Below are 55,329 nucleotides of genomic sequence, written 5' to 3'. Positions count from 1 at the left end.
CGGGCTCGGCGAGGCGCTGCGCTCGGCCTTCGCCGGTTCCGGCGACTGTGCGGTGGTCGACTGGTCGTTCCTCGGCCTGTCGATGCCGTGGTGGACCCTCATCTGGTATGTTGCCCTGATGATCTTCATGGTCGCCGTGGCGATCATGGTCGGCAAGCATCGGAAGAGCACGACATGAGCGAGTCCCTGAAATCCATCACGCCGCCGAATGACTGGGCGGTCGATTCCTGGACGCGGCGCGAGGCGCTGCAGCAGGCGAAGTACGACGACCCGGACCAGCTGGCCGCAGCCCAGGCGCGCCTGTCCAGGCTGCCGCCGCTGGTCACGTCCTGGGAAATCCTGTCGCTGAAGGAGCAGGTCGCCGAGGCCCAGGCCGGCAAGCGCTTCTTCCTGCAGGGGGGCGACTGCGCCGAAGTGTTCGACGAGTGCTCGCCGAGCATCATCACCAACCGGCTGAAGGTGCTGCTGCAGATGTCCCTGGTCATGGTCCACGGCATGGAGATGCCCGTGGTTCGTGTCGGCCGCTTCGCCGGCCAGTACGCCAAGCCGCGTTCGGACGATTTCGAGACCCGCGGCGAAGACCGCCTGCCGAGCTATCGCGGCGACATCGTCAACGCGCCGGACTTCACCGCCGAATCGCGCCGCCCCGACCCGGAGCGGATGCTCCAGGCCTACGCGCGCTCGGCCATGTCGATGAACTTCGTGCGCGCGCTGGTCGACGGCGGCTTCGCCGACCTGCATCACCCCGAGTACTGGGACCTGGGCTGGGTCGAGCACTCGCCCCTGGCCGAGCAGTTCCACCGGATCGCCGATTCCATCGGCCATTCCGTTCGCTTCATGGAAACCGTGACCGGCCAGACACCGGGCAGCGTCCGGCGCGTGGACTTCTTCACCTCCCACGAGGCGCTGCACCTCAACTACGAACAGGCGCTGACGCGCCAGGTGCCGCGCCAGTGGGGCTGGTTCAACCTGTCCACCCACTTCCCGTGGATCGGCATGCGAACGGCGGCGCTCGAGGGAGCGCATGTCGAGATGTTCCGCGGCATCCGCAATCCGATCGGCATCAAGGTCGGTCCGGGCATGACGGCGGACTGGCTCAAGGGCCTGATCCGCACGCTGAACCCGGACGACGAGGCCGGCCGAATCGTGCTGATCCACCGCATGGGCGCCGGCAAGGTGGGCGACACGCTGCCGGGGCTGATCGAGGCGGTCAAGGCGACCGGCAGTCCTGTCCTGTGGATCGCCGACCCGATGCACGGCAACACGGAGAAGACCGCCTCGGGCTACAAGACCCGCCGCTTCGACAACATCCAGGCGGAACTGGAGCAGGCCTTCGACATCCACGCCGCCTCCGGCTCGCGCCTCGGCGGCGTGCACCTTGAGCTGACCGGCGAGAACGTCACCGAGTGCATCGGCGGCGCCCGCGAGCTCGGCGAGGACGACCTGAAGCGGGCCTACAAGACCACCGTGGACCCGCGGCTGAACTACGAACAGGCGCTGGAGCTGTCGATGCTCATCGTCGGCAAGCACCGCAGCCTGATGGGCTGATCGCTTGTGACCGTTCCCGGGGAATGAAAGCGATCCGGGCCCGGCGCGGTCACGTCTCCGGAATCCACCGTCCGGAGCCGAAATGAACCGCTTCCTGGTCGCAGTTCTCCCTGCCGTACTCCTCCCTGCCGTACTTCTCGCGATCGTCCTTCTTCTGAGCGCCGCCTCGCCGGCGCGCGCCGAGATCCACGAAGACCCCGAGTTCATCCAGCCGCTGCTGCCCGGGATGAACGCACCGTCGCTGACCCTGACCGGGCTCGACGGCGAGCCCGTCGCGTACGATCCGGCAGATCACGGCAAGCCGGTGGTCCTGACCTTCTACCGGGGCGGCTGGTGCCCGTACTGCAACCTTCACCTGGCCGAACTGCGCACCGCGGAAGCGGAGTTGCAGGCGATGGGCTTCGACGTCTGGTTCCTCTCGCCCGATCGCCCGGCGCTGCTGGCCGAAGGCGAGGACACCGGCTTCGACTACAGGTTGCTCTCCGACGCCGGCATGAGCGCGGCCGAAGCCTTCGGCATCGCGTTCCGACTCGACGAGGACACGCTGGAGCGCTACCGGGGTGCAGGCATCGACCTGGCCGATCGCAGCGGCGAGGCGCACGGCGCACTGCCCGCACCGGCAACGTTTCTGATCGGCGCCGACGGCGTCATCCAGTTCGCGTTCGTCAATCCGGACTACACCGTGCGCCTGGCGCCGGAGGTGCTGCTGGCGGCCGCGCGTGCCTACCGCGACGACGCCCACGCACGCCTGCGGCGCGCGCGGAACCGATAGGGGGTCCGATTGAGCAGCCGACCGCGCTCCCGGTCGGCATCGGGACGGTCAGTGACGCGAGTCCTCGGCGTCGGCTTCGTCGACGGCTTCAACCCGGATCGTGATCCGCTCGGACAGCACCGGTGGGGCGTGGGGGACGTGGCGGTGATCGCCGAGCAGCAGCTGCAGCGTGTGTACCCCGGGCTCGAGCTCAAGGGTGACCTGCGTCTGACCCCCGCCGAAATGGACGACCTGGTTCGATGCCGGCAGCGGCCGATCCAGTGCCGGCAGGTCGCCGTCGGGAAGGTCGATCAACAGGTGGTGGTGGCCGGTCGATGCGTGGTCCACGCCGGCCGGTGCCACGCCCATGCCGTCCAGGCCGAAGCGCACGGTCACCGGACCGGTGATCGTTTCGCCGTGGGCCGGAGTGATGAAGTAGACGACGGCCCCGTCCGGCGCAGGAGTGAGTTCGAGCTCCTCGCCCAGCGCCGGGATGGCCGGAACCGTGATCGAGAGCAGCAGGGCTGCAAGGGTGGTGCAGGAGAACTGGCGCATTTCCGGGCGCTCCTTGTGCGTTGAGACACGCAACGATAGCGCAGCCGGGGGGAGGGGGCGTGCAGGAAGCCGAAGCGCACCGGGCGGGGGCCGCCCGATGCTTGCGACGGTCTTCCTCGAGGGGTCAGAGCAGGTGCTCGACCGCCTTGCGCTCGTCGCGAAGCTCGGCGTCGGAGGCGTCCATCCGGGCGCGCGAGAAGTCGTTGATCTCGAGATCCTTGACGATGGACCAGCGGCCCGCCTCGCAGGTGCACGGGAAGGAATAGATCACCCCCGGCTCGATTCCGTAGCTGCCGTCCGACGGCACGGCCATCGAGACCCAGGAGTCACCGGTGCCCAGCGCCCAGTCGCGGATGTGGTCGATTGCCGACGACGCCGCCGAGGCGGCGCTGGACGCGCCGCGCGCCTTGATGATCGCGGCGCCGCGCTGCTGCACGGTGGGAATGAAGTCGTTCTCGTACCAGGCCTGGTCGACCTGGTCCATCGCGGCCTTGCCGTCGACCAGCACGTGGTGCAGGTCCGGGTACTGGGTCGAACTGTGGTTGCCCCAGATCGTCATGTTGCGGATCCGGGTGTGGTGCGTGCCGGTCTTGCCGGCCAGCTGGGCCAGGGCGCGATTGTGGTCCAGGCGGGTCATCGCGGTGAAGTTCTGCGGCGGCAGGTCCGGCGCATTGGCCTGGGCGATCAGGGCGTTGGTGTTGGCCGGGTTGCCGACCACCAGCACCTTGACGTCGCGCGAGGCGTGATCGTTCAGCGCCTTGCCCTGCGGCCCGAAGATCTTGCCGTTCTCGGCCAGCAGGTCGGCCCGTTCCATGCCCGGCCCGCGCGGCTTGGCGCCGACCAGCAGCGCGTAGTCCGTGTCCTTGAAGCCTTCGTTGACGTCCGTCGTCGTCTCGATGCCCGCCAGCAGCGGCAGTGCGGCGTCTTCGAGCTCCATGGCCACGCCCTTCAGCGCGTCGATCGCCGGCGGGATCTCGATCAGCTGGAGGATGACCGGCTGGTCCGGGCCGAGCATGTCGCCGGCGGCGATGCGGAAGCAGAGCTGGTAACCGATCTGACCGGCCGCACCGGTAATGGCTACGCGAACGGGACGTTTCATGGAATTCTCCGAAAATTTGGAAAGCAGCCCGCTATTTTAGCGCCCCGGCATGTGCTCCGGGATCCGCGGCTTCGATCGAGTAGTTTGCCCGGCTCCTCTAGAGGATGGACGCAAAGGCGCGAAGGAGCGAAGAAACGCAAAGAGAAATCCGATTTCCGGGAAAAACCCCTCACGCACAGGCGAACTGCGCAAGCCGGGGCAAGCCGATGAACCGATGAAAACAGGCCGTCCTGACTCGACCTCGCAGATGGCCCTGAGGCGCTCTGATACGGGCCCCTCTCACAACAGGACCGGTCTTCTTCGCGTCCTTTGCCCCTTCGCGCCTTTGCGTCCATCCTCTAAAGGGTCGCTGAAGAAATGCCGGACATCCCGCTGGTATGCTCCGCCCATGCCCCAACCACAATTCGATCGGAGTTTCGCCCATGTTGATTCGAGTTCTCTGTGTTGCCGTTCTGGCCTCGCTGGCCGGTTGGACGTCGCCCGTGGCCGGCTATGACCGGGTGACCGGGGCGACGCATGCCTCTCGGCCCGACGTGATCGCGGCCAACGGCATGGTCGCGACCTCGCAGCCGCTGGCCACGCAGGTGGGCCTGCAGGTGCTCAAGGACGGCGGCAACGCGATCGACGCGGCGATCGCCGCGAACGCGGCCATCGGACTCATGGAGCCCACCGGCAACGGCATCGGCGGCGACCTGTTCGCGATCGTCTGGGACGCGGAGTCCGAGCGGCTCTACGGCTACAACGGTTCGGGCCGCTCGCCGCAGTCGCTGACCCTGGAATGGTTCATCGAGAACGGGTACGAGGAGATCCCGTCGCACGGACCGCTGCCGGTGTCGGTGCCGGGGACCGTGGACGGCTGGTTCGCGCTGCACGAGCGGTTCGGCGAGATGCCGATGGCCGAGATCCTGCAGCCGGCGATCGACTACGCCAACGAGGGCTTTCCGGTCAGCGAGCTGATCGCCTACTACTGGGACCGCTCTGCCGACTTCCTGTCGCAGTACCCGGGTTTTGCCGATCAGTTCACGATCGACGGCCGGGCGCCGAGGGAAGGCGAGATCTGGCGCAATCCGAACCTGGGCAACACCCTGAAGCAGATCGCCGAAGGCGGCCGCGACGCGTTCTACAAGGGCGACATCGCCCGTACGATCGGCGAGTTCATGGACGAGCACGACGGCTTCCTGAGCTACGAAGACCTGGCCGCGCACGAGGGCGAATGGGTCGAGCCGGTCAGCACGAACTACCGCGGCTTCGATGTCTGGGAGCTGCCGCCGAACGGGCAGGGGATCGCCGCGCTGCAGATCCTGAACATCCTCGAGGGCTACGACATGGCCTCCTACGGCTTCGGCTCGCCGGAGCACGTGCACCTGTTCACGGAAGCCAAGAAGCTGGCCTTCGAGGATCGCGCCCGCTACTACGCCGATCCCGACTTCGCCGATGTCGATGTCGAGCGTCTGATCAGCAAGGCCTATGCCGCCGAGCGGCGGGAACGCATCGACATGGACCGCGCGGCCCGCGCCGTGGAACCCGGCACCCTCGCGCTGCGCGACGGCGACACGATCTACCTGACCACCGCCGACCGGCACGGCAACATGGTGTCCCTGATCCAGTCCAACTACCGCGGCATGGGCTCGGGCATGACGCCGCCGGGGCTCGGTTTCATCCTGCAGGATCGCGGCGAGATGTTCGTGCTGAACGAGGACCACCCGAACCGCTACGAGCCGGGCAAGCGCCCGTTCCACACGATCATCCCCGCCTTCATCACCAGGGACGGCGAGCCGTACGTCAGCTTCGGGCTGATGGGCGGCGGCATGCAGCCCCAGGGCCACGCCCAGATCGTCATGAACCTGGTCGACTTCGGCATGGGCCTGCAGGAAGCCGGCGACGCGCCGCGCATCCACCACAACGGCTCGACCGAGCCCGTGGGCCGGAACCTGCAGATGACCGACGGCGGCGTGCTGAACCTCGAGTCCGGCTTCTCCTACGACACGATCCGCGCACTGATGGCCAAGGGGCACCGCGTCCAGTTCGCCCGCGGCCCCTACGGCGGCTACCAGGCGATCATGGTCGACCCGGACTACGGCACCTATCGCGGCGCCACCGAAGTCCGCAAGGACGGCCAGGCCGCCGGATACTGAGGCGGCGGGAGGCCTGTCAGGCCCGACCGGTCTTGTGAGAGTGAGCTTGCGGCGGCCTGTCCTGTGGAAGAGAGCCTGCGAGCGATGGACGACCCCGGCCCGGCCTGTGGGAGTGAGCTTGCGAGCGAACTCTTTCCCTGGATCTGCTTCGCTCGCAAGCTCACTCCCACAGGAGAGGCCGATTCGGCGGCGGCGTCGTTCGCGCGCAAGCGCCCTCCGACAGGCCCGGAGGGCTTCGATCCATGCATTTCCCGTTGAAGGCCGCTTGCGGGCGAAGGGCTGAAGCGGCCTGCGTATCCGGTTCGCGCGCAAGCGCCCTCCAACAGGCCACCACCACGGGCGCGTCGCTGTGCGAGGATGACGTTCCCACCGAGCCAAGGGACCTGCCGTGAACCGTCACCTTCCTGTCGCCCTCCTGCTGACCGCGTCCGTCCCGTCGCTGGCCACGTCCCTCGACGCCTTCTGGGCCGACCTCCAGGCGCTCTGCGGCAACGCCTACGCCGGCGAGCTCATCACCGAACCCGCAGGGGAGTCTTCGTTCGCCGGCCGGGATCTGGTCATGCATGTGCGCGAATGCAACGACGAGCGCATCCGCATCCCGTTCTTCGTCGGCGAGGACCGCTCCCGCACCTGGGTCCTGACCCGCGTCGAGGTCGACGGCCAGCCGCGCCTGGAGCTGAAGCACGACCACCGCCACGAGGACGGCAGCGAAGACGCGATCACGATGTACGGCGGCACGACCACGAACCTCGGCCTGGCCACCCAGCAGGTGTTCCCGGCCGACCCGCACACGCGCGAGATCATCGAGCCGGCGCACGCCAACGTCTGGCGGATCGAAGTGATGCCGGGTGAGCGGTTCAGCTACCACCTGCGGCGCCTGGGAACCGAGCGGGTATTTCGGGTGGATTTCGATCTGACAGAGACGATCGAGACGCCGGAGGCGCCGTGGGGGTGGGTCGACGCATTGCCCTAGAGCGTTCCCCGGTCTGCCCGTTCATTTCGCTCCGGCCTGCCGCCGGACGGTAGCGATCCCCGGTCCCCGCTCCCGGGCCTTGCGATCGAGCGCCGGACCCGTCAGGATGGATCGCTCGACGCCCCGAACAGCATCTGCGGAGGATCTTCTCGATGATCCATCGAACCGTCTTCATCGCCGCGCTGAGCGGCCTATCGACCCTGGCCGGTGCCCAGTCCCTGCCCGACGGACCCGCGCGGGCCATCGTCGAGGCGGAATGCGCCTCGTGCCACAGCCTTGCAACGATCACCCGGTCCGCCGGATTCGACAGCGCCGAGGAGTGGCATGCGCTGATGGATTCCATGGTCGAGCTGGCCGATCCCCAGGCCCGCACCGTGGCCGCCTACCTGGCCGAGCATTTTCCGAAGAATCCCGACCGTGACCCCACGCTGGTCGACGGAGATTTCGAGATCGAGATCCAGGAGTGGATGGTGCCGACCCTCGGCCAGCGCTCGCGCGATCCGATCGAAGCGCCGGACGGAAGTATCTGGTGGACCGGGATGTGGGCCTCGATCGCCGGCCGGATCGATCCGGAGACCGGCGAGATGCAGGAATACCACCTGCCCCCGACGGCGCGCCCCCATTCGATCGTGCCGGACGAAGACGGCAACATCTGGTACACGGGCAACAGCAACGGCACGATCGGCAAGCTCGACCCGGATACGGGGCTCGTCACGGAGTACGAAACCCGCGCCGACGACCCGCACACGGCCGTGTTCCATCCGAACGGCAAGCTGTACTTCACGTCGCAGCGCTCGGCCATGCTGGGCCGGCTCGACCCGGAGAGCGGCACGCTCGACGAGATCCAGACCCGGGCGCGACCGTACGGGATCAAGGTCGGTCCCGACGGCACGCTCTGGATCGCCTACAACGGCACCAACGCGCTGGGCGCGATGGACCCGGACAGCATGGACGTCCGGTACTACGAGGTGCCGCACGAGGACTCGCGGATCCGGCGGCTGGACCTGAGCAGCGACGGCCGGATCTGGTACGTCAATTCCACGCGCGGCCGGATCGGCCGGCTCGATCCCGAAAGCGGTGAGATCCGCGAGTGGGATTCGCCCAGCGGCCCGACGTCGCATCCCTATTCGATGGCGGTCATCGACGACATCGTCTGGTACAACGAGTCGGGCATGCGCCCCGATGCGCTGGTGCGCTTCGACCCCGGGACCGAGACCTTCCAGAGCTGGGCCGTTCCGTCCGGCGTCGGCATCATCCGCCACACCTGGGTGACCGAGGACGGCGACCTGCTGATCCACCAGAGCAGCAGCAATCGCGTCGGGCGGGTGCTCATCCCTGACCCCTGACCCCTGACCCCTGACCCCTGACCCCTGACCCCTGACCCCTGACCCCTGACCCCTGACCCCTGACTGAGGGGAACCGCGCGTGAAGGTCGACCTGCTGCGACCTGTCCAGGAGCGCAAGGGTGGCCCGATAGGAATCCCAACGCACGCGTTCGCGGCGTCGCATCGCGATCGGCGCCGGCGGGGCCGATCACCCGATCGTCTCACCGGGCTGGCACCCTCCGGGTCGTTCGTCCGCGCGCCGATGAGCGCGAGCGAGCGCCATCCACACAGCAGGAGGAGAACCGATGAAAGTTCTTGTCGCAGGAGCAACGGGAAGCACCGGCGCGCGCGTCGTCGAGCACCTGCAGGTGCGGGCGCACGTGGCCGTGGCGCTGGTCCGCAGCAGTTCCGATACCAGCGTGCTACCGGAAGGCGTCGAGACCCGCACGGGCGATCTCACGGATCTCCGGGACGATGTCTGCGACGGTTGCGACGCGGTCATCTTCGCGGCGGGATCGGGCGCGGACACGGACGCGGACATGACCGACAGGGTCGATCGCGACGGCGCCATGGCGCTCGTGGACCGGGCGAAGGCGGCCGGCGTTCAGCGCTTCGTCATGCTCAGCAGCGCCGGCGCGGAGAGTCCCGACCCCGAGTCCGAGCTGGGTCACTATCTGAAGGCGAAGCACGACGCCGACGAATACCTGAAGGCGTCCGGGCTGAGCTACGCGATCGTGCGGCCCGTGGCCCTGACCGACGACGACGGGGAGCGCGAGGTCCGCTTCGGCGACGAGGTCGAGCCGGACGGAGAGGCCGCCCGCGGTGACGTCGCTTCCGTGCTGGTCGACGCCCTGGCCAGCGAGCGCTGGCGGAACCGCACGGCCCGGATGGAATCGATCGGTTGAGATCGTCGCTGCGAAAGGCGATCTTAATTCGCCTCCGCTGATTTCCTATCGATCGAGTTCTCGTTCTGCCAGGACCTTCTTCAGCGTCCGGTTCCGCTCGGGTTGGTGCAGGACCCTGAAGATCAAGAACAGGGGGATCAGCGTCACCAGGCCCCAGGTGTTCTTCGCGACGCTGTAGAGGATGATCCCGACCATCGCTCCGATCAGCAGGGCGTGCCAGAGCTCGGAGCGTTTCATTTCCTTGGCCATTGCGCGGAGCTCGTCGTCGGACAGGGTGGAGAGGTGTTGTAGATCCATGGCCGGGTCTCACTGGCTAGTTTCAAGGTGAACTGTAAATCGGGACCGTGACGTGTTGTTCGTCTGCCTGGAAGGCGCCGAGAAGCACAGGGGCGAGCGGAAAGAGGCAAAAAGGTGTCTGAGCGCAGCGCCAAAGGCGCGCAGCGAGTTCTTTTTGCCCCGCTCGCACCGAGCATCGCAGGGGACCCGCGCAGCGGGTGGCTTCCCGGCATGAGCATTTTTGGTGACTTTTGTTGCGACAAGAGTCACTCGCATTAGCTGGCGGAGCCAGCGGCGAAACGCTTTTTGAAGACAGCACCATAATCCTGAAGATACTGGATCCCGGATCAAGTCCGGGATGACAGGGGCTGGGGGACGCCACCGGATCTCGGCAACGATCACGACAGTCTGCCCGGGAAGACGGGCACGGAAAAGACACTGGGTCCCGGCCGATGGTCATGACAATTCGCCGGGATGACAGGCTTTGGTGGGGCCGATGGACCCAGAGGGCGGCTCTGACCACGAGTCTGCCGAGCACATCGAAAAAAGCGAAAAAACAGCGCGTTCCCGTATAATGGCGGGCTGCCTTCATCACGGACCGGTTGCCCGGTCGAGAGTCCCGAATCATGAACCTCCGCAACGTCGCCATCATCGCGCACGTCGACCACGGCAAGACCACGCTCGTGGATCAGCTCCTGCGCCAGTCCGGCGAGTTCGCCGCCCACGAGAAGGTCGGCGAGCGGGTCATGGACTCGAACGACCAGGAGCGCGAGCGCGGGATCACGATCCTGTCGAAGAACACCGCCGTGACCTGGAACGGCACGCGAATCAACATCGTCGACACGCCCGGCCACGCCGACTTCGGCGGCGAGGTCGAACGTGTTCTCAGCATGGTGGACTCGGTGCTGCTGCTCGTCGACGCGGTGGACGGGCCGATGCCGCAGACGCGCTTCGTGACCCAGAAGGCCTTCGCCATGGGCTTCCGGCCGCTGGTCGTGGTCAACAAGATCGACCGGCCGGGTGCGCGCCCGGACTGGGTCGTGGACCAGACCTTCGAGCTGTTCGACAAGCTGGGCGCGACCGACGAGCAGCTCGACTTCCCGGTGATCTATGCATCGGCGCTGAACGGCTACGCCAGCGAAGACGCGACCGCGACCGAGGGCGACATGACGCCGCTCTTCGAAGCGCTGATCGAGCACGTCCCGGCGCCGGACGTCGACACGGACGGGCCGTTCCAGATGCAGGTCTCCAGCCTGGATTACTCCTCCTACGTCGGCCTGATCGGCGTGGGGCGCATCAAGCGCGGCTCGGTCAGGACGGGCCAGTCGGTCAAGGTCGTCGACCGCGAGGGCAAGACGCGTTCGGGCAAGGTCATGCAGGTGCTGGGCTACTCGGGCCTGAAGCGCGAAGAGGTCGAATCGGCGTCGGCCGGCGACATCGTGGCCGTGTCGGGCATCGAAGACATCGGCATCTCGGACACGCTGTGCGACCCGTCGAAGGTCGAAGCGCTGCCGCCGCTGACCGTCGACGAGCCGACGATCCACATGACCTTCCAGGTCAACGATTCGCCCTTCGCCGGCCAGGAAGGCAAGTTCCTGACCAGCCGCCAGATCCGAGCGCGCCTGTACCAGGAAGCCAGCCACAACGTGGCGCTGCAGGTCAGCGACACAAGCGACCCGGACCAGTTCGACGTGGCCGGCCGCGGCGAGCTGCACCTGTCCGTCCTGATCGAGACCATGCGCCGCGAAGGCTACGAGCTGGCCGTCTCCCGCCCGCGCGTGCGCAAGCGCGAAATCGACGGACAGGTGCAGGAGCCCTGGGAGCAGGTGGTGCTCGACCTGGACGAGCAGTACCAGGGCGCCGTGATGCAGGCCATGGGCGAGCGCAAGGCGAAGATGGAGAACATGACGCCGGACGGCAAGGGCCGCGTGCGCCTGGACTACATCGCGCCGGCGCGCGGCCTGATCGGCTTCCAGAGTGCGTACCGGACCATGACCTCGGGCACGGGCCTGTTCTTCCGCGTGTTCGACCACTGGGGCCCGGCAACCGACCGGATCGCCCAGCGCATCAACGGCACGCTGATCGCCATCGAGCAGGGCACGACCAATGCCTACGCCCTGTTCAACCTCCAGGACCGCGGCAAGCTGTTCGTCGGTCCCGGCGAGGAGGTCTACGAGGGCCAGGTCATCGGCCTGCACAGCCGCGACAACGACCTGGTGGTCAACCCCCTGAAGACCAAGAAGCTCAGCAACGTGCGCGCGGCCGGCAAGGACGATGCGCTGTTGCTGACGCCGCCGGTGCGGATGAGCCTGGAGCAGGCGCTGGAGTTCCTGGCCGACGACGAGCTGATGGAAGTCACGCCGGAACACATCCGCATCCGCAAGCGCCTCCTCAAGGAGCACGAGCGCAAGCGCGCCGACCGCGCCGCCGGCTGAAAACTACCGGCGGAAAGGCGTTTGTCTACCGCAGATGAACGCGGATGAACGCGGATGAAAAGTCCGGGAAGAGCGGGTTGAACCTCGAGTCGACATCCCACGGTTCGCGCGGCCGGCTGAAACCCGCTGGCGGAAAGGCTTTCTTACCGCAGATGGACGCGGATGAGCGCGGGATAAAAAAACGGGAAAAACGCGATTCGGGTCTGGATCGGCCAGCGTGAGTCGAACGGTCGGTTCGAGGCCCTCCCGGAAAGCATTCGCTTACATCGGGTGGGGGCGCAGACTTGCGCGGTACGAAACGCGCTGTAGCAGCAATTGGCCGTTTGGGCAGCGACGGTCGAGTTTCGATCGAGAGAAGGGGAATAGGACGCCCTGACTGATCGACCGGCAAACGTCCGGCCCCGGGCGGTCACCATTCAAGACTCGCTTTCGCTTCAGCTCAAGCTGCTCTATCTGCGTTCATCCGCGTTCATCTGCGGTAAAGCCTTGAGCGCTCGAATGATGTGTCCTTCTCAGCCAGCCCGGGCCGTTCAGTCGCCGTCGGGGTCGGCGGTCGGCGGCAGGTCGTCGTCCCAGGGATCTTCTTCCAGCAGCACGTCGTAATCCGGCGTGGTCGATTCGCCGCTGATCTTGTAGGCCCGCTGCTGCAGCCACGCATCGCGGACCAGCAGATATTCGTCGAACGCGGCCTCCAGGTCCTCTTCGCGGTCGAGCAGGTCGGCCCGCTGCTGGACGATGTCGACGCCCAGGATGTACAGGCGGCCGTCGATGACTTCCCGCCACGGCACGTCCGCGGTCGCGTCGACCGGGCGCGACAGGGCGTCGCGCAGCGTCGACGGTCCCAGGAAGGGCAGCACCAGGAAGCGCGAATCCTCCCAGCCCCAGACGGCCAGGGTCTGGCCGAAATCCTCGTCGAAGTCCGGAATGCCGGCGTCGCTGGCCACGTCCAGGATGCCGCCGAGACCGAACACGGAATTGACGAAGAAGCGTTCGAACATGCGCCCGGCATGGGCGGGACGCCCCTGCAGCAACAGGTTCAGCATGACCGGCACCGAGCGGAGGTTGTCGAGTGCGTTGGCGATGCCCCGTTCGACCGGCTCGGGCGTGATCGTGTTGTAGCCCCGCGCCAGTGGCTGGAGGACGGCCCGGTCGACCCCGCGATTGAACGCGTACATGTTGCGGTTGAACGGTTCCCAGGGGTCGGCGGCGATGCGCTCTTCCGGCGGCGGGGCCTGGATCGTCGCGCAGGCGCTCAACAGCGCTGCGGCAAGCAGCACGGCCAGCCTGCGGGTCCATCCGGGATTGCGGTGCGGGTGCTTCATTCCTCGGTCTCCTTCCAGCCCAGCAGGCCGTCGACCTGGCTGAGCGATGCGATGGTGCGCAGACTCTCCGGCGCGTTGGCGAAGCGCAGCGATCGCTCCTGGCGGCGCGCCCAGGCCAGCCATTCCAGCAGGAGCGCGACGCCGGCGGAGTCGGCGTGACCGACGCCGGAAAGATCGATCACGTCCGGGAGGCCCGATTCCCTCCAGCTCCGGTGCCGGGCCCACACGGCGGGCACTTCGTCGCTGGTCAGGTCGCCCTCGATCCGATGGCGGGATGCGTCCCTTCCGTTACCGGGTCTCTCGCCCATCTCGCTCATCCGCCGTCGACGTCCAGCTGCAGATTACCCGACTGCAGCTGCGCCAGCGTCGAGTCGAAGCCCTGGCGCCGGATCTGTTCGCCGATCTGGTTGCGGAAGGTCGCCACATAGGAAATGCCTTCGACGATGACGTCGAAGATCTGCCAGCCGGCATCGGAGCGCCGGAACACGTAGTCGACCGGTGCGGTCTTGCCGTTGTTCATCGTCACCCGTGTCCGGACCTTTGTGACGCGCTCGTCGTTCTCGCCTTCCAGCGGCAGCACCTCGATCTGGTCGCGCGTGCGGAACTCCAGCAGGCCGGTCGCATAGCGATCGATCAGCAGCTCGCTCAGCGCCTCGGCAAAGGAAACGACCTTGTCGCGTTCGACGCCGCGACTGGCCCGGCCGAGCACCAGGCGGCCGGAGTAGACGACGTCGATGTGCGGCAGCAGCAGTTCGCGCACCACGGTGCGCAGGGCGTCCGGGTTGTCTTCGAAGTGTTCCCGGCTGATCTCGATCCGGTCGAAGATCTGGTTGCTGGTCGTGCGCACGATCTCGACCGGCCCGTCGTCCTCGTTGGCGGACTGGGCCGGAAGCGGATCGGTGCCGAGCATCAGGGCGAAGGCGGCCAGCAGGGGTCGGAGCATGTCAGTCGTTTCCGGAGTCGTTGTCGTTGCCGTCGGAACTCAGCAGGTACTTGGAAATCAGTTGCTCGAGCACCAGTGCCGAATTGGTGATCAGGACCCGGTCGCCGTCGACCAGCGGGTCCGGCGAGCCGCCCGGCTCCAGCCCGACGTACTGGTCGCCGAGCAGGCCGCTGGTCAGGATCGACGCCGAGGTGTCGTTCGGCAGGTCGTCGTAGGTCGAATCGATCGCCAGCACCACCCGCGCCTCCAGGGTCTCCCGGTCCAGCTCGATCGACTCGACCGTGCCGATCCGCACCCCGCCCATGCTCACGGTCGCACGGGACTTCAGGCCGCCGATGTTGGTGAACATGGCCGTCACCCGGTAGCGGTCGTCGCTGCCCAGCGCCCCGCCGTCGGTGGCCTGGACGGCCAGGAACACCAGCGCCGCGATGCCGAGCAGCAGGAACACCCCGGCGGCGAACTCGATCTGATTGGAGGATTTCATCGTGAATTGGTTCCTGTGATTTTGTCGACCACACGCGAAAAGCAACTGAAACCGCAGATGGACGCAGATGAACGCAGATGAACTTCATGAGCACCTCCGGCGACGCCCATCGCGGCATTCCGCGCAGTCGGCACTGGCGAGCTCGAGTCCAACACGTGTTCGTTGTTGATCTGCATTTCCTCTCTGCCCTTATCTGCGTCCATCTGCGTTCATCTGCGGTCCTGATTCATCCAGTCTCGGGTCTTCTGTTCGTCGAACCCGTGCCGCTACAGCATCAAGGCCGAGAGGACGAAGTCGAGGAGCAGGACGGAGATGGCGGTGGCGATGACGGTCTGGGTGGTGGCCAGGGCCACGCCTTCGCCGGTCGGCTTGCAGGTCCAGCCGAAGTAGACCGCCAGCCAGGCGGCGAGGGCGCCGAAGGCGGCGGACTTGGCCACGCCGGCGCCGAAGTCGCGGCCCAGTTCGACGCTGTTCTGCATGCTGCCCCAGAACACGTTCGGGTCGATGCCCATCAGGAACACGCCGTACAGAACGCCGCCGGCCAGGGCCATGAAGTTGAAGATCAGGGTCAGCACGGGCACGGCGATCAGGCCGGCCAGCAGGCGCGGCTGGACGATCCGCTCCATCGGGTCGATCGCCATGAGCTCGAGCGCATCGAGCTGTTCCGTCGCTTTCATCAGGCCGATCTCCGCGGTCACCGAAGTGCCGGCGCGCCCGGCGAACAGGATCGCCGTCAGCACCGGACCCAGCTCGCGGAACAGGGACAGGGCCAGGACCGTGCCGACCGCGTCGCCGGCGCCGAAGCGGGTGAGCGTGTCGTAGGTCTGCAGCGTGAGCACCAGGCCGACGAAGAAGCCGCAGGTGATGATGATCACCAGCGATCGCACGCCGATGAAGTAGGTCTGGCGGAGGGACTCGCCGACCTGCAGGCGGCTGAAGCGCATCCGGACAACGGCCTGGCCGAGGAACACCAGGGCGCGGCCCACCGATCGCACGGCGTCCAGCGGCGCGCGGCGGCGCGCGGCGGCGGGTTCGTTCATCGCAGGGTCTCCTCGGCCAGCACGTCCTCGGCGAGATCGGCGGCGGGGTAGTGGAACGGCACCGGGCCGTCGGGCTGCCCCTCGAGGAACTGGCGGACCAGCGGGTCGTCGCTGTCGTGCAGCGAGCGCGGTTCGCCCTGGGCGACGACCCGGCCGCCGGAGATGATGCAGGCGTGGTCGGCGAAATGCTCGACCACCTCGACGTCGTGGGTGATGACCACGCTGGTGATGCCGAGCACGCGATTGATCTGCCGGATCAGCCGCCCACCGGCGGCCAGCGAGATCGGATCGAGGCCGGCGAAGGGCTCGTCGTAGAGCATCAGGTCCGGGTCCAGCGCGAGCGCGCGGGCCATGGCGATGCGCCGGTTCATGCCGCCGGACAGCTGGCCCGGGTACAGGTCGGCGGCGCCGCGCAGGCCGACCGCCTGCAGTTTCAGCAGCACCACCCGCCGGATCAGCGATTCGGGCAGGTCCGTGTGCTCGCGCAGGGGCAGCGCGACGTTGTCGAAGCTGGTCAGGTCGGTCAGCAGGGCGCCGTTCTGCAGCAGCACGCCCATGTGCTTGCGCAGATCGTTCAGGGCGCTGCGGCCGAGCGCGTGAACGTCCGTCCCGCCGATCCGGACGGAGCCGGACGCGGGGGTCAGCTGGCCGGTGATCAGGCGCAGCACGGTGGTCTTGCCCGAGCCGCTCGGGCCCATGATGGCGGTCACCCGGCCGGCCGGAATGTCCAGCGTGAAGTCCTCGAGCACCGTGCGCCCGCCGCGCACGACGGTCACGGCGTCGATGCGCACGGCAGGACGGTCGGGGTCGATGATCGATGTGGCCATTCGGACGTCCCAGGCGAGTTCCGGAGCAAGGCGGCGATTGCAGCCGTCGGCCAACGAGGGGAAACCCGTCGAAGGGCAGACGTGGAAGCGCGGCCCGCGGACAGGGAGTGCGTCGAACGAACGCCGGCCGGAGCGTTTCCCGGACCGTCGCCTCGCCTTCCCCATCCCCTGGCTGCGCATTCTACGGCACGCATCGTGACGCGCGAAGGTGCCGAGGGTCACGGAATCGGACCGGATTCCGGCCGATCGCCTTGCAGCCGGGCTCCGTTCGGTCGGCTGCACGCGCAACCCGCGCCCGGGCGAGGCGGGCCCGGAACGAGGCCGGCTGCCGCCTCGGGCCTAGAGGATGTAGCGGCTCAGGTCCTGGTCTTCGGCCAGGTCGCCGAGGTGCTCGTCGACATAGGCGGCATCGATGGTCAGCGCTTCGCCCGAACGATCCGGTGCGGCGTAGGACACCTCGTCGAGGAGGCGCTCCATGACCGTGTGCAGGCGACGGGCGCCGATGTTCTCGGTGCCCTCGTTGACCGAGAAGCTGATCTCGGCGATCCGTCGGATCGCGTCGTCGGCGAAGTCCAGGTCCACGCCCTCGGTCTTCATCAGCGCCCGGTACTGCTCGGTCAGCGATGCATCGGGCTCGGTCAGGATGCGCTCGAAGTCCGGCGCGGTCAGCGCCCGCAGCTCGACGCGGATCGGCAACCGGCCCTGGAGTTCGGGAACGAGATCCGAAGGCTTGGCCAGGTGGAAGGCGCCGGAGGCGATGAACAGGACGTGGTCCGTATCGATCGGCCCGTACTTGGTATTGACCGTGCAACCCTCGACCAGCGGCAGAAGGTCGCGCTGGACGCCTTCGCGCGACACCTCGCCGGAGGCGCCGCCCTCGGCGCGCCGGCACACCTTGTCGATCTCGTCGAGGAACACGATGCCGTTCTGCTGCGCGTTGGCCAGGCCGGTCTGCTTGACCTCCTCGTCGTTGATCAGCGCGGCGGCCTCCTGTTCGATCAGCAGCGGCAGCGCGTCGCGCACCTTCATCCGGCGCTTCTGGCGCTTGTCGCCGGACAGGTTGGAGAACATCTGCTGCAGCTGCTGGGTCATCTCCTCCATGCCCGGCGGCGTCATGATGTCGACGCCGATGTTCATCTGCACCTCGATCTCGACTTCGCGGTCGTTCAGCTCGCCGGCCAGCAGCTTCTTCATCAGCTTGCGCCGGGTCTCGTCGCTGTGGTCCCCGTCGACCGGCGCTGTCGGTGCGTTGGCGAAGCCGCTGGTGGCGCGCTTCGGCAGCAGGAGGTCGACCACGCGCTCGCAGGCCGCGTCCTCGGCGCGCGATCGCACCGAGCGCATCGCGTCGTCGCGAGCCATCTTGACGGCCACTTCGACCAGGTCGCGGATGATCGACTCGACGTCCTTGCCGACGTAGCCGACCTCGGTGAACTTGGTTGCCTCGACCTTGACGAACGGCGCACGGGCCAGGGCAGCGAGGCGGCGGGCGATTTCCGTCTTGCCCACACCGGTCGGGCCGATCATCAGAATGTTCTTCGGCGTGATCTCCGGCCGCAGCTTCTCGTCGACCTGCATCCGGCGCCAGCGGTTGCGCAGGGCGATCGCCACGGCGCGTTTCGCGGCCGCCTGGCCGATGATGTAGCGGTCCAGTTCCTGGACGATTTCGCGCGGGGTCATGTAGGACATCAGGAGCGTTCCTCGTCGCCGGCCTTGTCGCCGTGGTTTTCGATCTCGAGCGTCTCGATCAGGTGATTGCCGTTGGTGTAGATGCAGATCTCCGCGGCCACGCCCAACGCCTCGCGGCAGATGGTCTCCGCGTCGGCCTCGGAGTGGCGGAGCAGGGCGGTCGCGGCCGCCTGCGCGAAGGGACCCCCGGAGCCGATCGCGATCAGGCCCTGCTCGGGCTCGATCACGTCGCCGTTGCCGGAGATGATCAGCGAGGCTTCCTGGTCGGCCACGGCCAGCAGGGCTTCCAGTCGCCGCAGCAGGCGGTCCGTGCGCCAGTCCTTGGCCAGTTCGACGGCCGCCCGCGTGAGGTGGCCCGAGTGCTGCTCCAGCTTGGCCTCGAAGCGCTCGAACAGGGTGAAGGCATCGGCCGTGGCGCCGGCGAACCCGGCCAGGACCCGGTTCTTGTACAGCCGGCGCACCTTGCGCGCGTTGGACTTCATGATCGTGTTGCCGAGCGTGACCTGTCCGTCGCCACCGATGACGACCTGGTTGCCGCGGCGGACCGAGACGATGGTGGTCCCGTGGAAGTCGAGGGACCCGGGGGAGTTCGTGCTGCCGTGAGAAGCGACCATTCGGCTGACCTGCGTTGCGTGAACCGACGACATGGGGCCGCGCCGGACGCGGCTCAAGCGGAATCGTCGGGTTCGCCGGGCCGGGCTGCCCGCAGAAGCGGTCCTTCGTGCCGGACGGCGGCGCGGCTCAGCGGCGTTTCAGCGCGCCGAGCAGCCCGCGCGACAGTTCCCGGCCGAGCGTGGAGCCGATCGAGCGCAGCGTCGACTTCCAGAACGCCTCGCCGCTGCTCTGGCGGTTCGAGCGCCGCCCGGACGAGCGGCGAGAGGTCCGGTCCGCCTCGCGCGCGGCCTTTTCGGCCGCCTTCTCTGCGGCCTCGCGTTCGCGCGAGGCCTGCTCCTCCTCTCGGGCCTTCTGTGCCGCTTCGGCGGCGGCCTCGGCCTGGGCGGCGAGGCGTTCGAAGGCCGACTCTCGGTCGATCGCATGGTCGTATTTCGGCCCGATCGGGCTGCGCGCACGGACCGCGGCACGCTCCTCCGGGGCGAGCACCCCCATGCGGCAGCGTGGCGGGGAGATCAGCGCGCGGTCGACCGGCTGCGGCACGCCCTTGCCGGCCAGGGTCGACACCAGGGCTTCGCCGACGCCGAGCTGGGTGATCGCCTCCTCGACATCGATGTCCGGGTTCTGGACGAAGGTCTCGGCGGCGGCGCGAATCGCCTTCTGATCGCGGGGCGTGAACGCGCGCAGGGCGTGCTGGACCCGGTTGCCGAGCTGACCGAGGATTTCGTCGGGCACGTCGTCGGGGTTCTGGCTGCAGAAATACACGCCGACGCCCTTGGAGCGGATCAGGCGCACGACCTGCTCGACACGCTGCTGCAGCGCCGGGGGGCAGTCGTCGAACAGCAGGTGGGCCTCGTCGAAGAAGAACACCATGCGCGGCCGGCCGGCGTCGCCGACCTCGGGCAACTGCTCGAACAGCTCCGACAGCAACCACAGCAGGAAGCTGGAATAGAGCTTCGGCTTGAGGATCAACTGGTCGGCGGCCAGCACGTTGATCACGCCCCGGCCGGACAGGTCCTGGCGCATCAGGTCCTCGAGCACCAGCGCCGGCTCGCCGAAGAAGCGTTCGGCGCCGTCGGCCTCGAGCCGCAGCAACGAGCGCTGGATCGCGCCGATGCTGGAGGTGTTGACCAGGCCGAACTCGGCGCTGATCTCCCTGCGGTTCTCGGCGACGTGGTTCAGCAGGGCGCGCAGGTCCTTCAGGTCGAGCAGCATCAGGCCGCTCTCGTCGGCGACCCGGAACACCACGTTGAGCACGCCTTCCTGCGTGTCGTTCAGCTCCAGCATCCGGGCCAGCAGCACCGGGCCGATCTCGGTGATCGTGGTCCGCACCGGATGCCCCTGCTCGGCATAGAGATCCCACAGCACGACCGGGTTCGGTTCCTGGACGTAGTCCTCGATGCCGATGAACTCGAGGCGCTCGTCGATCTTCGGGTGCGGTGTCCCGGCGGCGGCCAGGCCCGCGATGTCGCCCTTCGCATCGGCCATGAAGACCGGCACGCCCATTCGCGAGAAGCCCTCGGCCATGACCATCAGCGTGACCGTCTTGCCGGTGCCGGTGGCCCCGGCGACCAGGCCGTGGCGATTCGCGTAGCGGCCTTCGAGGCGGACCTGCCCGGCACCCTTGCCGAGAAGAATGGAGGGGTTCGTCACCGTGGGGCTCCGAGGATAGGTTCGGACCGATGGTAGCCCAGCCGGCACGACGCGGCACGCGCGGCGATGCGGGTAAGCTGGAAACAGAACACCGCCCCCGTCCCGGACGGGAAGGAGAGTCGCCGATGGCCCTGGTCACGATCGAGAAACTCAACGATGCCGCCCTGGCGCAGGTCGTGCGCATGAAGCTGGACGCCGAGGGCATTCCGGTCCACCTCGGCTCGGCCGGCCATGCCTCCCTGTTCGGTGCTGCCGACGGCTACAGCGCCATTCGCATCCAGGTCCCGGAAACCTTCGAAGCCCGCGCCCGGACGATCGTGTCCGAACTCATGGCCACGCTGCAGACCCTCCAGGCCGACGACGACGCCGAAGATTGACCGCTCGAGCGAATTTCAGACTTCCATAACTACCGCAGATGAACGCAGATGGACGCCGATGAAAAGCGTTCGGAAGCGGGGCGAGGCCAGAGATCGAAGACGGCGGCAAAGCGAGGTGCTGCCTTGTGCTCTGACCGCACACGGTTCAGTTCTCGGTTCTCAGGTCTCAGGAACCGCAATTCAGGGCAGCCTCTCGATCCTGCAATTTGCAGTGTTCCGGTCCCCGCTCTTATCTGCGTTCATCCGCGTTCATCTGCGGTTTCCATTGCATCTAAGCCTTGAGTGGCTTGACCGTCAGCCGCGACCGCGGGCGCGGGGGTGGGTGCGGTCGTAGACTTCGGCGAGGTGCTGGAAGTCGAGGTGGGTGTAGATCTGGGTCGTCGACAGGTTGGCGTGGCCGAGCAGTTCCTGCACGGCCCGCAGGTCGCCCGACGACTCGAGGATGTGCGAGGCGAAGGAGTGGCGGAGCTGGTGCGGATGGACGTGCTGGCCCAGGCCCTGCTCGCGCGCGCGCACGGCCATCCGCTGCTGGATCGCCCGCACGCTCAGCGGCTTGCCCTTCAGCGTGGTGAAGATCACGTCCTCGTTGCCGTGGGTGGCGTCGTGGTGATGAGGACGCCATGCGGCCAGCGCGGCGAGCGCGTGTCGCCCGACCGGCACGATCCGCTCCTTGTCGCCCTTGCCGATCACCCGCAGCAGGCCTTCGCGCTCGTCGAGCCGCGACCAGCGGGCGTCGGCCAGCTCGCTGACCCGCAGGCCGGAGGAATAGCAGAGCTCCATCAGCGCCCGGTCGCGCACGTCCAGCGCGCCGTCGCCGGGCAGTTCGAGCAGTTTCAGGACCTGGTCCGGGTCGAGCGTGACCGGCAGCTTGCGACGCGTCCGCGGCGCCTTGAGGTCGGCCGCCGGATTGCCGGTCACGCGACCGTCGCGCTGTAGCCAGTCGAACCACTTGCGGATCGCCGAAAGCCGGCGCTGGATCGTGCGCGGGTCCAGGCCGGCGCGCATCTCCGCCGCCGCAAAGCCGCGCAGCGCAGGCAGGTCGAGGTCGTCGATCCGGTCCAGGTCGCGACGCCGGGCCCAGTCCAGCAGGCGGCGCAGGTCGCGCCGGTAGGCATCGAGGGTGCGGGGGCTGAGGCGGCCGGCGCGTTCGGCGTCAGCCAGGAACCGGTCGATCGCCGCGGCCAGCTCGCTCGGCGCGGCGCCGTGGTCAGGCGCTGCGGCGTTGCCCACGATCGGCGGCCAGGGCGGCCAGGCGGCGCGCCAGCGTTTCGCCGAGCAGTTCGAGGAACAGCGTGCCCATGCCTGGCTGGAAGCGCTCGTCGGCGTGCGCGCCGATGGCCAGCAGGCCCGCGTCGCCGATCGGGACCAGGGCCGCCGATCCGATCTCGTCGGCCTCGTCGCCGAACAGCCATTCGCGTTTCTGCCGGGTCAGGCGGCCGCACTCGGGCCGGCGCTCGTCGACGACCGGCTGGAGCCAGTCCGGAACCTCGCCGTCCCAGGCCTCGACCAGCACTCCCTCGGCCGCCACGTCGGAGGCGACGCGGAGCTTGATCCGCAGGGTGTCGGCGCGGAAGTCGGCGCGCAGCCGGCGGGCCAGTTCGTCGAACAGCTCGGCCGGGTTCTCGGTGGCGGTCAGCGCCAGGGTCAGCGTGTGCAGGCGACGCATCAGCTGCTCGTTCTCGCCGGCGATCGCACCGAGTTCGGCCAGCTGGCGGCGCAGGCGCTCGTTCTCGTCGACCAGTCGCCGGCTGCGGAACTCGGTCAGGGAGACAGCCTCGTCGCCGACCGGCACCTGCAGCCGTTCGGCCAGTTCGGGCCGATCGGTGAGAAAATCGGTGAGAACGTCGGTGAGAACGTCGGGGTGGTCGAGCAGCCACGCGGCCACGCGCTCGGGCGCGAGGTCATCGGCAAGGGGTTGGCCGTCGGCGGCTTCACCATTCGCTTCACGATTCACTTCACGATTCACTTCGCGATCCGCTCCGGAATCCGGGTCGCGATTCATGTCGCCATTCGTGTTGCCGTTCATGTCGCCACTCAGGGGGTCGGGTCGGGGTTCGTTGCGGCGGTCGGCCATGCGATCGTTCCTTCGAAGACAACGCGAGCCGGGCCGGTGAGTCGGACCCGGGACTCTCCGGGAATCCAATCTACCACAACGATTCCGCCCGGCTGCTCGACCCGGACCGGCGACTCGACCGCACCGGCGTCGATCAGCGCCGCCGCCGCCGCGCAGGCACCGCTGCCGCAGGCCGGCGTCGGGCCGGCGCCGCGCTCGTGAACTCGCAGTTCGATCCGGTGCGGATCACGGACGTAGGCGATGCCGAGATTCAGCTCGGCGGCGTCGGGCTGCGCGCGTCGCGCGTCCTCCAGGCGTTCCGGGTCCGGCGGCCGGTCGATCGTGAGCACGCGATGCGGGTTGCCTAGGCGGACGTCGCGCCGCGTCGCATCGCCGGGGCCGAGCTCCAGCCCCGGCAGTTCGGCCGACCACGCGGAGGCGCCGTCCGCGGCATCGGCCCGGGCGAGGCGGACGCGACCGGCGGGCGTGCCGATGTCCAGGCCGCCTTGCGGCAGTTCGCCGCGCGCGTCGAGCCAGGCGGCCAGCGCGCGCATGCCGTTGCCGCATTGCTCGGCGGGGCTGCCGTCGGCGTTGTGGATGACCACGTCGAAGGCGTGCCCGGAACGCGGCGGCTGGATCCGGAGCAGCTGGTCGAAGCCGACGCCGAGGCGGCGGTCGGCCAGGCGGCGGATCAGGTCGGGTGAAAGCGCGGGCCCGCCCGGACGCGAGTCGACCAGCAGGAAATCGTTGCCCAGCCCCTCGAGCTTGACGAAGGCCAGCAAGGACGGCCCGGGCTTCGCGTCGGTCATCGCCGGGTCACCGGTTCGGTCGGTTTCATTCCGGCAGGCGGCCGTGCACCATCCAGTGCCGGTCGGAGACCCGCTCGACGTCCAGGGCCAGGCCGGAGTCGTCGAGCTGGCGGCGGACCTCGTCGACGGTCCAGGCCGCGCACAGGCTGTTGAAGAAGTCCTCGCGCAACAGCTCGGGCTCGTCGGCGGCGTAGCGATCGACCAGCGCGCGCGCTTCGTCCTCACTGTCCGGTCGATCGAGGTCCATGACCTGGACATAGGCACCGGGCGCTCCGACCTGGCGCACGGTGATCCACAGCGCCGAGGGTTCGGGCAGGTGGTGGAGCAGGCTGTTGGAGACCACCGCCTGGAAATCGGCCTCGGGCAGGTTGCGGTCCGGCAGGCGGGCGAGCTGGAACTCGATCCGCTCCGCGAACGGTACGCCGCGCACGGCGCGTCGAGCGGCGTCGAGCATGTTCCGGCCCGCGTCCATGCCGACGATGTGCCAGTCCGGCAGTCCGGCGGCGATCCGCAGGCAGATGTCGCCGGGGCCGCAGCCGAGGTCGACCAGGCGCCCGGGAGAGGCATCGTCCAGCGCCCGGCAGACGCGGTCGGCGAAGGCCTGGTTGCCCTCGTCGAAATCGGCCGCGGCGTAGGCCTCGACCTGGTCCACGCTGTCCATCAGTTCGGGCTCGGGAATGCGCTTCATCGAGGCGTTTCCGGTTGCCGGTGCAATGGCTGGCTGTGGCTGCGTGCGTCGTCCTCGCCGTCGCTCAGGTCGTCGTCACGCCCGTTGTCCGCATCGGAGCCGTCCGGGTCGGAGGCGGTCGGGTCGGCGGCGGTCGGCGGTTCGGCCGGAAGAAACAGGTCGCCCTTCAGCCCGCAACCGGCAAGCAGCAGCAGCGCGAGGCCGGCCAGCGCGAGGCTGGACGGCACGGGGCGGGCGACCCGCCGGGGCGACGTCGACCCGGGCCGGGCCGGGTCCAGGCGACCCGGTGCAGCGGTTAGAATCCGTGGCATGAACTACCTCGATTCGAATCGACTCGAATGCATCGTGACCGAAACCGGTCCGGACCCCGACGCCAGCGTGATCTGGCTGCACGGCCTGGGCGCGGACGGTCACGATTTCGAGCCGATTGTACCGCAGCTCCAGCGCAGCTCCGCGCGGTCGATCCGCTTCGTTTTCCCTCATGCGCCGGTCCGTCCGGTCACGGTCAACGGCGGCATGGAAATGCGCGCCTGGTACGACATCGCCGGCATGGACATCGCCCGCGACCAGGACCGCGAGGGGATCGCCGATTCGGTCGCCCGCGTCGATCGCCTGATCGACGACGAGATCGAGCGCGGCGTCCCGGCCGAGCGGATCGTCCTCGCCGGGTTCTCCCAGGGCGGCGCGATCGCGCTGCGCTGCGGCCTGGCGCGCTCCGAGCGCCTGGCCGGCGTGATCGCCCTGTCGTGCTACCTGCTCGAGGCCGACGAGATCGACACGTGGTCGACGGCCCCGGGGCGCGCCGCGCCGGTCTTCATGGGCCACGGCAGCATGGACCCGGTCGTGCCGATGGCGCTCGGCCGCCACGCGGCGGAACGGCTCGTCGCGGTCGACGTGGACGTGCAGTGGCAGGCCTGGGTGATGGCGCACGGCGTGCATCCCGACGAGATCTCCGCCATCGATCGCTGGCTGGCCGAGCGGCTCGGAGTGCCGGCGTGAATTCCGCGGCGGCCTGCCGGGTCATGGTGGTCGACGACGAACCCCCGGCCGTCGAGCGAATGGTTTCGCTGCTCGGCGCGGAACCCGGTGTGCAGGTGGTCGGCTGCGAGTCGCGCGCATCAAGGGTGGTCGAGCGCTGTCGTTCGCTGGCGCCCGACCTGGTCCTGCTCGATATCGAGATGCCGGGCGCGAACGGGTTGGACCTGGCGCGCGAACTGCGCCGCCTCGACCCCGCGCCGGCGGTCGTGTTCGTGACCGCGCACGACGACTATGCGGTCGACGCCTTCGACATCCCGGCCATGGATTACCTGGTCAAGCCGGTCCGGGCGGAACGGCTGCGCACGGCGCTGGCGCGCCTGCATCGACGCGGGCCGGCCCCTGCCGAGGGCGCCCTGGCGGCCCGGGTCGGCGAGCGGCTGCTGCGGATCCCGCTCGACCAGGTCCGCGCGCTGGTGTCCGAAGACAAGTGCACCGTCGTGCACGCCACCGGCGGCCAGGCGCTGTGCGACGCCACGCTGAAGGACCTCGAGGCCCGTCACGCCGACCGCTTCGTTCGCGTCCACCGATCGGCGCTGGTCAGCCGGCCCCACCTTCGCTCGCTGTTCCGCGACGCCGAGGGCGTCGAGCGCGTCGCGGTCGACGGAATCGCGCTCGAGCCCGAGGTCTCGCGTCGCAATCATTCCGCCGTCAAACGGTTGGTGACCGGAGAATCCGCCGAGTCGTCGCACGAGAAGCCGGCCGGGCGATCGCACAGCACGGCGACGGACGATGACGCCACCGGCAGGAAAACGACATGAATCCACGCACCATCGCCACGCGCAAGAGCCGTCTGGCCCTGTGGCAGACCGAGTACGTCCGCGACGAACTGCGGGCCGCCCACCCGGAGCTGGCCCTGGACCTGCTGCCCTTGAGCACACGCGGGGACGAGGTGCTGGATCGTTCGCTGGCCGAGATCGGCGGCAAGGGCCTGTTCCTGAAGGAACTCGAACAGGCCATCGTCGACGGCCGCGCCGACCTCGCGGTGCACTCGTTGAAGGACGTGCCGGCGCGCATGCCCGACGGCCTGGTCCTTGCCGCCTGGCTGCCCCGGGCCGATCCCGCCGATGTCTGGATCACTCGCGACGGGACGCCGATCGAGGAGCTGCCGGCCGGCAGCCGGGTCGGCAGTTCCAGCCTGCGGCGGATCCGCCAGCTCGAGGCGCTTCGCCCGGACCTCGAGGTCGTCCCGCTGCGCGGCAATGTCGAAACCCGGATGAACGCGGTGTTCGACGGCCGGATCGACGCGACGATTCTCGCCGCGGCCGGTGTCCGCCGCCTCGGCGTGGAGCCGCGCCAGGCGCTGGAACTGCCGATCGAAGGCTGGCTTCCGGCGCCGGGCCAGGGCGTGATCGCCATCGAATGCCGCGCGGACGACCGGGAGCTGCACGAGTTGCTCGCGGCGATCAGCTGCGAAACGACCCGCACGGCGGTCGCGGCGGAGCGGGCCGTGGTCGATCGCCTCGGCGCCGACTGCCGGATGCCGCTGGCGGCCCTGGCCCACGTCGCCGACGGCCGGGTCCATCTCCGGGCACGGATCGGCGGTACGGGCGGGGTGCTGGTCGACGTCGAGCTGGAAGGCGCGACGGGCGATGCCGACGCCCTGGGCCGGGAGGCGGCCGATCGCTTGCTGGCGTCCGGCGGCGCGGACATCCTGGCCGAACTGGGCGTGGACATCGGCTAGGCCGGAACCGAGGCGCTCGTGGCGATTGGCCGCAGGTGCCGAGCGACGGGCGGCAGGGCGGGGCTGGACAGCGGCCACGCGCCTGTGCCACAATCGATCCAACGCTTCGGGGGAATCGGAATCAGGCAGTTTCCCCGGACCGGGACCGACCAGGCCCACAGGCTAGACCACGATTCGCTTTTCCGGGTGTCGCCCACGACGTTGTTGATTGATGTGCGTCCCCCTACTGCCAACGCCAACACGCAAGCCCCCTGCACGTTGGTCGGCAATGTCAGACACCCGGAATCTATCCCCGAGGCCCGCTGCGCGCAGCGGGCCTCGTTCGTTTCGATCGCGGTGAGCCACCGCGAGACGCGATGGCCCGACCGGCTGGCGTGACCGCTTCCTTGACCGCCGCCCCCACGCCGCGCACTCCCGACCGATCCGACGCGAGGCCGCTGGTCGTCGTGACCCGCGCCGCGCCGGACGACAGCGGCCTCGTCGAGCGACTGGCCCACGACGGCTTCGACGCGCTGGCCTGCCCGCTGCAGCGGCGCGTGCCGGTCGACGAGGACGCGCTGGCCGCCGCCTTCGAGGCGCAGGGACCGGTCGACGTTCTGGTCCTCACCAGCCCGCACGCGGCCGACGTCGCCGCCGACGTGCTCGGCATGGGGCGGCTCGGTGAAGCGCAACTCATCGCGCCCGGCGCCGGCACGGCAGCGCGCCTGGCGGATCGTTCGGGAGGCCAGGCCCGGGTGCAGTTTCCCCGGTCCGGCGGGACCAGCGAAGACGTGCTCGAATTGCCCGAGCTCGCGTCCGATCGCGTTGCGGGCCGGCGGGTCGTGATCCTCGCGGCTCCCGGCGGACGGCGCCTGATTGCCGATACGCTGCGCGGCCGTGGTGCGGAGGTGGTGCGTCTCGCGCCCTATCTTCGAGAAGCCGTGGCGCCGTCCGATGCGCTGGTCGCGGCGCTGGACCGGAAACGCCCGACGATCACGCTGCTGTCGAGCGCCGCCGCCCTGGCCGGGCTCGATCGCGGACTGGGGGCCGCGCTGCGGGATCGCTGGCTGGCCGGCGGGTTCGTCGTGTCCTCTCGCCGCCTCGCCGATGCGCTGCGTGGTCTGGGTGCCGGTCAAATCGAAGTCGCCGATGGCGCGTCCCCGGACGCGATGCACCGCGCGCTGACGACCCTGGCCGCTCGCTGACCCCGCCACCGCTGCAGTTCCGGTAGCATCGGGGGTCGGTCGAACCTCGAATCATTCCGATGAGCGAACGCAAGTCCAGCGAAACCGACCCGGACGCCACCGGTCCGAGCGCTTCCGGCACCGACCCGGAGCCGGGCGACGAGGCCACCGAAACGACCCGGACAGGGGGCAAGGACGAGGCGGGCGTCGCGTCGGAAGGCTCGGCCGGAAGCGCGTCGGAAGACGCATCTCGCAAGCCGGCGCCGTCCCGGCGCGGAGGCGGCCGTGGGATTGCGGTGCTGGCCCTGCTGGCCGCGATCGCCGCGCTGGTCCTGGCAACCCGCCCGTACTGGGGCGAGGGCAGCGACGGGCGGTCCGCGAACGCACTCTCCGCCGACGACGTGCGCCAGCTGGATCGGCAGCTTGCCGACCGGCTCGAGCAACGCCTTGCCGATCGCATCGATCCGCTGCAGTCCGGGCTGGACGAACTGGACGCGCTGGCCGCCCGGGTCGATGCGCTCGCCGAGCGCCTCGACGCGATGGACGGGTCGATCGCGGAATCGGTCGAACGCTCGATCCAGCAATCGATGGGCGAGGGCGCATCGCAGGTCGAGGCCCTGACCCGGCGCGTCGGTCGGCTGGAGGGCACCCAGTCCAGCGCCGAGGCCAGCCTCGAAGCGCGCATGGCCGCGCTCGAACAGCGCATCGAGCAGCGGGTCGAGGGGCTGCAACAGCGGCTCGGTACGCTCGGCGACGACCTGGAGCAGGCCGGTCGGGAGAGTGCGCGACGCCTGGCCCTGGTCCACGCGCGGGCCCTGCTGCTGCAAGGACGCGACCGGCTCGAACTCGACGGCGACGTGGACGCGGCGCGGGCCGCGTGGTCGCGCGCCGCGGAGCGGCTGCGGGAGGTCGGAGCGGTGGCCGGAGCACCCGCGCCGGCGGCCGACGCGCTGGATCGTCTGGTCGAGGCGGCCCGTGCCCTCGAGGCGACCGATACCGCCGGCCGCGTGCAGCGCCTGGATGCGCTGGCCGCCGCGGTCGACGCATGGCCGGCAGTCCGACCGGCAGGGACGACGGCGGGTGCGAACGAGCGCCCGGATTCCGCCGAGCGCGACGACGAAGCGGGCTGGCGCGAACGGGTCGGCTCGGCCTTCGGCCGCCTGGTCCGCGTCGAGCGTCTCGATGACGCGGCGCCGAACCCGGCCGAGGTGGACCGGGCCCGCGAGCGGATCCGCGCGGCGCTTGCCGCCGCCGCCGTGGCCGCCGCGCGCTCCGACCATGACACGGCGACGGTATTGATCGAGCGGGCCGCCGCCGATCTCCGCGCCTATCTCGACACGGAGGCGCGCGTTGTCCGGCAGGCGCTGGAGCAGCTCGACGAGCTGGCTCGCGAACCGGACGAGCCGGGCGTTCCGGACGCCTTCGATGCCGCCGCGGCGGCGGTCGAGGCCGGCCTCGAGACGACTCGCCCGGAGTCGACGCGATGAAGCGGTTCGCGGTGATCGTCACGGCGCTGGTGCTGCTGGCCGTTGCCGTGATCGGCGGGGCCTGGCTGGCGCCGCGACTGATGGCGGACCCGGGGCTGGTGCTGATCGAAGCCGGCGGACTGCGGCTGCAGATGTCGCTGCTCGTGCTGGTCGGAGCGGTCCTGCTTTCCTGGCTGGTCCTGGCCCTGACCGTTGCCGTGCTGCGGGCGCCGGGTAAAGCGGCCCGTCGGCTGCGCGAAGCCAATGACCGTCGCAACCTCGATCGCGGCCTGATGGCGCTCACCGAGGGCCGCTGGGCCGATGCGGAGCGATCGCTGGGTCGGGCCCTGAAGCGCCGCGATTCGACCGCCGGTTACCTGGCGGCCGCGCGCGCGGCCCAGGGCCAGTCGGCAGATCAGCGCAGGGACCTGTATCTCGAGCAGGCCGATCGCAGGTTCGGCCAGAAGCACTTCATCACCATGCTGACGCGCGCCCGGTTGCTGCTGGCCGACGGCCAGGCCGAGGACGCGGTGCCGGTGCTCGAAGACCTGCACCTGAAGAAGAAGAAGCACGAGGGCGTGCTCCGCCTGCTGCTCCAGGCCTATCAGCAGACCGAGCGCTGGCACGAGGTGCGCCTGCTGGTGCCGGCGTTGCACAAGGCCGGCCTGGTCGACGCGGAACGCGCCGACGGGCTGGTCCGCCTGGCCGCCGCGCGCGAGCTGGCTGAGGCCGGCGACGTCGGCGAGCTCCAGGGCACATGGCGCTCGCTGAAATCGGCGTTGAAGCAGCATCCGGAGGTGGTGACCGCGTTCGCGCGTCGCGCACTGGAATTCGACCGCGCCGAGCTGGCCGAGCCGGAGCTGCGTCGCCTGCTCGCGGTGGAGCTCGACGACGACCTGCTCGACCTGTACTCCGAGGCCGACGAGGCCGATCGTGCGGCCCGGATCCGGGCCTGTCGGGAGTGGCTGAGGGAGTCGCCGGACTCGGCGGCCCTGCATCGTGCGCTGGGTCGCCTGTATCTGGACCACCGCGACGACGAACGAGCACGCGAGCATCTCGAACAGGCCGTCCGCGCGCGCCCAGACGCCCGCGCGTTCGCGGCCCTCGCGCGGGTCCACGATCGCGCCGGCCAGCTCGATGCGGCCACTCGCTGCTACCGGAATGCCCTTCGACTCGAACAGGGCAGGGCACCCGAACCCCTGCCGCCCCCGGGCGCGGCCGCGAGCGACGCCGGCTGACGCAGGGCACCGACGAGCCGCGCCGACAGCCGGCGGCTCGGTCCGCCAACTGCAGCCCGGCCACCGCGCCGGCGGTCAGGCGCTCTCGAGGTAATGCATGCTGAACAGGCCCTCGGGGTCGGTCCAGGTCCGGATCGACGCGAGGCCCGCCTTCGCGGCCAGCGCCCGAAAGCTCTCGATCGAGTACTTGTGGCTGTTCTCCGTGTGGATCGACTGGCCGGCGGCGAAGTCGAAGCGCTGGCCGGCGAGCTCGATCGCCGTGTCGCGGCGTGCGACGAGGTGCATCTCGATCCGTTCCTCGCCGTCGTTCCAGCGAGCTTCGTGCTCGAAGGCATCCGGGTCGAGATCGGCGCCGAGTTCGTCGCGCAGGCGGACCAGCAGGTTGCGATTGAACGCCGCGGTCACGCCGTCGGCGTCGTCGTAGGCTGCGCGCAGCGTCGAGGCGTCCTTGACCAGGTCGACGCCGATCAGCACGCCGCCGCCGGCACCGGCGATGCGTCGCATCCTCACCAGAAAGTCGACCGCCTCGGCGTGGGTGAAGTTGCTGATCGTCGATCCGGGAAAGTAGACCACGCGGCGTCGGGCCGGAGGGTCGAGCTGAAGCACCTCGTCCGGGACCGGCTGGGTGTAGTCGGCCTGCAGCGGGAGGATCTCGATGTTCGGGAAGCGGCGGGTCAGTTCCTCGACCGACGCGTCCAGCGCTTCGCCGGAGATCTCGATCGGTGTGTAGGCCCGGGGCCGATCGCAGCCCTCGAGGATGCTGCGGATCTTGATGCCGGCGCCCGATCCGAACTCGACGATGTGCGCTTCGGGGCCGATCCGGTCGACGATGTCCTGGAGGTGTGCTTCGTGGAGAGCGAGATCGGCCCGGGTGACGTAGTAGTCCCGGGTCCTGCAGATCGCTTCGAACAGCGCCGATCCGCGCTCGTCGTAGAGGTACTTGCAGGGCAGCTCGGGCTGGGGGCGGCCCAGTCCGTCGACGGCGTCCCGCAGGAACGCCGCGCTCGGGTGTTCGGAATCCATTATTCGCTCCGGGCCAGTCGCAGACCGGTGAATTGCCAACGGTCGACAGGATAGAAGAAATTCCGGTAGCTGGGACGGACGTGGCCCGGCGGCGTGGCGCAGCTGCCGCCGCGCAGCACCATCTGGTTGGCCATGAACTTGCCGTTGTACTCGCCGACCGCGCCCGGCGCGGGCTCGAACCCCGGATAGGGCAGGTAGGCCGACTGGGTCCACTCCCAGACCGACCCGAACAGCCGGCAGAGCGCGCCGTCGTCGCCCGCGGGTTCCGGGTGGTAGCGGCCAGCGTCCGCGAAGTGCCCGGCAATGGGCGCTTCGCGTGCGGCGTGCTCCCACTCGGCCTCCGTCGGCAGCCGGGCGCCCGCCCATTCGGCGTAGGCCATCGCCTCGTAGAAGCCGATGTGGGTCACCGGGTCGTCGGCCCGGCGCTCGCGCCGTCCGGCCAGCGTTTCCAGCGTGCCGTCGTCGTGCCAGTACAGCGGCGCCCGTACGTCGTTCTCCTGCAGCCAGGCCCAGCCGTCGGCCAGCCAGAGCAGGGGCTGCCGATACCCGCCGTCGGCGATGAACTCGGCCCATTCGCCGCAGGTCACGGTCCGGGTGGCCAGGGCGAACGGTCGATGGAGCAGGGCGCGGTGACGCGGGGTCTCGTTGTCGAAGGCGAACCCGGGGCCGGCGTGTCCGATCTCGGTTTCGCCGGCGTCGAAGGACCGCCAGCCCGCGTCGGCGACCCGGCCGGCCCGGACCGGATCGGGGTGCTGGCCCAGCGTGCGCGCCAGCGGATTGTCCGGCATCGAGGCCTTGTAGTCCGTGAGGATCAGTTCCTGGTGCTGCTGCTCGTGGTTCAGGCCGAGAATCACCCGGCCGGCGACCCGTTCGATGCCCTTCTCGTCGAGGCCTTGCAGCCAGTCGACCATCGCATCGTCGACCCGGTCCCGGTAGGCGGTGACCTCGGCCTGGTCGGGTCGAGCGATCAGGTGTCGCCGGGCCCGCGGATGCTGGCGCCCGATGCCGTTGTAGTAGCTGTTGAACAGCTCGCCGTAGGCCGGGTGCTGCGGCTTCCAGTCGTCGAGCTCCCGTTCGAGCAGGAAGGTCTCGAAGAACCAGGTGGTGTGCGCCCGATGCCACTTGATCGGGCTGGCCTGCGCCATGGGCTGGAGGTTCTGGTCCTCGGGCCCCAGGTCGGCGATCAGCCGCTCGGTTGCGGATCGCACCGAACGATAGGCGTCGATCAGCAGGGCCGCGTCGAGCGTCGCGGCGTCGACTGCGTTGAAGTCGGGCCCCGCGCTCGTTGTCGGGGAGTCGAAGGCGGCCTGTGCGTTCATTTTTCGTCGCAATCCGGTCCGGGAACCAAATGGGGGATTCGAGTGTCCATCATAGGATAACGAGGGTGCGGGAACCCGGAACGTGTCGCGAGGGCTCCCGAAATGTGTGGCCGATCTCGAAACGAGGCGAGTGAAGCGTGACGATCAGCGCAGAATGCGGCCGGCTCGCGGGCCGGGATTTCGCGGTGCCTGAATGAGGTTTTAACAGGCGTGTGTGAGATAATAGCACCCGTTATGCAACCCCTTGATTACATTTGGCGAACTGAATTTATGAATCGATTTATTCTCCACGGTGTCGCGCTGGCCGGTCTGCTGGCCGGACAGGCTGTCGCCCAGGTGCAGGTGAGCATCGACGGCCAGCCGCCGCTCTCGATCGACAGCGACATCGCCGAGATCAGCTACCAGCCCGCTGCACGGCGGCTGGAAGTGCGGACCAACTGGGACGATCTGCGCTGCGTGATCAACCCCGCCGGGCCGCAGGTCACGCTCCCGGTTCCGCAGCCGGGCGACTTCGTGTTCGCGCTCGACAGCTACGACGGCGACGTGCTCGGCGAGTACGTGATCGAATCCGACGGCACCATCAACCAGCTGCTGGCAGCAATCCAGGGCGACCCGGCCGTGCTCGAGGTCGTGACCAGCGCATCGCGGGTCGCCAATTGCTCCGGCGGCGAGTGCGCGAACCTGGTCTGTGCACCGGGCGGAACGCCGGTGTTCGGCGCCGGCTTCGAGCCGATCGTGGCCGATCTCGGCGTGGTCTGGGAAACGGCGCCGGCCGGCGAGACGCTGGAGATCGTCGGCGGCGGGGCGTCGCGCTCCATGGTGCTGACGGCCAGCAACACCGGCCAGCTCGACGCGGACTCGGTGTTCGTCGACGTCGACGTGCTGGTGCCCGGTGACGGGAGCATTCCGTGCCCGACCGTGGTGTCCGGCGGCAACGGCTTCAGTTTCGACGCCAACTGCAGCGGCACCTGGACGATCGGCAACCTGCCCGCCGATTCGCAGGTCCAGATGGAGCTGGCCTACTTGGCCGCCTCGAATGCACCGCTCGGCGCGCTGGCCGTGTCCGACGCGGTGATCGATGCGCCGTCGGTGTCCGACGTCAACCTCGGCAACAACACCGACAGCGTGGACCTGGAGGTCGTGCGCGAAGCGGAGCTGGTGGTCGACGCCGTCTCCATTCCGGCCGCCGTGGTCGACCTCACGAACGGCCCGGAGGACGTCGACTTCTCGCTGGCCGTGGACCCGGCTCGCGGACCGTCGGACCTCAACAACGAAATCCGATTCGTCGTGATGCTGCCCCAGTCGGGCGACATCGTGTTCGATATCCCGGACGCCGACTACGACCCGGTCAGCGGCACCTGGACCCCCGTCGTGGCGGGGCTGCCGGTCGAGCTGACCGGAACGATGACGGTCAACTCCTACGAGCCGGGCATGCAGAACTTCTGCTTCGGCATCCAGTCCGCGACGCCGGTGGATGCCGGCGTCGACGTGTCCATCGCCGCCGATTCCGACCCGATCCGCTGCCTCGACGTGACCGGTCCCGAGACCGTTGCCCTGACCATCGATGCCGTCGCCCCGGCCACGGTCATCGCCGGCAGTTCGGCCCCGGGTCCGGGCAACCTGCTGCACACCTTCACCCTGACCAACGAGAACGCCACCTTCGACGGCGAGAACATCGGCGCCGACCTGGTCATCGCGCTGCCGCCGGCGGGCACCACGATCGAATCGATCGTGGCCTCGGCCGGTTCGATCGTCCAGACCGCACCGGACACCTGGAGCTGGTCGCTGGCCCTGCTGCCGGCGGGCCAGGCCGAAACCGTGGACGTGGTCTACCTGGTCGATGCCTCGACCGCCGCGCTCGACGTGGTCGCCGCCGGCCTCGGCAACCTGTCGATCGATCCCAGCCAGGTGCTCGCAGACCCGTCGGAGGCCGCTTCGGTCACGACCACCGTGGATCGCGAGATCGATCTCGTGATCACCTCGGGTGAGTCGGCCGATCCGGTCGCGCCCGGCGAAACCCTGGTCTACATCTTCCAGGCCAGCAACGTCGGACCGTCGGACGGGTCGAACGTGACCGTCGATCTGGCCACCGTTCTGCCGGCGAACGTCAGCGTCGCCAACGTCAGCTCGAACTTCCTCGGCAGCTACTCGAACGGCGTGTGGACGATCCCGTCCCTCGAGGCCGGCAACGCGATCGACGCGGCACTGACCGTCGAGATCGCGGTCGGTAGCGGCGCCACGCCGGCGGCGAACGCCATCTCCGGAACCGCGACCGTGACCGGCAGCAACGAGACCCGGATCAATACGGGCGACGACAGCGCGACGGAGACGACCTCGATTTCCGCCAGCTGACGTCCGGCGAGTCCTGCCCCGCCCACGCCGGACGGATGACGCCACGAAAGAACGCCGCGCGGTTTCGACCGGGCGGCGTTCTCGTTTCCGGGGAAGGGTCTGCAGACGGCGGCGCCGCTGCGCGGGCGTTCAGTCGATGCCGTACTTGTCGAGCTTGTAGCGCAGCGAGCGGAAGGTGATGCCCAGCCGCCGCGCCGCCTCGGTCTTGTTGTAGCGCGCGTCCTTCAGGGCGTTCTCGAGAATCCGCTTCTCGATGTTTTCCATGTAGTCGTCGAGGCTGCGGTCGCCCGGATCGGTCGGCAGGTCGTCGCCGGTGTCGAGGCGAGCCCGCTCCAGCTGCAGGTCGTCGACCTGGATCTCGTCGCCCTCGCACAGGGTGACCGCGCGCTGCAGGATGTTGAACAGCTCGCGCACGTTGCCCGAATAGGAGTGCTTGCACAGGTCGTCGAGCGCCTCCCCGGACAGGGTCTTCGGAGGGTCGCCCCACTGTTCGGCGATGACCTCGAGGAAGTGTTCGATCAGCAGGGGAATGTCGGAGCTGCGCTGTTCGAGCGCCGGCAGTGCCAGTTCGATGACGTTCAGGCGGAAATAGAGGTCGCTGCGGAAGTCGCCGGACTCGACCAGCGGCTTGAGCGCCTTGTGCGATGCCGAGAGCAGGCGAACGTCGATCGGCAATTCTTCCTTTCCGCCGATCGGCCGCACGCGCTTTTCCTGGATCACGCGGAGCAACTTGACCTGCATGTTCAGCGGCAGGTCGGCGACCTCGTCGAGAAACAGGGTGCCGCCGTTGGCCGCGACGAACAGGCCGTCCTTGTCGCTGTCGGCCCCGGTGAAGCTGCCCTTCTTGTGACCGAAGAACTCGCTTTCCATCAATTCCGACGGAATCGCCCCGCAATTGACCGCGACGAAGGGCTCCTCGGAGCGCGGGCTGAGGTCGTGGATCAGGCGCGCGGCCAGTTCCTTGCCCGTGCCCGATTCGCCGCTGATCATCACCGGCGCCTGGCTGCGTGCGAGCTTGACGATGGTCTGGCGCACCCGCTTGATGCTCTCGGAGCGTCCGATCATGCGATCGAGGATCGCCGCCTGCTGGTCCGAGTCCGCGGCCGGTGCCTTTCGATCCACGTCCGGCGCCTTGTCCGCCGACGCGTCGGCTTCCTTCTTCTTCGGCGTTGCGGCCGCTTCGTCGTCGGCGGGCGCGGACTTCTCGGCGTCGTCCTGGCGGAGCTTGATCGCGGTCCGGACCAGGTTGCGCAGGGCCTCGAGATCGACGGGCTTGGACACGAAGTCGAAGGCGCCGTACTTCAGCGCGGTCACCGCGTCCTCGACCTTGCCGTAGGCGGTGATCATGGCCACCGGCAGGTTCGGCCGATCGCGGTTGATCTCCTTGACCAGGCTCAGGCCGTTGCCGTCGGGCAGGCGCATGTCGGTCAGGCAGAAGTCGAACTCGCCGGCGCCGAGCTTGCGACGGGCGTCGGACAGGTCTTCGGCCGTCTCGACCTCGACGCCCATGCGGGTCAGGGTCAGGTCCAGCAATTCACGAAGGTCCGGCTCGTCGTCGACGACCAGTGCACGGGGTTGGCTCATGGCGATACCGATCTCTCGTTTGGGCGCGGATCAGACGTTGGCAAGCTTGGGGTGGGCGGCCGCCTCCGCGTCCTGGCCGGTTCTTCTCAGCAGGATACGGAAACAGGCCCCCGCATTGGGGATTTGAACATACTCCAGCGGTGCGGCGTTGGCGTCGCAGAGCTGGCGGGCCAGGAACAGGCCGAGTCCCGATCCCTGCTTGTGGGTGGTGAAGAACGGCTCGAAGATCTGGCTGCGTTTCTCGAGCGGAATGCCGGGCCCGTCGTCGATGATGTCCAGCGCCATCTCCCGGTGCCCGCGGATCGGGCTGAGTCGCAGCGTCAGCGTCGGCTCGTGATTCTCGCTGCCGGCGTGGCGCAACGCGTTCTCGAGCAGGTTCGAGACGGCCTGGTGCATCTGGCCGGGGTCGATCAGCACGGTGATCGCGTTGCGCGGCGCCTCCACCCGGACCCGGCTCGGCGGCAGTCCGGCCTGGTCGCGGAACTCGTCGGCCAGGGATCGCAGCCAGTCGGTGATGTTGACCTGCTCGATCTGGGCCCGCTCACGCCGCGACAGCTTCAGTACGTTCTCGACGATGTCGTTCATGCGCGCCGTGTGGTCGCGGATGATCTGGATCAGGCGCAGGTCCTGCTTCGGCAGGTCCGGCGATTCGCCGAGCAGCTGCGCGGCGTGGCTGAGCGCGCCGAGCGGGTTGCGGATCTCGTGGGCGATCGACGCCGACAGCCGAGCCAGGGACGCCTGGGCCAGGTCGCGGGCGCGCCGGGCGACGACCGAGGTGTCCTCGAGGAAGATCAGCGTTGCCTCGCCGAGCACCCCGGGCAGCCGCACGAACTGGGGCACCACGGCGGCCTGGGTGGCCTTGAGCAGCAGCCCTTCCTCTTCCGAGCGGCCGGTCTTGCGCCAGTGCGTCAGGCGGTCGACCAGCGCAGGCGCGATCACGTTCAATCGGTCCTCGCTGACCGACGGATTGCCGAGCAGGTACCAGGCCGATTCGTTCATCTGCCGGACCTTCAGCTCGGCATCGACCACCAGCACGCCGGACCGCATGCGGCGGATGATCAGGTCGTTGACCTGTTCCAGGCCGACCAGGTCGTTGCGGCGGCGCTCGGCCAGCAGCTGGTACTCGCGGCCCCAGCGGCCGAGCAGGGAACAGCCCAGCGCGGTGGCGAAGGACGCGATGCCGTAGATCGCGGCCTGCAGCACCAGCGCGTCGCCGGACCCCTGGCTCATCGCCAGCCAGGCCTCGCCGATCACGCCGAGGGAGATCAGTGCGGCGAAGAACAGCGCCGTGCGGATCGGCAGCAGCAGGCCGGCGATGCCGACGGTGAAGATCAGCAGGATGGCCAGGCCGCTGCCCAGCCCGCCGAAGCAGTGCAGCACCAGCAGCAGCAGGACGATGTCCGTGGCCAGCGAAAAGCGGGCCAGTTCCTGGAACGGGAAGGTCGGACGCCACTGGTAGTAGGCGAAGGAGAAGGCGGCCAGGATGTAGGTCAGGCCCGTGGCGCGGGCCAGGAACACCTTGTATTCGGCTTCGACGGCGGTGTTGAAGCCGCCGAAGGCCACGGCGACGATCACGCCGGCCAGCCCGATCCGGAACAGGGCGAGGTAATTCAGCGAACGACGGGTCAGGTCGCGATCGGCAGCGGTCTTCTGGAACAGGTCGCTCAAACGTGCCTCCCCGGGCCGTGGAAACGCGGTTCGCGGGGGCTGCCCGCGAACGTCGCCACTATAGCCGATCGGCCGGTTCCGGCAAACGTCCGAAGGCGGTCCGGACCGACGCGCAACGGCCCGTCGGCCCGCGCCGGGGCGGCGGGTTTGTTATATTTCGCCGGTTGCCGGGCGATGCGCTGTCCGGCCCGGCCGCTCGATCCTCCGTTCGACCGGCCGCTCGACCCGAATCTTCTCCGAACCGAACAGGAAATCGTCATGAATTTTCATGAGTACCAGGCCAAGGCCCTGTTCGCCGAGTACGGCATTCCGGTGCCGCGCGGCGAACTGGCGACCACGGCCGACGAAGCAGTCAAGGCGGCCGAAGCGGTCGGCGGCAACCAGTGGGTGGTCAAGGCCCAGGTCCACGCCGGCGGTCGCGGCAAGGCCGGCGGTGTGAAGTTGGCCTCGAGCCTCGACGAGGTTCGCGAGTACGCGGACACGATGCTCGGCATGTCCATCGAGACCTACCAGACCGGCGGCCGCGCGCTGCCGGTCCATTCCGTGCTGATCGCCGAGGCCACCGACATCAAGCAGGAACTGTACCTGTCGGCCCTGGTGGATCGCGGCCAGCGCGCCGTGGTCTTCATGGGCTCGGCCGCCGGTGGCGTGGACATCGAGCAGGTCGCCGAGGAATCCCCGGAGAAGATCATCCGGGTCGCGGTCGACAACGCGGCCGGCTTCATGCCCTACCAGGCCCGCCAGATCGGCTTCGGCATGGGCCTGAACTCCAAGCAGGTCCGCCAGCTGACCAAGATCATGGACGGCCTGTACAAGCTGTTCATCGACAAGGACCTGGCCATCGTCGAGGTCAACCCGCTGATCATCGACGGCGAGGGCAATCTCAGCGCCCTCGACGCCAAGATCAACGCCGACGGCAGCGCGCTGTTCCGCCATCCCGATCTCGCCGACATGCGCGACGAGTCGCAGGAAGACCCGGTCGAGCTGGCCGCCAGCAAGCACGACCTGAACTACGTCACGCTGGACGGCAACATCGCCTGCATGGTCAACGGCGCCGGCCTGGCCATGGCCACGATGGACGTGATCAAGCTGGCCGGCGGCGAGCCCGCCAACTTCCTCGACGTGGGCGGCGGCGCGACCAAGGAACGCGTGACCGAAGCCTTCAAGCTGATCCTGTCCTCGGACAGCGTGCAGGCCATCCTGGTCAACATCTTCGGCGGCATCGTTCGCTGCGACCTGATCGCCGAAGGCATCATCGGCGCGGTCAAGGAAGTGGGCGTCGAAGTGCCGGTGGTCGTGCGGCTGGAAGGCACAAACGTCGAGCAGGGCAAGCAGCTGCTGGCCGACAGCGGCATGAAGATCATCACCGCCGACGACTTGAACGACGGCGCGAAGAAGGCCGTCGAAGCGGCGGCCTGAGGGAATTCGAAAATGAGCGTATTGGTCAACAAGAAAACCCGCGTGATCTGCCAGGGCTTCACCGGCTCGCAGGGCACTTTCCATTCCGAGCAGGCGATCGAGTACGGCACCCGCCTGGTCGGCGGCGTGACGCCCGGCAAGGGCGGCCAGGAGCACCTGGGCCTGCCGGTCTTCGACACGGTCGAGACCGCCGTCGAGGAAACCGGCGCCGACGCATCGATGATCTTCGTGCCGCCGCCCTTTGCCGCCGACGCGATCCTCGAGGCTGCCGACGCCGGAATCCGGATCATCGTCGCGATCACCGAGGGCATCCCGGTGCTCGACATGATGCGCGTCAAGGCGGCCCTGGCCGACTACGAGGACGTCACCCTGATCGGCCCGAACTGCCCGGGCATCATCACGCCGGGCGAGTGCAAGATCGGCATCATGCCGGGCCGCATCCACAAGCCGGGCAAGGTGGGCATCGTGTCGCGCTCGGGCACGCTGACCTACGAGGCCGTGTTCCAGACCACCAACGCCGGCCTCGGCCAGACCACCTGCATCGGCATCGGCGGCGACCCGATCAACGGCATGAGCTTCATCGACTGCCTCGACCTGTTCCAGGAAGATCCGGAAACCGAGGGCATCATCATGGTCGGCGAGATCGGCGGCACGGCCGAAGAGCAGGCGGCCGAGTTCATCGCCGATCACGTGACCAAGCCGGTGGTCGGCTACATTGCCGGCGTCACGGCGCCCCCGGGCAAGCGCATGGGCCACGCCGGCGCGATCATCGCCGGCGGCAAGGGAACGGCCGATGCCAAGTACGCCGCGCTCGAAGAAGCCGGCGTGACGACGGTCCGTTCGCCGGTCGAACTGGGCACCGCGATCGCGGATCGCCTGAAGGGCTGACCGCGCCGGCCCGGGTTCGACCCGGGCCCTGCGCCGGCGCCCGTCCTTCGATCGCCGCCCGGTCAGGCACCGGGCTTCAGTTTCCGCTCGCGCCGGCCGCCGGCGCGGGTGACCGTCCGTCCAACGCGGAACCGCACCGATGCTGAACATCGCTCTGGCCCAGGACGATTTCCTCGTCGGCCACATCACCGCCAACCGCGACCGGATCGTGGCGTCCATCGAGCGCGCCCGCGACGAACTCGGCGCCGACCTGATCCTGTTTCCCGAGCTGGCCCTGACCGGCTACCCGCCCGAGGACCTGGTGCTGCGCCCCGGCTTCATGCGACGCACGGAGGAGACCTTCCGCCAGATCGTCGAGGCGGTCCACGGCATCGACGTCGTCGTGGGCTATCCGCGGGCGGACGGCGACAAGCGCTTCAATTCCGCGGCCTGGATCCGCGACGGCGAGGTGCTGGGCACCTACGACAAGTGGGACCTGCCGAACTACGCGGTGTTCGACGAACGCCGCTACTTCGTCCAGGGCGACGCGCCGCTGGTCGTCGAGGTCAAGGGCGTGAAGGTCGGCGTGCTGATCTGCGAGGACACCTGGGCGCCGGAGGCGGCCCGGGCCGCCGCGGACGCCGGCGCCCAACTTCTCTTGAGTTCGAACGCGTCGCCGTACTACCACGACAAGTACATCGATCGCGGCGAGGTCCTGAAGGCGCGCCATGCGGAAACCGGACTGCCGGTGCTGTACCTGAACTGCGTCGGCGGCCAGGACGAGCTGGTCTTCGACGGTCACTCGCTGTGCATCGACGGCAACGGCGAGCTTTCGCCGCCGGCCGGCCTCTGCGAGGAACATCTCCTGCACGTCGGCTTCGACCCCGGCTCGGGCCGGATCGAGTACCGCCACTGGCCCGCCGGCGAGACCGATACCCTCCCCGTGACCTGGCGCGTCCTCCAGCGCGGCCTGGCCGACTACGTGCTGAAGAACGGCTTCCGGTCGACGGTTCTCGGCCTGTCCGGAGGCATCGATTCGGCGGTCTGCGCCGCCCTGGCGGCCGATGCCCTGGGCGGCGAGAACGTCCACGGCATCCTGATGCCGTCGCGCCACACCAGCGAACTGTCGCTGATCCTTGCGACCGAGCAGGTCGACCTGCTCGGCCTGCAGACCGACACGATCTCGATCGAACCGATCTTCCAGACCAGCCTGCAGCAGCTCGAAGCGGCGTTCGCCGACCGGCCGGAGAACATCGCCGAGGAGAACCTCCAGGCCCGGGCCCGCGGCATGCTGCTGATGGCGCTGTCGAACAAGTTCGGCCACCTCGTCCTGGCCACCAGCAACAAAAGCGAACTGGCGGTGGGCTACAGCACCCTCTACGGCGACATGTGCGGCGGCTACAGCCCGATCCGCGACTGCCTGAAGGGCATGGTCTACGACCTGGCCGACTGGCGCAACGCGCAGTCGCCGGCGATCCCCCAGGGCGTCATCGACCGGCCGCCGTCGGCCGAGCTTCGACCCGACCAGCTCGACGAGCACAGCCTGCCGCCGTACGCGCAGCTCGACCGGGTGATCGAGCTCTACGTGGAAGAAGACCGGCCGATCTCCGACATCGTCGAAGCGACGGGCCTCGACGAGGCGATGGTCCGCCGGGTCGCCGGCCTGGTGCTGAACGCCGAATTCAAGCGCCGCCAGGGCGCGCCGGGCCCGCGCGTGACGCGCAAGGCCTTCGGCCGCGACCGGCGCTACCCGATCACCTCCGGCTGGCACGACAGCGGCATCAAGCGCTGACGAGCGGTCGGTCTCCGACTTCCGGCACACGACCCGTCCCCCAACCTGCGCGACAATGGTCCCGGGGCTCGACGCTACGAGCGGGCACGTAACGACCAGCAACGGGACGATCTGGATGAACGACAGCACCTCGGCGTCGGACGCGCCGAAGGAACCCGGCTTCCATAACCCGCAGCGCCGCTTCGATGCGCTGCCGGACTACCGCGAGCTCGAGTTCGAGCCGATCGCCCGGAGCTTCCGGGGCTACACCGTGCTCACCACCGCGATCTGGTGGCTGCCGATCGCTGCGGCGTCCGCGGCGGCGAACTTCATCCCGGGCGTCACGCTGCTGCCCGGATTGATCGCGCCGGTCGCCCTGGGCCTGCTGGCGCTGCTGATCGGCGTCTATCGCTGGGTCGATGCCGGTCGCCGTGGCTGGGCCCTGCGCGACCACGACATCGCCGCGCGCGAAGGCATCTTCTGGCGCAAGGTGACGATGCTGCCGTTCGCGCGCATCCAGCACGTCGAGACGTCCAGCGGGCCAATCGAACGATGGAAGGGCCTGGCCCGCCTGAAGCTGTTCACCGCCGGCGGCATGACCTCGGACCTCGACATCATCGGCCTCGAGGCGACGACCGCGGATACGCTGCGCGAACACCTGGCCGAGCAGATCCGCCTGCGCGACGCGCTGGCCGACACCGCGGGTGATTCCGAGGCCGACTCCGGAAACGACTCCGGGGACGAAGGCGGATGAGCGACGCCGCGTCGCCGGACTCCGCCTCGGACACGCCGCCGGACGACGCCGGAGGACCGGCGTGGAACCGCCTGCCCGGCAGCGCGGTCGCGGCGCTCTACATCAACGGCGTCCAGAAGGCGGTGCGCGAGAACCTGTTCCTGTTCTTCGGCGCCGGCACCGGCGCGTTCCTGTCCGAGTCCTTCGGCCTGCGCGAAGCCGGCCTGATCGCCGGCGGCCTGCTGCTGGCGGGCCTGCTGGTCACGCTGGTCTATCACCGGCGCTTCCGGTTCCAGGTGGCCGACGACGCCATCCGCGTGCGCAAGGGCCTGTTCGAGCAGAAGGAGCTGAAGGTCCGCTTCGAGCGGGTCCAGAACGTGGCCTTCAGCCAGCCCCTGTACCTGAAGCCGCTGGGCCTGACCCGCCTGAACCTGGAGACCCCCGGCGCGGCCCAGACCGAGGTCGAACTGCCGGGCATCCCGACCGCCGACGCGCACGCGTTGCGCGATCGCATCGCCGGAGTCCGGGCCCGGGCAGCGGACGCGGTCGAGACCCCGGCCGCATCCGCCGGGGATGGTGGCGCAGCCGCGGATCTCGATCCGGCCGCCGACGCCAAGTACCAGCCGAGCGTCGGCGACCTGTTCCGCTACGGCATGACCTCGAACCAGATCTGGATCGTGCTCGGCGTGATCGGCGGTCCCCTGGCCGAGCGGATCGGCGACCGCGTCGACGACGCGGTCGACTGGGCCGAGCAGGCCGGGGTGGTCGATGTCGATGCGCTGTCGTCGGCCCCGCTGCTCGCCGTGGCCGCCGTGCTGGGCCTGGTCGCCCTGTTCATCGCGCTGGGGCTGGTCGTCTCAGGCCTGATCGCGGTGGTCCGCTTCCACGGCTACCGGCTGACCGGGGACGCCGAACGCCTGCACGCCGAATACGGCCTGCTGGACCGGCGCGAGACCTCCCTGAAGCGCAGCAAGCTGCACAGCCTCGAACTGGTCCAGACCGCGTTCGGCCGCGTCCTGCGCCGTTGGCACGCGGTCGGTCACCAGGCCGCCCTCGACGCGATGAACCCCATCAACCAGGGCAAGCGGTTCCTGGTGCCGGGCATTTCGCCCGAGCGCCTCCCGGCGGTGGCGTCGGAAATGGCGGCGCGCGAGTGGCGGCCGCCGGAGTTCGAACCCATCGACAAGCGCTTCCGTCGGGTCTACTGGCAACGGCTGCTGCCGATTCCGCTCGCGATGGCCGCGGTGAACCACTTCTTCGGCGATGGCTGGTCGTGGCTGCCCGAAGCGCTGGTTGCCGCCGCCGTGCTGCTCGCGTTCCTGATCCACCTGCGCTGGAAGCGCTGGGGCGTACAGATCGGCGAGGACGGCCTGCAGGTTCGCGAAGGCCTGGTGGGCACGAAGATCATCCTGTTCGAGGACGCGCGCTGCCAGCAGGTCAAGGTGACCACCAGCCCCTACCAGCGCCGCCACGGCCTGGCCTCGCTGACCGTGCGCCTGCCGCACGGCGAGCGGACCGTTCCGTACCTGCCCGAGGCGCTCGCCGCCGAGCTGGCCAACCGGATGATGTATCGCATCGAGACCAGCACCGAGCACGCGCTGTAGCTCTTCACCTGCCCGCCGATTGCCATCTTCCGGCCCCTGCGCGGTCCGATCGGGATGGCATATTCGTACCCTGTTCGACACCGACCCGCTCCAGGAGCCTGCCATGCGTCCCGAACCCGAAGCCTCCGCCCGTCCGCCATCGCGACTCCCCGGCGGCCTCGTCCATGCCGGTCTCTGGGGCCTGGTCTTCGGCCTGATCGGCTCGGTACTCGCGCTGATGGCCGTCGCGGACGCGCCGGACGGCGCAGGCAGCGGCGGGGTCCTCGCGCTCTCGCTGGCCCTGCGCTTCGCGCTGTTCGGCGTCCTGAGCGGCGCGCTGTTCTGGTGGATCACCGGCCTGCTGTTCCGGCGCGAACGTTTTGTCCGCTTCGGCCGCTTTCCGGTGCTGCTCGGCGGGGCGGCCGGCACCGCCGTCTTCGTGCCGCTGTTCCTGCAGACCATGAACCTGCTGTCCGGCGACGGCCCGGTGGCCTGGCACCTGGTGCTGGACGACTCGGTCTGGGCCTTCGTCTTCGGCGGCGTGGCGGCGCTGGGCTCGCTGGAGCTGGCGCGGCGCCGCGTCGGCGCGTCCGGCGGGATTGCAGCCGACCCTCCGGAAGTGGAATGATGGCGATTCGTTCCCCGTCGAGGATGCCGCCATGGACCTGCACTACCTGGAATTCGTGACGCCAGACGTCGATGCGACCTGCGCCGCGCTCGCCCGGAGCCTCGGCGCCGAGTTCGGTGAACCGGTAGCCGAGCTGGGCGGGGCGCGAACGGCCACGCGGCCCGACGGTACCGAGGTCGGGGTTCGGGCGCCGATGCACGAGGACGAAGACCCGGTCGTTCGGCCGTACCACCGGGTCGACGACCTGGAGCGGGCCCTGGCCGCGGCCACCGAGTCCGGCGGCGAAGTCGCCCTCGAGGCAATGGAGATTCCGGGTCGGGGCACGATCGCGATCTACGTGCTCGGCGGCATCCAGCACGGGCTCTGGCAGGTCTGATCGCGGGGCATGGCCACCGACCGCTCCGGCGATGTGCGCAGCCTGGCCCGCGGCTGGATCCAGGCCTGGCAGCGCATGGACCTGGCCTGGCTGCGCGAGCACCTGGCCGCGGACTTCGTCCACATCAGCCCCTTCGGTCGCCTGGCGGGGCGCGACCACTACCTGGCGACCGTCGAGCCGCTGGCGCGCAAGAGCGTCAACCGGCTCGAGATCCAGGCCGTGGTGGCGGATTCGGGTCGCGCGGCGGTGTACTTCGAGAACCACTCGGCCGGCGGCGTCATTCCCTCCTGCGACTGGATCACGGTTCGCGACGGCCGGATCGCGTCGGTTCGATCCTTCTACGACACGGCCGCGCTCGAGCGGGTGCTGTCCGACGAGGACCGGCGCGGGCTGAGCGAGGACTGAACCGGAGCGTTCGCGATGGCCACCGGTACCTCCTTCGCCGATTCTTCCCCGGGCCGGACCTCGCGCACCGATCTGCAGCAGGCCCTGCCGTGAGCCGGAAGCGACCGCCGCGCAACCCGGCCGGGCGGCCGCTTGCCGCGATCGCGTTCACCACGCTCGGCCTCCTCGGCATCGCGGCCGCCTTCGGCCTGGACGCTGTCCTCGACTGGACCGCGAGCCCGCTGCTGATCCTCTGCGCGCTCGCCTTGATCGTCTACACGGCTTTCGCACTGCACTCGGGCTGGATCGCAACGGTGGGCTACCGGGGCCAGATCGATCACTTCGAGCGCAGCCGCGAGCCGGTGATCTACTGGATGCTGGTGCTGCTCTATCTCGGGCTGGCCGGGCCGACGGCCGCGTACCTGTTCGCCGGCCTGCTGACCGGCGGTCCTGCCTAGGCGCCGGGCGAGCGCGGGTAGACTGGAGCGGCCGCGGTAACGCCGAGCCCACCACGGGAACCACGATGCTTGTCCTCGATCTTGCAGCCGTCCTCCTCGTCGGCATCGGTTTCGCCCATTCGCTGCTCGGCGAACGCTTCGTCCTGAAACGCATCGAGCGCCTGGAGTCGCTGCCCACGCTGCGGCTGTTCGGCCGGGAATCGATGGCCGACGTGCTCCGCTTCGCCTGGCACATCACGACCGTTGCCTGGTTCGGTTTCGCCGCGCTGCTGGTGCTCGCGGCCCACGACCGCCTCGACGACCGCAGCGTCCTTCTCGCTACGGCCGCGACCTTCTTCGCGACCGGCCTGATCACGCTGTGGGGCGGACGAGGGCGGCACCTGTCGTGGATCGTGTTCTTCGCGGTCGCCGCGCTCGTGCTGTTCGAAGCCGGCCGATGAGGAATCGGTCGTGAGCGACCGCGACGCCATCCGGGCGCTGGTCACCGAGCTCTATTCGCTGGTCTCGGGCCCCGGCGACCGTGCGCGTGACTGGGCGCGCGAGGCCGAGCTGTTCCTGCCCCAGGCGCACATGATCCGGACCGTCGTCGGCGACGACTGCGTGGCCCGGCCGGAGATCATTCGCGCGGTGGACTATCCGGCGAATTTCGAGCGGAAGATGGGCGGACGCGATTTCTTCGAGGTCGAAGTGCACAACGTGATCGAGACCTTCGGCCAGATCGCGCACGTGTTTAGCACCTACGAAGCCTACGAGGATGCGGCGCAGACGCGCTTTCTGAAACGCGGCATCAATTCCATCCAGCTGTACAAGATCGACGGCGAGTGGAAGATCGCGAACATGGCCTGGGATGACGAACGAGACGGCCTGACGGTCGGCGGCGGCGACGCAGGAGAGGCACAGCATCCGTGATCCGGGTCCGTCCAGCGACGCCATCCGACGCGCGCGACCTGATGGCCGTTCGCTTCGCGGTCAAGGAAAACGTCCTGACCTCCTCGCGTGCGGCCGAGCTCGGGATCGACGCGGGCGCGATCGCCGACATGCTCGGCAAGGGGCAGCCGCCTTCGCACGTCTGCTTCTGCGCCGAAGACGGCGATACGGTCGTCGGATTTTCGATGGGGGACCTTCGCGACGGCTCGGTCTACGCGCTGTTCGTTCGCCCGGAGCACGAAGGCAAAGGCGTCGGCGCCCGCCTGATGGCCCCGCTGGTCGCGGCCTTGCGGGACGCTGGCCACGCGACGCTGACGCTGACCACGGAGCGCGATACGCGGGCGTTCGGGTTCTACGCGCGTCGGGGCTGGGTCGAACGCGGGTCCAACGATCTCGGCGAGGCGGTGATGACGCTTCCCGGGCAGGACGTCTCGAGGTTCGACGAGGCGCGCCGGAGTCGCCTGCGCCTGGTCCGGCCCGATGGTCGCTTCGAAGCCAGCTACCGGGCCTACCTCGACGAACTCGGCGACGAGGAACGCTATCCCTTTCCGATGGATTTCGATCCGCAGGATTTCGACGCCATGCTCCGGCGCATCGAGCGCTTCGAGCGGGGCGTCGATCTGCCGGATGGCTACGTCCCCAGTTCCACCTTCTGGCTGGTCGACGGCCAGGACCTGCTCGGCGTCTCCAACCTCCGTCATCGGCTCAACAGCGGCCTGCGCGCCTGTGGCGGGCATATCGGCCTGGGCATCCGGCCGTCCCGGCGAGGCGAAGGGCTCGGGATCGAACTGCTGGCGCGCACGATCGAGCAGGCGCGTGCCCGGGGGATCGGCGATGTGCACATCCACTGCCATGCCGGCAACGAGGCCTCGGCCCGGATGATTCGCCGCGTCGGTGGTGTTCTGCAGTCCGAGCACGTGCCGCCGGACGGAGCTCGAACGGTGTTGCGGTTCGTCGTGGCGCATCCGAACGCGCGCCCCTGAAGCGGCCCCAGGAGAGTCGGACCCACGCGCACTGGAACCAAGCGCACTGGACCCAGGCGCACTTGACCCAAGCGGAACATAGGACGATTGCCATGGAACACCCCATCACGCACGACACGTTCGGCGACTGGCTCGACCGCTACGGCAGGGCCTGGATGTCCGAACGACCGGAGGCGGCGGCGCCGCTGTTCACGACCGATGCGGAGTACCACTGGACGCCGCTGGAGGCGCCGCAGCGTGGGCGAAGCGAAATCGTGGCCGCCTGGGGCCAGGCCATCGAGCGGCAGCGCGACATTCGGTTTCGCTACGAGATCCTCTCCGTCGAAGGCGCAACGGGCGTGGCCCACTGGCGAACGTCGCTGGTGCGGCGCGACTCCGGCGAGGCGATCGAGGTCGACGGCGTGCTGGTCGCCGACTTCGATGGCGACGGGTTGTGCTGCCGATTCCGCGAGTGGTGGCACAGTTCCGAGTCCGGTGAGTGCGCGCGGTGATCGCACCGGTCCGATAGGCTTTCGAACTGGCGGTCGGGACAACGGGTTGCACCATGGGTGATGGCTTTTTCAACGAGTGGTACGCGGGCTGGGGCACGCTGTGCCTGATCAACGCGGGCCTGGCGCAGGGCAAGGGCCGCGGCGGGCTGAACGGGTTCCTGCACTCGCCGTTGCTGGGGCCGATCGCAACGTTCCTCGTGGTGGTGCTCGAGCCGCTCCCCGGCAACGACGAAGGCTCTCCGGTCTGAACAATGGGGCGCTGACGAGGGGCGATGCTCCGTGCAGGCCAGGCGGGGGCGGCTATCCTGTTCGTCGAACCTCCATTTCCCGAATCGAGGGATCGCGATGGACATCGACAACAAACCGCTCCGCGTCCTCGTCCAGGACTACAGCTGGATCCACATGACCATCGGCCTGGTCGGCAACCTGAGCTTCTTCATCGGCAGCATCCTGTTCTTCGAACGGTTCGAGGCCTACAAGACCCTCGCGATCTGGCTGTTCGTGTTCGGCTCCCTGTTCATGCTGATCGGTTCGGTGGGCAACTTCTTCGTGAACCTGTGGGAGAAGCGTTCGCGATCGTCCGGCAAGGGCGGCGGCGGTTGAATCGCGGCATGGACACGTCGCACGCCCACCGGCCGAACGATCGGTGCCGGCCGGGGTCGGACCTTCAGGCAACGTGCGCAGCCAGCGCCAGGAGATCGCCATGACCGTCGCGCATTTCCGACTTCGATGCCCCGCCCGACCGTGCCTTCGACGCCGGACCATCGCCGGGCTCGTGCTCCTGCTCGTCTCGACGGCTCCAGCAGCCACAGCGCAGCCGGGTGATTCTTCGCTCGAGCTCGACGGCCTGGCCGTGCCCGGCGAGATCCGTGCCCACGGCGTCTACGGCGCATTCGGTGTCGACGGGGTGCTGTCCTTCGCCGGCGGCGAACTGTGCTGGACCATCGACGACGAACAGGACTGCGCGCCGGTCGAGGTCATCCGGGGGGACGGCTACCTGCGGTTTGCCAGCGAACACCGCGGAGAGCGCGACGAACGGGTCGAATGGTCGGGCCGCTACGACGGCCACGCGCTTTCGGACGTGACCGTGCTGTGGACCCGGGTCGAGGGCGATGCGGTGCACGACCTCCTGCTGCCCGAGCGCCTGGTGCTGGGCTTCGAGCCGAGCGGCGCCGACCTTGCGCACCGCGGCGCTGCAGTCGACGACCGTTGACCCGGTGCGCTCGCCCGTTCCGTCCGCGGTGACCGCCGCGCGGGCGTCTTCGTGAGGACAGCACTCGCCGACGGCCCGTTCGGGACCACCTCACGGCGCGAGCGCGTGCTCTGGCTGCTGGCCCTGTCGGTGCTCGCGGTGATCTACGCCACGCTGGGCCTGGCCGCGCGCCTGGTCGACGCGCTGGGTGAGCGCGGCGTGCTCGACCCGGCCTTCATCCTGGCCTTCGTGCTGATCGGCGCGGCGATCGTGCTGCAGGGCCTGGCGGTCGGGCGGCGCGGACTGGAATGGGGTGTGCTGGCGGGCGTGTTCGCCGTCTACCTGATGCTGTTCGTGCGCATGGGCATCCCCGAGCGCTCGCACCTGATGGAGTACGGGGTGCTGGCCCTGCTGGTCCAGGAGGCCCTGCTGGAGCGGCGCTCGAACGGCAGGCGCGTCCCGGCACCGCGCCTGCTGGCCGTGGCGGCGACCGGCCTGGCCGGCGTGGTCGACGAGGCGATCCAGTGGGTGCTGCCGGCGCGCGTGTTCGACCTGCGCGACGTGGCCGTCAATGTCGCGGCCGCGGTGATCGCCGTGCTGGGGTCCCGGGCGGTATCGGCGGCGCGCGCAGCCGCAGGGCGAAGCCGCGGGGCCGGATCGACGAGGAGGCAGGAACGCGAATGACCCCGCGAAAACGAAAGGTCCGGACCTGCGCTGCCGTCGGTGGCGCAGCGCTTCTCGTCGCGATCTGCATTGCCACCTGCATCGGCGTCGCGCTGGCCGCGCAGCACCCGGCCGCGGCCTGTGCGCGACTGTCCGCCGAGCACCGCCATGCCGGCGAACTGTACCTGGCCGGCCCGGTGCCGACGGCCGTGGCCGACGAGGTCGCGCGCCACGTCGACGGCGCCGCGGCGCGGATCGAGGCCGTCTTCGGTGCGCCGCAGTCCCGCCCGCGGATGCTGGTGGTGGCGGACGAGCAGATCGCGGCGGCCTGGGGTGCGAACGCCACGGCGAGCATGCACCGGGCGCCCTGGGGCGCGTGCATCGTCCTCGGCCCCGAGGGGCGCAACGTCGACGTGATCGCGCACGAGTGGCTCCACGCCGAGATCCAGCACCGTGTCGGCTTCTGGCGCTTCCTGCGCGAGATCCCGACCTGGTTCGACGAGGGCGCGGCGCTGATCGTCGACCACCGGGAACCGTACCGGCCCGAGAACATCGAGCTGCCCGAGCACGTTATCGAAGCCGTGCGCGGACTCGACCGCGGCGCGGCGTTCTTCGCCGGTGACGTCCGCACCCACTATCGAGCGGCGCGGCTTGCCGTGGAGCCGCTGGTCCGGCCCGCGACCTTCTTCGACGACCTCGACCGCATCGGCAGGGGGCAAGCCTTCGACGAGGTGTTTCTCCCGTGAACCGCCTCCACCCGAAGAAGCTGTTGAACAGCAAGTGGACGGCGGTGCAGCCCGAGAAGCGGGAGAAGCATTTCCGGGTCAGCGAGGTGGAGTTCGACGACGACGGAAATGTCGTGCATTGTCTGCTCGAGGCCGTGCTCACCGGGCGCGAACGCGCGATCGACTGGCGCGAGCTGAAGGATGCGTCGCGCTGGCGGCCGGGCTGGTCGTAGTACGCTGTAGAAGGCCTGCGGGCGTCCGTCGGCCGTTGCCTGCGAGCGACCGCCGCCGGCCGCGCCGGCGCGTGCGGCGCCGTTGCCCATCCAGACACCGGGAGACCGACCATGACCGACCGTGAACCCGTTCCTTGCCTTCTTGCCGCCGGCCTGCTCGGTCTGGCGGCGTTCGCCCATCCCAGCCTGCATGCAAGCGAGGACGACTCCATGACCACGATCGAGGCCTGGCTCGACGCCAACGCCGGGGCCGAGTGGACCGGCCCCAACGAACTCTGGCTCGACCCCACGGGGAACGAAGCAGAGCACAGCGACGGCACGCTGAAGGTCGAGACCGACCGCATCGTCTACACCTGGGCCTGGAAGGACGCGCCGCAGACCGGCGAGCTGCGCCGGGACGACGGCTGGACCTGGTCCGACAGCTGGCACCAGCCCGAGCGCGTGCGCCTCGAGCCGGTGCGCGACCACGGCGCGCTGATCGCCGGCGAGTACAGCTACCCGGCCGGCGAGGGGCCCGACTGGCACTGGCGGATCAAGCTGGCCGAGCGGCCGGACGGCACCGTCGTGCTGCAGATGACCAACATCGCGCCCTGGGGCGAAGAGGCCCGGGCCGTGCGGATGGTCGTGGGCGGGCCCGAAGACCCGATGTAAGCGTTCGCGCTGCGGGCCCGGACCGGAAGCACGGATTCGCGCACGCGGCTTCGTTATCCTTTTCCCATGATGTCTTCAGCCGTTTCCTCGATCCGCGATTTCCTGTTCTACTGGGCGGCGGTGTTCAAGGCCGCCGGCAAGAACTGGCTGGACAGCCAGGCCTTCATCTACGCCGCGGCGCTGGCCTTCTTCACCGTGTTCTCAATCGCGCCCGTGGTCATCCTGGTCGTGGCCATGCTCGGCCTGCTGCTCGGCGAGGATGCCGCACGCCAGCAGCTGATGGACCAGCTGGAGATGGCCCTGGGTCCGCAGGCCATGAGCGCCGTGGAGACCGCGATCGAGAACTCGCAGATCGAGCAGTCGGGCATCTGGCCCACGGTGGCCGGTCTTGCCGCCACGATCCTCGGTGCGACCACCGTGTTCGCCCAGATGCAGAAATCGCTGAACCAGATCTGGGACGTCATGCCGCGGCCGTCGCGCAACTCGATCTGGCTGTTCGTCAAGGCGCGGCTGCTGTCGCTGACCATGGTGCTGTCGATCGGCTTCATCCTGCTGGTCTCGCTGCTCCTCGGCGTCGCGGTCCGCGCCGTGGTCGCCTACGCCGAGCAGTGGCTGCCGATTCCCGGCCTGCTGCTGCTGGCCGTCGAACCGGTGATCTCGCTGACCGTGGTCACGCTGCTGTTCGCGGCCATCTTCCGCATCCTGCCCGACGTGATGCTGCGCTGGAAGGACGTGCTGCCCGGCGCGTTCATCACCGCGCTGCTGTTCACCGTCGGCAAGTCGCTGATCGCGTGGTACCTGGCCAGCACCGCGGCCGGTTCGGCCTACGGCGCGGCCGGCTCGCTGGTCCTGCTGCTGCTGTGGGTCAACTACTCTTCGCTGATCCTGCTGATCGGTGCGTCGATCTGCCGCGCGCACCTGGAGGCCCGCGGCCGGACGATCCGGCCGCGCAATACCGCCGTGCGGGTGCACCGGGAACTGATCGAGGACGTCTGACCGGTGCCGGGCCGGGTCGAAGCGGGACCAATGGGACGGGCCAGGACGGTCGATGCGCGGCATCCTGCACGCCCGACCTTGCGGAGACTGCAATGAAAAAGCTCTCGATCGCTCTCGTCGCCGGGCTGCTGCTCGTCGCGGTAACCGTTCTCGTGGGCCGCGAGATGGCGCCGACGGTGCACGTGCAGAACCGGTCCGATCACCCCGTCCGGGAATTCGTCGTCGAACTTCCGACCAGCCGCGTCTCGATCGGCCCCGTCGCGCCGGACAGCGCAGGCCGCGTGTTCTTCGCTCCGCAGGCGGCGGGCGGAACGCTAAGCTATCGCGCGGAACTCCACGACGGCAGGGTCGCGTCCGGAGAAGCGGCCTACGCGAAGGAGGGCCAGTGGTTCCGCACGCTCCGCTTTACAGTTCACGCGGACGGCTCGGTGGCGTTGCTCAGCGAAGGCTAGCGGGGTCGAGCGGTCTGCCGGGCGGTCGGTCGGACGGGAAACGCATCGGCCAGGATGGCAACATGAACGGGCAGCTCGTCTGTCCGGACTGCGGACGAAGGAGGGACCCATGAACGAACACGATGTCCTCGAGCGGCTCGAAGCGGAACGCAACGAGCGCGGCATGCAGCACTGGGAGAAGCTTGGAGAAGGCCGGGCGGGACTGCGCAGCTTCGGCATCGGCCTGACCCAGCTTCGCAAGCTCGCCAAGGAGTTCGGGCGCGATCATGCGCTGGCCGAAGCGCTGTGGGCCACCGACGTCTACGACGCCCGGGTCATCGCGCTGCTGATCGACGAGCCGAAGAAGATCACCCGCGAACAGGCCGAGCGCCAGGTCGAGCAACTCGCCGGCGGCATGCTGGCCCACGTGTTCGCGTCCTGCGACGCCACCCTGGCCAAGGCGCCCTTCGCGCTGGAACTGGCCGACGACTGGGTTCGCAGCGACGACCCGGTGCGCCGCGACTGCGGCTACGGCCTGCTGTACGAGGCCTCGAAGTGGAAGGGCAAGAAGGCGCCGGAGGACGCGTACTTCCTCGACCACATCGAGCGGATCGACCGGGCGATCGACGACGAGCCCGAGAACGTGCGCATGTCCATGGGCACGGCGCTGATGGGCATCGGCAAGCGCAGCAAGGCGCTGAACAGCGCGGCGCTGAAGGTCGCTCGCCGGGTCGGCCCGATCGAGTTCACCAGCGCCAGCGGCAACTGCGACCCCTTCGACGTGGCCAGG

Annotated in this window: 60 protein-coding genes (2 of these 60 running past the window's edge); 39 read left to right on the top strand and 21 right to left on the bottom strand. The window is 69.0% G+C overall.

Annotation, left to right across the window (positions count from 1 at the left end; genetic code table 11):
* From KUV67_03095 to KUV67_03085, 3 genes are all read left to right on the top strand, one after another.
* Window positions 1–178, top strand: partial view of a disulfide bond formation protein B gene (locus tag KUV67_03095; GenBank protein MBY6203857.1) — the 3' portion only. Its footprint begins 338 nt before the window's first position; only the last 178 of its 516 coding nucleotides appear in the window; the start codon falls outside the window, past its left edge; it ends in the stop codon at window positions 176–178.
* A complete protein-coding gene (locus tag KUV67_03090; protein ID MBY6203856.1) occupies window positions 175–1,548 on the top strand; it encodes a 3-deoxy-7-phosphoheptulonate synthase class II in 1,374 nt (457 codons plus the stop codon). Before KUV67_03095 ends, KUV67_03090 begins: the two co-directional genes overlap by 4 nt.
* A gap of 82 nt (window positions 1,549–1,630) precedes the next feature.
* The gene (locus KUV67_03085) at window positions 1,631–2,320 is read left to right on the top strand and encodes an AhpC/TSA family protein (GenBank protein ID MBY6203855.1); all 690 of its coding nucleotides are present in this window, start codon (window positions 1,631–1,633) and stop codon (window positions 2,318–2,320) included.
* Window positions 2,321–2,368: 48 nt separating this feature from the next.
* Here the strand turns inward: KUV67_03085 and KUV67_03080 are convergent, their stop codons facing one another.
* Both KUV67_03080 and KUV67_03075 read right to left on the bottom strand, forming a co-directional pair.
* On the bottom strand, window positions 2,369–2,854 hold the full coding sequence (locus tag KUV67_03080) for a DUF4399 domain-containing protein (GenBank protein ID MBY6203854.1): 486 nt from the start codon (window positions 2,852–2,854) through the stop codon (window positions 2,369–2,371).
* Window positions 2,855–2,978: 124 nt separating this feature from the next.
* The gene (locus tag KUV67_03075; GenBank protein MBY6203853.1) at window positions 2,979–3,953 is read right to left on the bottom strand and encodes a malate dehydrogenase; all 975 of its coding nucleotides are present in this window, start codon (window positions 3,951–3,953) and stop codon (window positions 2,979–2,981) included.
* A gap of 422 nt (window positions 3,954–4,375) precedes the next feature.
* Here KUV67_03075 and ggt point away from each other — a divergent pair, with 422 nt between their 5' ends.
* The 4 genes from ggt (at window position 4,376) to KUV67_03055 (ending at window position 9,291) form a co-directional block, all read left to right on the top strand.
* Window positions 4,376–6,088 carry a gamma-glutamyltransferase gene (gene ggt / locus KUV67_03070; GenBank protein MBY6203852.1) on the top strand — a complete coding sequence of 571 codons (1,713 nt, stop codon included), beginning with the start codon at window positions 4,376–4,378 and terminating at the stop codon, window positions 6,086–6,088.
* 388 nt (window positions 6,089–6,476) lie between these two features.
* Window positions 6,477–7,061: a hypothetical protein gene (locus KUV67_03065; protein ID MBY6203851.1), complete on the top strand. Its 585-nt coding sequence runs from the start codon at window positions 6,477–6,479 to the stop codon at window positions 7,059–7,061.
* 152 nt (window positions 7,062–7,213) lie between these two features.
* On the top strand, window positions 7,214–8,407 hold the full coding sequence (locus KUV67_03060) for a hypothetical protein (GenBank protein MBY6203850.1): 1,194 nt from the start codon (window positions 7,214–7,216) through the stop codon (window positions 8,405–8,407).
* 284 nt (window positions 8,408–8,691) lie between these two features.
* Window positions 8,692–9,291 (top strand): SDR family oxidoreductase, encoded by a 600-nt coding sequence (locus tag KUV67_03055; protein ID MBY6203849.1) that lies wholly within the window; start codon window positions 8,692–8,694, stop codon window positions 9,289–9,291.
* Window positions 9,292–9,336: 45 nt separating this feature from the next.
* Here the strand turns inward: KUV67_03055 and KUV67_03050 are convergent, their stop codons facing one another.
* The gene (locus tag KUV67_03050) at window positions 9,337–9,588 is read right to left on the bottom strand and encodes a hypothetical protein (GenBank protein ID MBY6203848.1); all 252 of its coding nucleotides are present in this window, start codon (window positions 9,586–9,588) and stop codon (window positions 9,337–9,339) included.
* Window positions 9,589–10,193: 605 nt separating this feature from the next.
* Between KUV67_03050 and typA the strand changes: the two genes are divergently transcribed.
* Window positions 10,194–12,002: a translational GTPase TypA gene (typA, locus tag KUV67_03045; protein MBY6203847.1), complete on the top strand. Its 1,809-nt coding sequence runs from the start codon at window positions 10,194–10,196 to the stop codon at window positions 12,000–12,002.
* A 530-nt stretch (window positions 12,003–12,532) separates the two neighbouring features.
* On the opposite strand, the gene KUV67_03040 is transcribed toward typA, so the two are convergent.
* The 9 genes from KUV67_03040 to KUV67_03000 all read right to left on the bottom strand — a co-directional run bounded on the left by KUV67_03040 (window position 12,533) and on the right by KUV67_03000 (window position 20,554).
* A complete protein-coding gene (locus KUV67_03040; GenBank protein MBY6203846.1) occupies window positions 12,533–13,324 on the bottom strand; it encodes a VacJ family lipoprotein in 792 nt (263 codons plus the stop codon).
* Window positions 13,321–13,632, bottom strand: coding sequence for an STAS domain-containing protein (locus KUV67_03035; protein ID MBY6203845.1), 312 nt, complete (start codon window positions 13,630–13,632; stop codon window positions 13,321–13,323). Before KUV67_03035 ends, KUV67_03040 begins: the two co-directional genes overlap by 4 nt.
* A 5-nt stretch (window positions 13,633–13,637) precedes the next feature.
* The gene (locus KUV67_03030; protein MBY6203844.1) at window positions 13,638–14,267 is read right to left on the bottom strand and encodes an ABC transporter substrate-binding protein; all 630 of its coding nucleotides are present in this window, start codon (window positions 14,265–14,267) and stop codon (window positions 13,638–13,640) included.
* A gap of 1 nt (window position 14,268) precedes the next feature.
* A complete protein-coding gene (gene mlaD, locus KUV67_03025; GenBank protein MBY6203843.1) occupies window positions 14,269–14,751 on the bottom strand; it encodes an outer membrane lipid asymmetry maintenance protein MlaD in 483 nt (160 codons plus the stop codon).
* Window positions 14,752–15,017: 266 nt separating this feature from the next.
* A complete protein-coding gene (locus KUV67_03020) occupies window positions 15,018–15,791 on the bottom strand; it encodes an MlaE family lipid ABC transporter permease subunit (protein MBY6203842.1) in 774 nt (257 codons plus the stop codon).
* Window positions 15,788–16,618 (bottom strand): ATP-binding cassette domain-containing protein, encoded by an 831-nt coding sequence (locus KUV67_03015; protein MBY6203841.1) that lies wholly within the window; start codon window positions 16,616–16,618, stop codon window positions 15,788–15,790. The genes KUV67_03020 and KUV67_03015 overlap by 4 nt, the downstream gene beginning before the upstream one ends.
* Window positions 16,619–16,957: 339 nt before the next feature.
* A complete protein-coding gene (hslU, locus tag KUV67_03010) occupies window positions 16,958–18,307 on the bottom strand; it encodes an ATP-dependent protease ATPase subunit HslU (GenBank protein ID MBY6203840.1) in 1,350 nt (449 codons plus the stop codon).
* Window positions 18,304–18,918: an ATP-dependent protease subunit HslV gene (hslV, locus tag KUV67_03005; protein ID MBY6203839.1), complete on the bottom strand. Its 615-nt coding sequence runs from the start codon at window positions 18,916–18,918 to the stop codon at window positions 18,304–18,306. Before hslV ends, hslU begins: the two co-directional genes overlap by 4 nt.
* 127 nt (window positions 18,919–19,045) lie before the next feature.
* Entirely contained in the window at window positions 19,046–20,554 is a 1,509-nt protein-coding gene (locus tag KUV67_03000) for a DUF853 domain-containing protein (GenBank protein MBY6203838.1), read from the bottom strand.
* Between the two features lie 140 nt (window positions 20,555–20,694).
* Here KUV67_03000 and KUV67_02995 point away from each other — a divergent pair, with 140 nt between their 5' ends.
* Window positions 20,695–20,946 (top strand): DUF2007 domain-containing protein, encoded by a 252-nt coding sequence (locus KUV67_02995; GenBank protein ID MBY6203837.1) that lies wholly within the window; start codon window positions 20,695–20,697, stop codon window positions 20,944–20,946.
* A 294-nt stretch (window positions 20,947–21,240) separates the two neighbouring features.
* Here KUV67_02995 and KUV67_02990 read toward each other — a convergent pair whose 3' ends face one another.
* From KUV67_02990 to KUV67_02970, 5 genes are read right to left on the bottom strand one after another with little or no spacing between them, the layout of a single operon-like run.
* Window positions 21,241–22,131 carry a tyrosine recombinase XerC gene (locus tag KUV67_02990; protein MBY6203836.1) on the bottom strand — a complete coding sequence of 297 codons (891 nt, stop codon included), beginning with the start codon at window positions 22,129–22,131 and terminating at the stop codon, window positions 21,241–21,243.
* 22 nt (window positions 22,132–22,153) lie between these two features.
* Complete coding sequence (locus tag KUV67_02985; protein MBY6203835.1) at window positions 22,154–23,020, bottom strand: DUF484 family protein; 867 nt, start codon at window positions 23,018–23,020, stop codon at window positions 22,154–22,156.
* Window positions 22,981–23,808 carry a diaminopimelate epimerase gene (gene dapF, locus KUV67_02980; protein MBY6203834.1) on the bottom strand — a complete coding sequence of 276 codons (828 nt, stop codon included), beginning with the start codon at window positions 23,806–23,808 and terminating at the stop codon, window positions 22,981–22,983. Before dapF ends, KUV67_02985 begins: the two co-directional genes overlap by 40 nt.
* A 25-nt stretch (window positions 23,809–23,833) precedes the next feature.
* Complete coding sequence (locus KUV67_02975) at window positions 23,834–24,496, bottom strand: class I SAM-dependent methyltransferase (GenBank protein ID MBY6203833.1); 663 nt, start codon at window positions 24,494–24,496, stop codon at window positions 23,834–23,836.
* Window positions 24,493–24,807 (bottom strand): hypothetical protein, encoded by a 315-nt coding sequence (locus KUV67_02970; protein MBY6203832.1) that lies wholly within the window; start codon window positions 24,805–24,807, stop codon window positions 24,493–24,495. Before KUV67_02970 ends, KUV67_02975 begins: the two co-directional genes overlap by 4 nt.
* Between KUV67_02970 and KUV67_02965 the strand changes: the two genes are divergently transcribed.
* The 6 genes from KUV67_02965 (at window position 24,806) to KUV67_02940 (ending at window position 31,082) form a co-directional block, all read left to right on the top strand.
* The gene (locus KUV67_02965) at window positions 24,806–25,495 is read left to right on the top strand and encodes an alpha/beta fold hydrolase (GenBank protein MBY6203831.1); all 690 of its coding nucleotides are present in this window, start codon (window positions 24,806–24,808) and stop codon (window positions 25,493–25,495) included. The genes KUV67_02970 and KUV67_02965 overlap by 2 nt on opposite strands.
* Entirely contained in the window at window positions 25,492–26,292 is an 801-nt protein-coding gene (locus tag KUV67_02960) for a LytTR family DNA-binding domain-containing protein (GenBank protein ID MBY6203830.1), read from the top strand. The genes KUV67_02965 and KUV67_02960 overlap by 4 nt, the downstream gene beginning before the upstream one ends.
* Complete coding sequence (hemC, locus tag KUV67_02955; GenBank protein MBY6203829.1) at window positions 26,289–27,215, top strand: hydroxymethylbilane synthase; 927 nt, start codon at window positions 26,289–26,291, stop codon at window positions 27,213–27,215. Before KUV67_02960 ends, hemC begins: the two co-directional genes overlap by 4 nt.
* 374 nt (window positions 27,216–27,589) lie before the next feature.
* Complete coding sequence (locus KUV67_02950; protein MBY6203828.1) at window positions 27,590–28,399, top strand: uroporphyrinogen-III synthase; 810 nt, start codon at window positions 27,590–27,592, stop codon at window positions 28,397–28,399.
* Window positions 28,400–28,458: 59 nt separating this feature from the next.
* The gene (locus tag KUV67_02945) at window positions 28,459–29,865 is read left to right on the top strand and encodes a uroporphyrinogen-III C-methyltransferase (GenBank protein ID MBY6203827.1); all 1,407 of its coding nucleotides are present in this window, start codon (window positions 28,459–28,461) and stop codon (window positions 29,863–29,865) included.
* The gene (locus KUV67_02940) at window positions 29,862–31,082 is read left to right on the top strand and encodes a hypothetical protein (protein ID MBY6203826.1); all 1,221 of its coding nucleotides are present in this window, start codon (window positions 29,862–29,864) and stop codon (window positions 31,080–31,082) included. The genes KUV67_02945 and KUV67_02940 overlap by 4 nt, the downstream gene beginning before the upstream one ends.
* 75 nt (window positions 31,083–31,157) lie before the next feature.
* On the opposite strand, the gene egtD is transcribed toward KUV67_02940, so the two are convergent.
* Complete coding sequence (gene egtD / locus KUV67_02935) at window positions 31,158–32,105, bottom strand: L-histidine N(alpha)-methyltransferase (GenBank protein ID MBY6203825.1); 948 nt, start codon at window positions 32,103–32,105, stop codon at window positions 31,158–31,160.
* Complete coding sequence (egtB, locus tag KUV67_02930) at window positions 32,105–33,424, bottom strand: ergothioneine biosynthesis protein EgtB (GenBank protein MBY6203824.1); 1,320 nt, start codon at window positions 33,422–33,424, stop codon at window positions 32,105–32,107. Before egtB ends, egtD begins: the two co-directional genes overlap by 1 nt.
* Before the next feature lie 270 nt (window positions 33,425–33,694).
* Between egtB and KUV67_02925 the strand changes: the two genes are divergently transcribed.
* Entirely contained in the window at window positions 33,695–35,776 is a 2,082-nt protein-coding gene (locus tag KUV67_02925) for a DUF11 domain-containing protein (GenBank protein ID MBY6203823.1), read from the top strand.
* Between the two features lie 129 nt (window positions 35,777–35,905).
* Here KUV67_02925 and KUV67_02920 read toward each other — a convergent pair whose 3' ends face one another.
* Together KUV67_02920 and KUV67_02915 are read right to left on the bottom strand one after the other, a co-directional pair.
* On the bottom strand, window positions 35,906–37,360 hold the full coding sequence (locus tag KUV67_02920; protein MBY6203822.1) for a sigma-54 dependent transcriptional regulator: 1,455 nt from the start codon (window positions 37,358–37,360) through the stop codon (window positions 35,906–35,908).
* Window positions 37,361–37,390: 30 nt separating this feature from the next.
* Entirely contained in the window at window positions 37,391–39,028 is a 1,638-nt protein-coding gene (locus KUV67_02915) for an ATP-binding protein (protein MBY6203821.1), read from the bottom strand.
* A 258-nt stretch (window positions 39,029–39,286) separates the two neighbouring features.
* On the opposite strand from KUV67_02915, the gene sucC reads away from it, so the two are divergent.
* The 23 genes from sucC to KUV67_02800 form a co-directional block, all read left to right on the top strand.
* Entirely contained in the window at window positions 39,287–40,447 is a 1,161-nt protein-coding gene (gene sucC, locus KUV67_02910) for an ADP-forming succinate--CoA ligase subunit beta (protein ID MBY6203820.1), read from the top strand.
* 12 nt (window positions 40,448–40,459) lie between these two features.
* A complete protein-coding gene (gene sucD / locus KUV67_02905) occupies window positions 40,460–41,335 on the top strand; it encodes a succinate--CoA ligase subunit alpha (protein ID MBY6203819.1) in 876 nt (291 codons plus the stop codon).
* Window positions 41,336–41,474: 139 nt separating this feature from the next.
* Window positions 41,475–43,106 carry an NAD+ synthase gene (locus KUV67_02900; GenBank protein MBY6203818.1) on the top strand — a complete coding sequence of 544 codons (1,632 nt, stop codon included), beginning with the start codon at window positions 41,475–41,477 and terminating at the stop codon, window positions 43,104–43,106.
* Window positions 43,107–43,221: 115 nt separating this feature from the next.
* Window positions 43,222–43,839 carry a PH domain-containing protein gene (locus KUV67_02895; GenBank protein MBY6203817.1) on the top strand — a complete coding sequence of 206 codons (618 nt, stop codon included), beginning with the start codon at window positions 43,222–43,224 and terminating at the stop codon, window positions 43,837–43,839.
* Window positions 43,836–45,422, top strand: a complete 1,587-nt coding sequence (locus KUV67_02890; protein ID MBY6203816.1) for a PH domain-containing protein — start codon at window positions 43,836–43,838, stop codon at window positions 45,420–45,422. Before KUV67_02895 ends, KUV67_02890 begins: the two co-directional genes overlap by 4 nt.
* Before the next feature lie 103 nt (window positions 45,423–45,525).
* Complete coding sequence (locus KUV67_02885; protein MBY6203815.1) at window positions 45,526–46,029, top strand: hypothetical protein; 504 nt, start codon at window positions 45,526–45,528, stop codon at window positions 46,027–46,029.
* A gap of 31 nt (window positions 46,030–46,060) precedes the next feature.
* Window positions 46,061–46,405, top strand: a complete 345-nt coding sequence (locus KUV67_02880) for a hydroxylase (protein ID MBY6203814.1) — start codon at window positions 46,061–46,063, stop codon at window positions 46,403–46,405.
* A 9-nt stretch (window positions 46,406–46,414) separates the two neighbouring features.
* Window positions 46,415–46,810: a nuclear transport factor 2 family protein gene (locus KUV67_02875; protein MBY6203813.1), complete on the top strand. Its 396-nt coding sequence runs from the start codon at window positions 46,415–46,417 to the stop codon at window positions 46,808–46,810.
* Window positions 46,811–46,899: 89 nt separating this feature from the next.
* A complete protein-coding gene (locus KUV67_02870; protein MBY6203812.1) occupies window positions 46,900–47,247 on the top strand; it encodes a hypothetical protein in 348 nt (115 codons plus the stop codon).
* A gap of 65 nt (window positions 47,248–47,312) precedes the next feature.
* Window positions 47,313–47,687, top strand: coding sequence for a hypothetical protein (locus KUV67_02865; protein ID MBY6203811.1), 375 nt, complete (start codon window positions 47,313–47,315; stop codon window positions 47,685–47,687).
* A 10-nt stretch (window positions 47,688–47,697) separates the two neighbouring features.
* Window positions 47,698–48,156, top strand: a complete 459-nt coding sequence (locus KUV67_02860) for a hypothetical protein (protein MBY6203810.1) — start codon at window positions 47,698–47,700, stop codon at window positions 48,154–48,156.
* Window positions 48,153–49,157, top strand: a complete 1,005-nt coding sequence (locus KUV67_02855; protein MBY6203809.1) for a GNAT family N-acetyltransferase — start codon at window positions 48,153–48,155, stop codon at window positions 49,155–49,157. Before KUV67_02860 ends, KUV67_02855 begins: the two co-directional genes overlap by 4 nt.
* A gap of 92 nt (window positions 49,158–49,249) precedes the next feature.
* Window positions 49,250–49,648 (top strand): nuclear transport factor 2 family protein, encoded by a 399-nt coding sequence (locus tag KUV67_02850; protein MBY6203808.1) that lies wholly within the window; start codon window positions 49,250–49,252, stop codon window positions 49,646–49,648.
* A gap of 53 nt (window positions 49,649–49,701) precedes the next feature.
* A complete protein-coding gene (locus KUV67_02845) occupies window positions 49,702–49,896 on the top strand; it encodes a hypothetical protein (GenBank protein MBY6203807.1) in 195 nt (64 codons plus the stop codon).
* A gap of 97 nt (window positions 49,897–49,993) precedes the next feature.
* Window positions 49,994–50,251 carry a YrhK family protein gene (locus KUV67_02840; GenBank protein ID MBY6203806.1) on the top strand — a complete coding sequence of 86 codons (258 nt, stop codon included), beginning with the start codon at window positions 49,994–49,996 and terminating at the stop codon, window positions 50,249–50,251.
* Window positions 50,252–50,351: 100 nt separating this feature from the next.
* On the top strand, window positions 50,352–50,861 hold the full coding sequence (locus KUV67_02835; protein MBY6203805.1) for a hypothetical protein: 510 nt from the start codon (window positions 50,352–50,354) through the stop codon (window positions 50,859–50,861).
* Window positions 50,862–50,912: 51 nt separating this feature from the next.
* On the top strand, window positions 50,913–51,524 hold the full coding sequence (locus KUV67_02830) for a VanZ family protein (GenBank protein MBY6203804.1): 612 nt from the start codon (window positions 50,913–50,915) through the stop codon (window positions 51,522–51,524).
* Window positions 51,521–52,249 carry a hypothetical protein gene (locus tag KUV67_02825; protein ID MBY6203803.1) on the top strand — a complete coding sequence of 243 codons (729 nt, stop codon included), beginning with the start codon at window positions 51,521–51,523 and terminating at the stop codon, window positions 52,247–52,249. Before KUV67_02830 ends, KUV67_02825 begins: the two co-directional genes overlap by 4 nt.
* Window positions 52,246–52,461: a TIGR02450 family Trp-rich protein gene (locus KUV67_02820; GenBank protein ID MBY6203802.1), complete on the top strand. Its 216-nt coding sequence runs from the start codon at window positions 52,246–52,248 to the stop codon at window positions 52,459–52,461. Before KUV67_02825 ends, KUV67_02820 begins: the two co-directional genes overlap by 4 nt.
* A 111-nt stretch (window positions 52,462–52,572) precedes the next feature.
* The gene (locus KUV67_02815; protein ID MBY6203801.1) at window positions 52,573–53,112 is read left to right on the top strand and encodes a hypothetical protein; all 540 of its coding nucleotides are present in this window, start codon (window positions 52,573–52,575) and stop codon (window positions 53,110–53,112) included.
* 69 nt (window positions 53,113–53,181) lie between these two features.
* On the top strand, window positions 53,182–54,108 hold the full coding sequence (locus KUV67_02810) for a YihY/virulence factor BrkB family protein (protein ID MBY6203800.1): 927 nt from the start codon (window positions 53,182–53,184) through the stop codon (window positions 54,106–54,108).
* A 92-nt stretch (window positions 54,109–54,200) separates the two neighbouring features.
* A complete protein-coding gene (locus tag KUV67_02805) occupies window positions 54,201–54,560 on the top strand; it encodes a hypothetical protein (GenBank protein MBY6203799.1) in 360 nt (119 codons plus the stop codon).
* Between the two features lie 109 nt (window positions 54,561–54,669).
* A protein-coding gene (locus KUV67_02800) for a DNA alkylation repair protein (GenBank protein ID MBY6203798.1) crosses the window boundary here: on the top strand, window positions 54,670–55,329 show its 5' portion. Its footprint extends 51 nt past the window's final position; the window shows 660 of its 711 coding nt (coding positions 1–660); it begins with the start codon at window positions 54,670–54,672; its stop codon lies off the right edge, out of view.

Source organism: Halomonas denitrificans (assembly GCA_019800895.1).
Taxonomy (GTDB): Bacteria; Pseudomonadota; Gammaproteobacteria; order Xanthomonadales; family Wenzhouxiangellaceae.
The sequence above is the reverse complement of the archived record's forward strand: the minus strand, read 5'-3'. Positions and strand labels throughout refer to the sequence as shown.

Coding starts and splice junctions, on each gene's coding strand:
- KUV67_03090 (MBY6203856.1), top strand. CDS start 175: ATGAGCGAGTCCCTGAAATCCATCACGCCGCCGAATGACTGGGCGGTC.
- KUV67_03085 (MBY6203855.1), top strand. CDS start 1,631: ATGAACCGCTTCCTGGTCGCAGTTCTCCCTGCCGTACTCCTCCCTGCC.
- KUV67_03080 (MBY6203854.1), bottom strand. CDS start 2,854: ATGCGCCAGTTCTCCTGCACCACCCTTGCAGCCCTGCTGCTCTCGATC.
- KUV67_03075 (MBY6203853.1), bottom strand. CDS start 3,953: ATGAAACGTCCCGTTCGCGTAGCCATTACCGGTGCGGCCGGTCAGATC.
- ggt (MBY6203852.1), top strand. CDS start 4,376: ATGTTGATTCGAGTTCTCTGTGTTGCCGTTCTGGCCTCGCTGGCCGGT.
- KUV67_03060 (MBY6203850.1), top strand. CDS start 7,214: ATGATCCATCGAACCGTCTTCATCGCCGCGCTGAGCGGCCTATCGACC.
- KUV67_03055 (MBY6203849.1), top strand. CDS start 8,692: ATGAAAGTTCTTGTCGCAGGAGCAACGGGAAGCACCGGCGCGCGCGTC.
- KUV67_03050 (MBY6203848.1), bottom strand. CDS start 9,588: ATGGATCTACAACACCTCTCCACCCTGTCCGACGACGAGCTCCGCGCA.
- typA (MBY6203847.1), top strand. CDS start 10,194: ATGAACCTCCGCAACGTCGCCATCATCGCGCACGTCGACCACGGCAAG.
- KUV67_03040 (MBY6203846.1), bottom strand. CDS start 13,324: ATGAAGCACCCGCACCGCAATCCCGGATGGACCCGCAGGCTGGCCGTG.
- KUV67_03035 (MBY6203845.1), bottom strand. CDS start 13,632: ATGGGCGAGAGACCCGGTAACGGAAGGGACGCATCCCGCCATCGGATC.
- KUV67_03030 (MBY6203844.1), bottom strand. CDS start 14,267: ATGCTCCGACCCCTGCTGGCCGCCTTCGCCCTGATGCTCGGCACCGAT.
- mlaD (MBY6203843.1), bottom strand. CDS start 14,751: ATGAAATCCTCCAATCAGATCGAGTTCGCCGCCGGGGTGTTCCTGCTG.
- KUV67_03020 (MBY6203842.1), bottom strand. CDS start 15,791: ATGAACGAACCCGCCGCCGCGCGCCGCCGCGCGCCGCTGGACGCCGTG.
- KUV67_03015 (MBY6203841.1), bottom strand. CDS start 16,618: ATGGCCACATCGATCATCGACCCCGACCGTCCTGCCGTGCGCATCGAC.
- hslV (MBY6203839.1), bottom strand. CDS start 18,918: ATGGTCGCTTCTCACGGCAGCACGAACTCCCCCGGGTCCCTCGACTTC.
- KUV67_02995 (MBY6203837.1), top strand. CDS start 20,695: ATGGCCCTGGTCACGATCGAGAAACTCAACGATGCCGCCCTGGCGCAG.
- KUV67_02985 (MBY6203835.1), bottom strand. CDS start 23,020: ATGGCCGACCGCCGCAACGAACCCCGACCCGACCCCCTGAGTGGCGAC.
- dapF (MBY6203834.1), bottom strand. CDS start 23,808: ATGACCGACGCGAAGCCCGGGCCGTCCTTGCTGGCCTTCGTCAAGCTC.
- KUV67_02975 (MBY6203833.1), bottom strand. CDS start 24,496: ATGAAGCGCATTCCCGAGCCCGAACTGATGGACAGCGTGGACCAGGTC.
- KUV67_02965 (MBY6203831.1), top strand. CDS start 24,806: ATGAACTACCTCGATTCGAATCGACTCGAATGCATCGTGACCGAAACC.
- KUV67_02970 (MBY6203832.1), bottom strand. CDS start 24,807: ATGCCACGGATTCTAACCGCTGCACCGGGTCGCCTGGACCCGGCCCGG.
- hemC (MBY6203829.1), top strand. CDS start 26,289: ATGAATCCACGCACCATCGCCACGCGCAAGAGCCGTCTGGCCCTGTGG.
- KUV67_02945 (MBY6203827.1), top strand. CDS start 28,459: ATGAGCGAACGCAAGTCCAGCGAAACCGACCCGGACGCCACCGGTCCG.
- KUV67_02940 (MBY6203826.1), top strand. CDS start 29,862: ATGAAGCGGTTCGCGGTGATCGTCACGGCGCTGGTGCTGCTGGCCGTT.
- egtD (MBY6203825.1), bottom strand. CDS start 32,105: ATGGATTCCGAACACCCGAGCGCGGCGTTCCTGCGGGACGCCGTCGAC.
- egtB (MBY6203824.1), bottom strand. CDS start 33,424: ATGAACGCACAGGCCGCCTTCGACTCCCCGACAACGAGCGCGGGGCCC.
- KUV67_02925 (MBY6203823.1), top strand. CDS start 33,695: ATGAATCGATTTATTCTCCACGGTGTCGCGCTGGCCGGTCTGCTGGCC.
- KUV67_02920 (MBY6203822.1), bottom strand. CDS start 37,360: ATGAGCCAACCCCGTGCACTGGTCGTCGACGACGAGCCGGACCTTCGT.
- sucC (MBY6203820.1), top strand. CDS start 39,287: ATGAATTTTCATGAGTACCAGGCCAAGGCCCTGTTCGCCGAGTACGGC.
- sucD (MBY6203819.1), top strand. CDS start 40,460: ATGAGCGTATTGGTCAACAAGAAAACCCGCGTGATCTGCCAGGGCTTC.
- KUV67_02900 (MBY6203818.1), top strand. CDS start 41,475: ATGCTGAACATCGCTCTGGCCCAGGACGATTTCCTCGTCGGCCACATC.
- KUV67_02895 (MBY6203817.1), top strand. CDS start 43,222: ATGAACGACAGCACCTCGGCGTCGGACGCGCCGAAGGAACCCGGCTTC.
- KUV67_02890 (MBY6203816.1), top strand. CDS start 43,836: ATGAGCGACGCCGCGTCGCCGGACTCCGCCTCGGACACGCCGCCGGAC.
- KUV67_02885 (MBY6203815.1), top strand. CDS start 45,526: ATGCGTCCCGAACCCGAAGCCTCCGCCCGTCCGCCATCGCGACTCCCC.
- KUV67_02880 (MBY6203814.1), top strand. CDS start 46,061: ATGGACCTGCACTACCTGGAATTCGTGACGCCAGACGTCGATGCGACC.
- KUV67_02875 (MBY6203813.1), top strand. CDS start 46,415: ATGGCCACCGACCGCTCCGGCGATGTGCGCAGCCTGGCCCGCGGCTGG.
- KUV67_02865 (MBY6203811.1), top strand. CDS start 47,313: ATGCTTGTCCTCGATCTTGCAGCCGTCCTCCTCGTCGGCATCGGTTTC.
- KUV67_02850 (MBY6203808.1), top strand. CDS start 49,250: ATGGAACACCCCATCACGCACGACACGTTCGGCGACTGGCTCGACCGC.
- KUV67_02845 (MBY6203807.1), top strand. CDS start 49,702: ATGGGTGATGGCTTTTTCAACGAGTGGTACGCGGGCTGGGGCACGCTG.
- KUV67_02840 (MBY6203806.1), top strand. CDS start 49,994: ATGGACATCGACAACAAACCGCTCCGCGTCCTCGTCCAGGACTACAGC.
- KUV67_02835 (MBY6203805.1), top strand. CDS start 50,352: ATGACCGTCGCGCATTTCCGACTTCGATGCCCCGCCCGACCGTGCCTT.
- KUV67_02825 (MBY6203803.1), top strand. CDS start 51,521: ATGACCCCGCGAAAACGAAAGGTCCGGACCTGCGCTGCCGTCGGTGGC.
- KUV67_02815 (MBY6203801.1), top strand. CDS start 52,573: ATGACCGACCGTGAACCCGTTCCTTGCCTTCTTGCCGCCGGCCTGCTC.
- KUV67_02810 (MBY6203800.1), top strand. CDS start 53,182: ATGTCTTCAGCCGTTTCCTCGATCCGCGATTTCCTGTTCTACTGGGCG.
- KUV67_02805 (MBY6203799.1), top strand. CDS start 54,201: ATGAAAAAGCTCTCGATCGCTCTCGTCGCCGGGCTGCTGCTCGTCGCG.